The sequence below is a fragment of the Bacillus sp. ABR genome, assembly GCF_056172715.1.
The window spans coordinates 230,687-288,357 of sequence record NZ_JAOYSL010000004.1 but is presented as its reverse complement, the minus strand read 5'-3'; the positions used below and the strand labels follow the sequence as shown (position 1 = coordinate 288,357).

General features: G+C 41.1%; 50 protein-coding genes (2 of these 50 running past the window's edge). 26 read left to right on the top strand and 24 right to left on the bottom strand.

The window, feature by feature from the left end:
* The 3 genes from OIT90_RS14680 to OIT90_RS14670 form a co-directional block, all read left to right on the top strand.
* A protein-coding gene (locus OIT90_RS14680; protein WP_474892676.1) for a copper resistance CopC/CopD family protein crosses the window boundary here: on the top strand, positions 1-1,014 show its 3' portion. The gene continues 621 nt to the left of window position 1, outside the view; the window shows 1,014 of its 1,635 coding nt (coding positions 622-1,635); the start codon falls outside the window, past its left edge; its stop codon occupies positions 1,012-1,014.
* 16 nt (positions 1,015-1,030) lie between these two features.
* Entirely contained in the window at positions 1,031-1,645 is a 615-nt protein-coding gene (locus tag OIT90_RS14675) for a YcnI family copper-binding membrane protein (RefSeq protein ID WP_041089100.1), read from the top strand.
* A gap of 166 nt (positions 1,646-1,811) precedes the next feature.
* A complete protein-coding gene (locus OIT90_RS14670; protein ID WP_366206939.1) occupies positions 1,812-2,408 on the top strand; it encodes an NAD(P)H-dependent oxidoreductase in 597 nt (198 codons plus the stop codon).
* A 44-nt stretch (positions 2,409-2,452) separates the two neighbouring features.
* Here OIT90_RS14670 and OIT90_RS14665 read toward each other — a convergent pair whose 3' ends face one another.
* Genes OIT90_RS14665 through gabT form a run of 3 tightly spaced genes read right to left on the bottom strand, consistent with a single transcriptional unit; the run spans position 2,453 to position 6,548 of the window.
* Positions 2,453-3,847: an NAD-dependent succinate-semialdehyde dehydrogenase gene (locus OIT90_RS14665; protein ID WP_126682211.1), complete on the bottom strand. Its 1,395-nt coding sequence runs from the start codon at positions 3,845-3,847 to the stop codon at positions 2,453-2,455.
* Positions 3,822-5,210, bottom strand: a complete 1,389-nt coding sequence (locus OIT90_RS14660; RefSeq protein ID WP_106025694.1) for an APC family permease — start codon at positions 5,208-5,210, stop codon at positions 3,822-3,824. The genes OIT90_RS14665 and OIT90_RS14660 overlap by 26 nt, the downstream gene beginning before the upstream one ends.
* A 21-nt stretch (positions 5,211-5,231) precedes the next feature.
* The gene (gabT, locus tag OIT90_RS14655) at positions 5,232-6,548 is read right to left on the bottom strand and encodes a 4-aminobutyrate--2-oxoglutarate transaminase (RefSeq protein WP_106025695.1); all 1,317 of its coding nucleotides are present in this window, start codon (positions 6,546-6,548) and stop codon (positions 5,232-5,234) included.
* Positions 6,549-6,657: 109 nt separating this feature from the next.
* Here gabT and gabR point away from each other — a divergent pair, with 109 nt between their 5' ends.
* The gene (gabR, locus tag OIT90_RS14650; RefSeq protein ID WP_474892675.1) at positions 6,658-8,082 is read left to right on the top strand and encodes a MocR-like transcriptional regulator GabR; all 1,425 of its coding nucleotides are present in this window, start codon (positions 6,658-6,660) and stop codon (positions 8,080-8,082) included.
* Positions 8,083-8,113: 31 nt separating this feature from the next.
* Here gabR and OIT90_RS14645 read toward each other — a convergent pair whose 3' ends face one another.
* Positions 8,114-8,425: an ArsR/SmtB family transcription factor gene (locus tag OIT90_RS14645; protein WP_039182979.1), complete on the bottom strand. Its 312-nt coding sequence runs from the start codon at positions 8,423-8,425 to the stop codon at positions 8,114-8,116.
* A 137-nt stretch (positions 8,426-8,562) separates the two neighbouring features.
* On the opposite strand from OIT90_RS14645, the gene OIT90_RS14640 reads away from it, so the two are divergent.
* From OIT90_RS14640 to OIT90_RS14620, 5 genes are all read left to right on the top strand, one after another.
* Positions 8,563-8,940 (top strand): hypothetical protein, encoded by a 378-nt coding sequence (locus tag OIT90_RS14640; protein WP_039176531.1) that lies wholly within the window; start codon positions 8,563-8,565, stop codon positions 8,938-8,940.
* Between the two features lie 138 nt (positions 8,941-9,078).
* Entirely contained in the window at positions 9,079-9,945 is an 867-nt protein-coding gene (locus tag OIT90_RS14635; protein WP_228285979.1) for a TetR/AcrR family transcriptional regulator, read from the top strand.
* 16 nt (positions 9,946-9,961) lie between these two features.
* Positions 9,962-11,395: an MDR family MFS transporter gene (locus OIT90_RS14630; RefSeq protein ID WP_144464113.1), complete on the top strand. Its 1,434-nt coding sequence runs from the start codon at positions 9,962-9,964 to the stop codon at positions 11,393-11,395.
* Positions 11,396-11,569: 174 nt separating this feature from the next.
* The gene (locus OIT90_RS14625) at positions 11,570-12,946 is read left to right on the top strand and encodes an aspartate kinase (protein ID WP_474892674.1); all 1,377 of its coding nucleotides are present in this window, start codon (positions 11,570-11,572) and stop codon (positions 12,944-12,946) included.
* A 164-nt stretch (positions 12,947-13,110) separates the two neighbouring features.
* A complete protein-coding gene (locus OIT90_RS14620) occupies positions 13,111-13,956 on the top strand; it encodes a GAF domain-containing protein (protein WP_474892673.1) in 846 nt (281 codons plus the stop codon).
* Between the two features lie 38 nt (positions 13,957-13,994).
* Here the strand turns inward: OIT90_RS14620 and OIT90_RS14615 are convergent, their stop codons facing one another.
* The 10 genes from OIT90_RS14615 to OIT90_RS14570 form a co-directional block, all read right to left on the bottom strand.
* Positions 13,995-15,422, bottom strand: a complete 1,428-nt coding sequence (locus tag OIT90_RS14615) for an ATP-binding protein (protein WP_474892672.1) — start codon at positions 15,420-15,422, stop codon at positions 13,995-13,997.
* A complete protein-coding gene (locus tag OIT90_RS14610) occupies positions 15,412-16,104 on the bottom strand; it encodes a winged helix-turn-helix domain-containing protein (RefSeq protein ID WP_474892671.1) in 693 nt (230 codons plus the stop codon). The genes OIT90_RS14615 and OIT90_RS14610 overlap by 11 nt, the downstream gene beginning before the upstream one ends.
* 368 nt (positions 16,105-16,472) lie before the next feature.
* Complete coding sequence (locus OIT90_RS14605; RefSeq protein WP_474892670.1) at positions 16,473-17,807, bottom strand: MmgE/PrpD family protein; 1,335 nt, start codon at positions 17,805-17,807, stop codon at positions 16,473-16,475.
* Positions 17,798-18,955 (bottom strand): amidohydrolase, encoded by a 1,158-nt coding sequence (locus OIT90_RS14600; protein ID WP_474892669.1) that lies wholly within the window; start codon positions 18,953-18,955, stop codon positions 17,798-17,800. Before OIT90_RS14600 ends, OIT90_RS14605 begins: the two co-directional genes overlap by 10 nt.
* Positions 18,956-18,988: 33 nt before the next feature.
* Complete coding sequence (locus tag OIT90_RS14595) at positions 18,989-19,735, bottom strand: amino acid ABC transporter ATP-binding protein (protein WP_039176505.1); 747 nt, start codon at positions 19,733-19,735, stop codon at positions 18,989-18,991.
* A 12-nt stretch (positions 19,736-19,747) separates the two neighbouring features.
* Positions 19,748-20,422, bottom strand: coding sequence for an amino acid ABC transporter permease (locus OIT90_RS14590; RefSeq protein WP_024427305.1), 675 nt, complete (start codon positions 20,420-20,422; stop codon positions 19,748-19,750).
* Positions 20,423-20,446: 24 nt separating this feature from the next.
* A complete protein-coding gene (locus tag OIT90_RS14585) occupies positions 20,447-21,241 on the bottom strand; it encodes an amino acid ABC transporter substrate-binding protein (protein WP_058837323.1) in 795 nt (264 codons plus the stop codon).
* A 22-nt stretch (positions 21,242-21,263) separates the two neighbouring features.
* Complete coding sequence (locus tag OIT90_RS14580; protein WP_060699768.1) at positions 21,264-21,767, bottom strand: GNAT family N-acetyltransferase; 504 nt, start codon at positions 21,765-21,767, stop codon at positions 21,264-21,266.
* Between the two features lie 16 nt (positions 21,768-21,783).
* A complete protein-coding gene (locus tag OIT90_RS14575; RefSeq protein WP_474892668.1) occupies positions 21,784-23,109 on the bottom strand; it encodes an LLM class flavin-dependent oxidoreductase in 1,326 nt (441 codons plus the stop codon).
* 198 nt (positions 23,110-23,307) lie between these two features.
* Positions 23,308-25,095 carry a right-handed parallel beta-helix repeat-containing protein gene (locus tag OIT90_RS14570; RefSeq protein ID WP_474892667.1) on the bottom strand — a complete coding sequence of 596 codons (1,788 nt, stop codon included), beginning with the start codon at positions 25,093-25,095 and terminating at the stop codon, positions 23,308-23,310.
* Between the two features lie 263 nt (positions 25,096-25,358).
* On the opposite strand from OIT90_RS14570, the gene OIT90_RS14565 reads away from it, so the two are divergent.
* Positions 25,359-26,852: a peptide MFS transporter gene (locus tag OIT90_RS14565; protein ID WP_024425520.1), complete on the top strand. Its 1,494-nt coding sequence runs from the start codon at positions 25,359-25,361 to the stop codon at positions 26,850-26,852.
* A 71-nt stretch (positions 26,853-26,923) separates the two neighbouring features.
* On the opposite strand, the gene uxaC is transcribed toward OIT90_RS14565, so the two are convergent.
* From uxaC to OIT90_RS14550, 3 genes are all read right to left on the bottom strand, one after another.
* Positions 26,924-28,375: a glucuronate isomerase gene (gene uxaC / locus OIT90_RS14560; RefSeq protein ID WP_339208886.1), complete on the bottom strand. Its 1,452-nt coding sequence runs from the start codon at positions 28,373-28,375 to the stop codon at positions 26,924-26,926.
* Between the two features lie 82 nt (positions 28,376-28,457).
* Positions 28,458-29,555: a Gfo/Idh/MocA family protein gene (locus tag OIT90_RS14555; protein WP_144494706.1), complete on the bottom strand. Its 1,098-nt coding sequence runs from the start codon at positions 29,553-29,555 to the stop codon at positions 28,458-28,460.
* Between the two features lie 58 nt (positions 29,556-29,613).
* Positions 29,614-30,780: a Gfo/Idh/MocA family protein gene (locus OIT90_RS14550; protein WP_151284003.1), complete on the bottom strand. Its 1,167-nt coding sequence runs from the start codon at positions 30,778-30,780 to the stop codon at positions 29,614-29,616.
* A 349-nt stretch (positions 30,781-31,129) separates the two neighbouring features.
* Between OIT90_RS14550 and OIT90_RS14545 the strand changes: the two genes are divergently transcribed.
* The 4 genes from OIT90_RS14545 (at position 31,130) to OIT90_RS14530 (ending at position 35,429) form a co-directional block, all read left to right on the top strand.
* Positions 31,130-31,807 carry a GntR family transcriptional regulator gene (locus OIT90_RS14545; protein ID WP_059374431.1) on the top strand — a complete coding sequence of 226 codons (678 nt, stop codon included), beginning with the start codon at positions 31,130-31,132 and terminating at the stop codon, positions 31,805-31,807.
* A 38-nt stretch (positions 31,808-31,845) separates the two neighbouring features.
* Positions 31,846-32,913 (top strand): mannonate dehydratase, encoded by a 1,068-nt coding sequence (gene uxuA / locus OIT90_RS14540; protein ID WP_106025702.1) that lies wholly within the window; start codon positions 31,846-31,848, stop codon positions 32,911-32,913.
* 23 nt (positions 32,914-32,936) lie between these two features.
* Positions 32,937-33,791, top strand: a complete 855-nt coding sequence (locus OIT90_RS14535; RefSeq protein ID WP_126682201.1) for an SDR family oxidoreductase — start codon at positions 32,937-32,939, stop codon at positions 33,789-33,791.
* Positions 33,792-33,875: 84 nt separating this feature from the next.
* Positions 33,876-35,429, top strand: coding sequence for an MFS transporter (locus OIT90_RS14530; protein WP_039176478.1), 1,554 nt, complete (start codon positions 33,876-33,878; stop codon positions 35,427-35,429).
* A gap of 143 nt (positions 35,430-35,572) precedes the next feature.
* Here the strand turns inward: OIT90_RS14530 and OIT90_RS14525 are convergent, their stop codons facing one another.
* Complete coding sequence (locus tag OIT90_RS14525) at positions 35,573-37,006, bottom strand: amino acid permease (protein WP_106025705.1); 1,434 nt, start codon at positions 37,004-37,006, stop codon at positions 35,573-35,575.
* 314 nt (positions 37,007-37,320) lie between these two features.
* On the opposite strand from OIT90_RS14525, the gene tcyA reads away from it, so the two are divergent.
* Genes tcyA through OIT90_RS14510 form a run of 3 tightly spaced genes read left to right on the top strand, consistent with a single transcriptional unit; the run spans position 37,321 to position 39,571 of the window.
* Positions 37,321-38,136: a cystine ABC transporter substrate-binding lipoprotein TcyA gene (gene tcyA, locus OIT90_RS14520; RefSeq protein WP_039176473.1), complete on the top strand. Its 816-nt coding sequence runs from the start codon at positions 37,321-37,323 to the stop codon at positions 38,134-38,136.
* On the top strand, positions 38,123-38,815 hold the full coding sequence (locus OIT90_RS14515; RefSeq protein ID WP_327842339.1) for an amino acid ABC transporter permease: 693 nt from the start codon (positions 38,123-38,125) through the stop codon (positions 38,813-38,815). The genes tcyA and OIT90_RS14515 overlap by 14 nt, the downstream gene beginning before the upstream one ends.
* 12 nt (positions 38,816-38,827) lie before the next feature.
* Positions 38,828-39,571 carry an amino acid ABC transporter ATP-binding protein gene (locus tag OIT90_RS14510; RefSeq protein ID WP_041089051.1) on the top strand — a complete coding sequence of 248 codons (744 nt, stop codon included), beginning with the start codon at positions 38,828-38,830 and terminating at the stop codon, positions 39,569-39,571.
* A gap of 40 nt (positions 39,572-39,611) precedes the next feature.
* On the opposite strand, the gene OIT90_RS14505 is transcribed toward OIT90_RS14510, so the two are convergent.
* The 3 genes from OIT90_RS14505 to OIT90_RS14495 all read right to left on the bottom strand — a co-directional run bounded on the left by OIT90_RS14505 (position 39,612) and on the right by OIT90_RS14495 (position 44,599).
* Complete coding sequence (locus tag OIT90_RS14505; protein WP_064498665.1) at positions 39,612-39,896, bottom strand: AbrB/MazE/SpoVT family DNA-binding domain-containing protein; 285 nt, start codon at positions 39,894-39,896, stop codon at positions 39,612-39,614.
* A gap of 98 nt (positions 39,897-39,994) precedes the next feature.
* Positions 39,995-40,555, bottom strand: a complete 561-nt coding sequence (locus OIT90_RS14500) for a class D sortase (RefSeq protein WP_144490723.1) — start codon at positions 40,553-40,555, stop codon at positions 39,995-39,997.
* A 6-nt stretch (positions 40,556-40,561) separates the two neighbouring features.
* The gene (locus OIT90_RS14495; RefSeq protein WP_474892666.1) at positions 40,562-44,599 is read right to left on the bottom strand and encodes an isopeptide-forming domain-containing fimbrial protein; all 4,038 of its coding nucleotides are present in this window, start codon (positions 44,597-44,599) and stop codon (positions 40,562-40,564) included.
* Positions 44,600-45,133: 534 nt separating this feature from the next.
* Here OIT90_RS14495 and OIT90_RS14490 point away from each other — a divergent pair.
* The 3 genes from OIT90_RS14490 (at position 45,134) to OIT90_RS14480 (ending at position 47,240) form a co-directional block, all read left to right on the top strand.
* Positions 45,134-45,778, top strand: coding sequence for a YczE/YyaS/YitT family protein (locus OIT90_RS14490; RefSeq protein ID WP_041089049.1), 645 nt, complete (start codon positions 45,134-45,136; stop codon positions 45,776-45,778).
* Between the two features lie 84 nt (positions 45,779-45,862).
* Positions 45,863-46,453 (top strand): hypothetical protein, encoded by a 591-nt coding sequence (locus OIT90_RS14485; protein ID WP_058837312.1) that lies wholly within the window; start codon positions 45,863-45,865, stop codon positions 46,451-46,453.
* A 94-nt stretch (positions 46,454-46,547) separates the two neighbouring features.
* The gene (locus OIT90_RS14480) at positions 46,548-47,240 is read left to right on the top strand and encodes a 4'-phosphopantetheinyl transferase family protein (RefSeq protein WP_058837311.1); all 693 of its coding nucleotides are present in this window, start codon (positions 46,548-46,550) and stop codon (positions 47,238-47,240) included.
* Here the strand turns inward: OIT90_RS14480 and OIT90_RS14475 are convergent.
* On the bottom strand, positions 47,237-48,574 hold the full coding sequence (locus OIT90_RS14475; RefSeq protein WP_058837310.1) for an aminotransferase-like domain-containing protein: 1,338 nt from the start codon (positions 48,572-48,574) through the stop codon (positions 47,237-47,239). The two genes, OIT90_RS14480 and OIT90_RS14475, sit on opposite strands and share 4 nt — an antisense overlap.
* Before the next feature lie 130 nt (positions 48,575-48,704).
* Here OIT90_RS14475 and OIT90_RS14470 point away from each other — a divergent pair, with 130 nt between their 5' ends.
* The 6 genes from OIT90_RS14470 to OIT90_RS14445 all read left to right on the top strand — a co-directional run bounded on the left by OIT90_RS14470 (position 48,705) and on the right by OIT90_RS14445 (position 53,508).
* Complete coding sequence (locus tag OIT90_RS14470) at positions 48,705-49,619, top strand: DMT family transporter (RefSeq protein WP_058837309.1); 915 nt, start codon at positions 48,705-48,707, stop codon at positions 49,617-49,619.
* Between the two features lie 352 nt (positions 49,620-49,971).
* Positions 49,972-50,271, top strand: a complete 300-nt coding sequence (locus OIT90_RS14465; protein WP_126682192.1) for a hypothetical protein — start codon at positions 49,972-49,974, stop codon at positions 50,269-50,271.
* Positions 50,272-50,335: 64 nt separating this feature from the next.
* A complete protein-coding gene (locus OIT90_RS14460) occupies positions 50,336-51,760 on the top strand; it encodes a hypothetical protein (RefSeq protein WP_144490717.1) in 1,425 nt (474 codons plus the stop codon).
* 8 nt (positions 51,761-51,768) lie between these two features.
* Entirely contained in the window at positions 51,769-52,458 is a 690-nt protein-coding gene (locus OIT90_RS14455; protein WP_126682190.1) for an ABC transporter ATP-binding protein, read from the top strand.
* Entirely contained in the window at positions 52,415-52,948 is a 534-nt protein-coding gene (locus OIT90_RS14450; protein ID WP_073979274.1) for a stage II sporulation protein M, read from the top strand. Before OIT90_RS14455 ends, OIT90_RS14450 begins: the two co-directional genes overlap by 44 nt.
* A gap of 20 nt (positions 52,949-52,968) precedes the next feature.
* Positions 52,969-53,508, top strand: a complete 540-nt coding sequence (locus OIT90_RS14445; protein WP_075610865.1) for a hypothetical protein — start codon at positions 52,969-52,971, stop codon at positions 53,506-53,508.
* Between the two features lie 30 nt (positions 53,509-53,538).
* Here OIT90_RS14445 and OIT90_RS14440 read toward each other — a convergent pair whose 3' ends face one another.
* Both OIT90_RS14440 and OIT90_RS14435 read right to left on the bottom strand, forming a co-directional pair.
* Positions 53,539-54,279, bottom strand: coding sequence for a thioesterase II family protein (locus OIT90_RS14440; protein ID WP_144490716.1), 741 nt, complete (start codon positions 54,277-54,279; stop codon positions 53,539-53,541).
* 6 nt (positions 54,280-54,285) lie between these two features.
* On the bottom strand, positions 54,286-57,671 hold the end of the coding sequence (locus OIT90_RS14435) for an amino acid adenylation domain-containing protein (protein ID WP_474892665.1). It continues 4,810 nt past the right edge of the window; only the last 3,386 of its 8,196 coding nucleotides appear in the window; the start codon falls outside the window, past its right edge; its stop codon occupies positions 54,286-54,288.

Genomic DNA, 57,671 nt, shown 5'->3' with positions numbered 1-57,671 from the left:
GACGTGTCCTTTTTTGGGGCATTTCAGCCTTCGCTTTTACAAGAAACGATTGCGTCCACTTCTGGCGGTAGTCTGTGGATGATGCTTATGGCGTCATTTGTACTTCTCACCATCTGGACAATTGTGGCGATGAGAAAAGGGGACTTCTTTTCTTTTCGTGTTTGGCTGTTTCCACTGCTTCTCTTCACAGTGCTGCTTTGGCTGAAAGCACAAATCGGACATCCAGCCGCAACAGACAATAAAATACTCACAACATCACTTGATTTCATCCATCTCGTCTCTGCTTCGATTTGGGTCGGTGGTTTAACAGCCATTGTCCTTCTTTTGATGAAGAAACTGCCAAATGAAGATGAGCCGCTCATACGGAATACGCTCGCAGCATTTCATCCTTGGGCACTGCTCTCTGTTGGACTTATTGTGTTTTCAGGATTTGTGAATGCCATCTTTATTTTGCAATCGTTTGACGCTCTTTTCCAATCAGCATACGGACGCACCTTTTTAATCAAGCTTGGTTTATTTATCATCATGGGCCTGCTTGGACTTATGCATTACTTGATGCTGAGATGGGAAAAAAAGCAGAAACGCAGCTTTTCCTTACGAGCTGAATGGATGATCGGGATCGCCATTTTGTTATTAACGGCTGTCTTTACTAATATACCGAGCCCTCCTCCGCCTGCACCTGAGCCTTTCTTTGGCGCAAATCAGGTCGAGCATCGTGACATTGTGTCCTTGAGCATTACCCCGAATGCCCCGGGGAAAAACTCATTCGAGGTGGCATTTACAAAGAAGAATGGCGAAACGATCACTGATATTCAATCTGTGACAGCCAAGATTCATAAGGTGGCTTTATTCGGTGATGAGACACCAAGTGAATTTCAGCTGAAACGATTAAAAAATGGTCATTTCTCTGCTGAAAATCTCTTATTAAATGAAAAAGGCACATGGAAAATTGAAATCCATGCGTTAACTGGTTCTTTTAAGAATATCGATACCACCTTTATTAGAAGAAACTAAAAGGAGTTCATCACATATGAAAAAATACGTTAAAGCTTTATTACCAATGCTTCTCGCTTCATTTTTATTGGCGATTCCTGTGAGTGCGCACGTAACAGTCAAGCCTGATACGTCTGCGACAAATGCTTGGGAGACCTATACATTAAAGGTTCCTTCTGAAAGTGACAGTCCAACGACTAAGGTTGTCGTGACAATTCCTAAAGGCGTAGAATTCCAGCAATATGAGCCTGTACCTGGCTGGAAAACGTCAACTGAAGAGAAAGATGGCAAGGTGACAAGAGTGACTTGGGAGGCAACTGGTAAAGGTGTGCTTGCTGGACAATTTCAGCAATTCGTTTTTGTAGCGAAAAACCCTGAAAAAGCTGGTGAAGCTGCATGGGATGCGTATCAATATTATAAGGATGGAACAGTCGTTGAATGGACTGGCGATAAAGATGCTGATAAACCTCATTCCATCACAAACATTGTGGCATCTAATACCGTAACGGATTCACATGGTCAAGAAAAACCCAAAGAAGAAAAGGCCTCTGAAACAGCCTCTGCTTCTTCCTCACCACTTGTCCTTGGTCTGTCCATTGCTGCTCTAGTCGTGGCACTGATTGCACTGGGACTTGCTTTTAGAAAAAAATAAAAGCTGTATGAGCGATCGTTTTCTTAGAAACGATCGCTTTTTCTTCCTTTACACATTTAAAAATCAATTATTTTCCATTTTCCCAACTTGTTATTACCAATATAGGATTGAATAGGATAAAGCCACATGCCATAATGAGACAGATGACCACATAGGAGGCTATGAGATGAACCATGTAATCATTTTTGCTCATCCCCAGCAAAGCTTAAATCAAACCTTATTAGATCTTGTTGTGAGCACTCTATTGAACAATGGTCATAAGGTGACTGTTCGTGATGTCTATGCCCTAGGTTTTTCGCCAGAGCTCACCATTGCAGAAAAGGCTGCGATCAAATGCGGTGATGTCCCGATCGCCATTCAAAGAGAGCAGAAACTGATTCAGCAAGCGGATGTGCTGACGTTTATTTTTCCAATATGGTGGACAGGCTTGCCAGCTATGCTAAAGGGCTATGTAGAGCGCGTCTTTTCTGAGGGCTTTGCTTATCAGAAGAATGAGCATGGAGTGATTGAAAATTTACTTCGGCACAAAAAAGGGGTCATTATCAACACGCACGATGCCCCGAGGAATTTTCTTGATTCCAATATGAGCTTCTCCTCCTCTCATCACATGACAACGGATACAGAAGTCTTTAATCTTATTGGGGTTCAGCCTGTCGAACGGCTTTTGTTCAGCAGTATGGAACAGGCATCTGCAGATTACATACATGAAATTCTGAAAGAAACGAAAGAAACGGTGGACCAGCTTTTCCCGCCGGCTGTATAACATAAAAAAGACTGCTGGGATTCCTCAGACAGTCTTTTTCACGTTTATTCGTCTAAACCAATTGATACATATTTTGTTTCTAAATATGGTTCGATTCCTTCGATTCCGCCTTCTCGCCCTATTCCGCTCTCTTTCATACCGCCAAAAGGTGCTTGGACAGCTGATGGACCGCCATCATTCCAGCCAATAATTCCATAATCGAGATGTTCAGAAATATAGAGCCCGTTCCGATAATTTTCTGTAAAGAAATAAGCGGCAAGGCCAAAAGGTGTATCGTTGGCTAATTCAATTGCCTCATCTAACGTTTGGAATGTCGTAATCGGCGCCACTGGACCAAAGGTCTCTTCATGCATAATGTTCATGGAAGTGTCAACATGTGTAAGAACCGTTGGCTGGACAAAATAATATGATTTGTCATCGTCGAAATGCGTATCGCCGCCAACAAGAACTTTCGCCCCTTTATCCACTGCATCTTGAATTTGGCCGACAATTTTATCAAAGCCGCGCTTGTTGATAATTGGACCGATAGATGTGCCTTCTTCAAAGCCATTTCCCACTTTCAGCTTTTCTACTTCTTTGCTGAACCTTTGCGCAAATGCTTCATGAATGTCTTCATGCACAATTAAGCGGTTGGCACAGACACAGGTTTGTCCTGCATTCCGGAACTTAGACGCCACTGCTTGTTTGACAGCTAGTTCAAGATTTGCGTCCTTGTCTACGATGAGCGGGGCATGACCGCCAAGCTCCATTGATACATGTTTGACTGTGCTGGCACTGTTTTTGATCAAATGCTTTCCGACGGGCGTTGAGCCTGTAAACGTGATTTTTCGAATCAATGGACTATCTGTGAAGATTTCACCCACTTCTTTGCCATCTCCGACAACCCATTGCAGTGCATCCTCTGGAATGCCAGCTTCATGACCCAATTTTACTAGTTCAATAGCTGTCAAAGGCGTATCTTCGGCAGGTTTTACAATAAACGTACAGCCTGCTGCAAGCGCTGGGGCTGCCTTTCTCGTAATCATCGCCGCAGGGAAATTCCACGGAGTAATGGCAGCAACAGGACCAACTGGCTGTTTTGTGACGAAAAGGCGTTTGCTTGTCGTATGTGATGGGATGGTTCTTCCGTAGATTCGCTTTGCTTCCTCCGCGTACCATTCAATATAACCAGCCGCATAGACGATTTCCCCTAATGCTTCTTGATACGGCTTCCCGTTTTCTTCTGTAATGATTTTCGCAAGCCTTTCTTTATGTTCAATCATCAGATCAAACCACTTGCGAATGATATTGGCACGCTCATGCGCTGACGTTTTCGCCCATGATTTAAATGCTTTGTGTGAGCGGGAAATTGCGTCTTCGATCTGTTCTTTTGTATGCTGAGCAACTGAAGCAATTTCTTCTCCTGTTGCAGGATTATACACTTTGAGTTCGTTTGTCATGCTCTACCGTCTCCTTCGTTCTTGGATTCATTACATATAGTATATACCCAATGAGTACCCAACCTAAAAGCAATATCCATTCAGCTGGCCAAGATAAGGAGGCCGGCATTCCTGGAAAGTAAAATGAAAGGAAAAGAAGACTCAATCCGATGGCTAGAACGCCTGTCGTCCGCCAATATTTAATGCGGTATGGACGCTCAAGCTCGGGTTCTATTTTGCGAAGTCTCATAAAGGCGATGGACACAATTAAGTACCCGACGATAATTCCGACACCGCCCGCATTGACAATCCACAGGAGGGCAGGACGGCCTAATAATGGAGCAAAAAAGGCCAATGCCCCAAGAAACAAAATCGCATTTGTCGGTGTTTTATACTTTGGATGAATATACGCAAACCATTTGGAAATCATGCCTCTTTCCGCCATGGCATATAGAATACGGCTTGCCCCGATGATAAAAGCGTTCCAGCTTGTCACAATCCCTGCTACACCGCCAATAACCAGCACTGTTCCAAATGCTTGATGACCGAGAAGCTGAACCATGGCATCTGCTGTCGCTAATGAAGAGGCTTCAAGCTGTCCTTTTGACATTCCAGCAGCTACCCCAAAGACAATAAGCAGATAAAAAACGACCGCGCTTACGATAGAAATAATCAAAATTCTCCCAATGATTTTCTTTGGTGCATGAATTTCCGCTGCTACTTGTGGAATGACATCAAACCCAACGAATAAAAAGGGAATCATGACTAATACCGCCATGAGACCGCCAACCCCGCCTTGAAACATCGGCTCAAGGTTTGCAAAATCTCCATTAAATGTTGCGCCGCCTAAAAGGAGAAAACCTGTCAGAATAATTGCCACAGTGAACACGGACTGAAAAATGGCGGCAGGCTTAGCCCCAATGTAATTCAGTGCAGTTAAAAACAATGCACCGCCAGATCCAATCAATACCCACGTGAAATACACGTCCCATCCACCAATATTCCATAGAAAGCCAACATGCTTTGTTGGAATCACATAATCAATGACGGTCGGCAAGGCGACAGCTTCAAACGTAATCACAGACACATAACCAAACAATACGCCCCATGCTGAGACGAACGCTGCTTTCATCCCAAATGCCCGTTGGACAAAGACGAGCCCTCCGCCTGTCTCTGGAATCGCAGATGAAAGCTCGGCATACGTGAGTCCAATAAAGATCACGAGAATGCCTCCTATCACAAAGGCAATCACACTGCCTAAAAAGCCAGCTGTTAAAATCCAATCTCCCGAAAGTACAACCCAGCCCCAGCCAAGCATTGCACCAATGGACAAAAACAGCACGTCTGACTGCGACATCGTTTTTGCCATTTGTTGTTTTTGCATACAACCATCCCCCTTTGTTGTTTAGCGTGCTTTGAAGGCTTCCTCGATGATCCCTAGTCCCTCGTGAAGCAGCTCATCTGTGATGACAAGTGGTGTTAAAAAGCGAATAATATTCCCATTAATCCCTGCCGTTAATAGAAGCAGCCCGTGATCGTTTGCATATGCTGCAATCGCTGCGGCTGTTTTCTTATCCGGTGTACGTGTTGTTTGATCTTCCACAATTTCAATCGCCGCCATTGCCCCTAATCGGCGGACTTCCCCAATGAACGGATACTTTGTTCTCCAATCATTGGCTTTGTCCTCAATGACTTGTCCAATTTGTTCAGATCGTTGATTCAATTGTTCTGTTTCAATGATATCAAGAACAGCCATTGCTGCTACACAACCTAACGGACTTCCTGCATATGTTCCCCCGAGCTCCCCTGGATCTGCCGCATCAAGCATTTCTTTTCTGCCAACGACACCACTAAGCGGCAACCCCGCAGCAAGAGATTTTGACACAGTAATTAAGTCCGGCACCACATCAAAGTGCTCAATCGCAAAGTATTTCCCTGTTCTCGCAAATCCGGTTTGGATTTCATCTGCAACAAAGACAATCCCGTGCTGCTGACAGAATGATGCAACATGCTGAACGAAACGCTTCGATGGCACAATGAATCCGCCCTCCCCTTGGACTGGTTCCATGACCACACAAGCAACGGTTTCTGGTGCAACGGCTGCGACGAAGAATTGATTGAATTGATCAATGATGTACTCGTCGTATGCGGCATCACTTAATCCTTCAGGCTTTTGATAGTAATAAGGGTACGGTGCTTGGTACACCTCAGATGCGAATGGGCCGAAGCCAAATTTATATGGCTTGACCTTGCTCGTCATGCTCATTGTCATATTCGTTCTGCCGTGAAAACCTCTTGTAAACGACACAACGCCCTGTCTTTTCGTATATTTACGGGCAATTTTCACGGCATTTTCAACAGCTTCTGCACCTGAATTAAGGAAAATGGCTTTCTTATCATGGTCTCCTGGTGTGAGGCGGCAAAGCTTCTCTGCCAATTCGATATACGATTCGTACATCATCACGTTAAAACCTGGATGAATCAGGCTCTCTGCCTGTGCTTTGACCGCTTCCACCACCTTTGGATGTGAATGTCCTACGTTTAATGTGCCAATGGCGCCTGCAAAATCGATAAATCGCTTCCCATCAATATCGAACAGCTCGGCTCCTTTCCCCTTCGCTGCAAGATGACGGTTGCCATTACTCACGCCTCTTGCGACGTATTGATCTCTTTTCCCCTGCCATTCTTCAGTTGAAAAACGGTTTGTTGTCGTTTGACTCATTGTCATCCATCCCCTTTATATCCTTTTTTATTATTCTGAATATTTTTTGGTATGATAGAAAGTACCAATATCATTTTTTTCATGGTATCAGAGAGGATGGAATGGTGAGATGCTGACAATTCAACTAGATCAAACAGGGCAAAACGGATATATTTATCATCAAATTTATATGAAAATCAAAGAAGAAATCTTAAATCGCAACCTGCAGCCACACGATCAATTACCGTCCAAACGAGAGTTAGCCGATACATTAAACGTCAGCGTTAATTCAGTGAATGGCGCCTATCAGCAGCTGCTTGCCGAGGGGTATTTATATTCGGTTGAACGCAAAGGTTTTTTCGTGGAGTCACTAGAAACGTTTCATGAATCTGGTCAGCTAAAACCCTCTTCTCTTCCTGTAGATTTAAAGGAAGAACCGATTGCACGAGACGACTGGTATTCTTTTTCACATATCTCCGTCGATACAGCGAACTTTCCATTTAAAAGCTGGCTGAAAAGCGAACAAAAGGCGATCCATCTCCACCAAGATGCCTTCGGTGAGCTTCCGCATCCACAAGGTGTGTATGAGCTCAGGGAAACGATTGCCAGGCTGATCGGACTTGCGCGAGGAGTCAAATGCTATCCAGAACAGCTTATTTTAAGTGCAGGCACACAGTCACTGATTCATTCGTTATCAAGCATTCTTCCAGCCGATCAAGTATACGGGCTAGAAAACCCTGGCTACCGCCGGCTCTATCAAATGCTGAAAAACAATCATCATCAAATTGAAACGATTGGCATTGATCAAAAAGGTGTGCGGATGAGCGACATTCATAAGAAACAGCCGAATGTGTTGATCATTACCCCTTCACATCAATTTCCAACAGGGGTGATTATGCCGATTTCCCGGCGCATTCAGCTGTTAAACTGGGCAGCTGATCAGCCAGACCGTTACATCATTGAGGATGATTATGACAGTGAATTTAAATATGGCACAGACAGCATTCCAGCGCTGCAAAGTCTCGATCGATATGACAAAGTCATTTATATGGGCACCTTTTCAAAATCATTGCTGCCCGGCTTGCGGCTAAGCTATATGGTGCTGCCTCAGCATTTATTGAGACGCTATAAGGAGGAACAGCATTTTTTCATTCAAACTGCTAATCTTTTTACACAATACACCCTTCTTCATTTTATAAAAGATGGGGCGTATCAACGGCATATTAAACGCATGAATGGTTTATATGAGGAAAAACGGAAGCAGCTCATTGAAGAGCTCAATACGGTTTTTTCTGACAATGTACGGATTATTGGAGAAAATGCTGGTCTTCATTTTATTGCAGAGTTCCGTTCAAATCGGACGCAGCATGAGATTTTACAGCGAGCGAAAGAAAGGAAGCTGAAAATGTACGGAATGGATCGTTTTACCCTTGATGAGCAATTGCCGGGGCATCAGCCAGGCTTTGTCCCGCTCGTCCTCGGCTTCTCGCATATGAGGCGAGAGGATATTCAGCCGGCAGTGAAACGGCTGTATGACGCCATTTTCGGGAAATAAAACAGCCAGCTGTTCTTCATAGACAGCTGGCTTACCACCGCTTTTTATCTACAGCTAGAATCGATGACATGAGTCCAGGAAAAGCGGTCTCGATGTCTTCTTTTCTTAAAGAATAGTAACGGTGCTTCCCGTCAATTCTCACTTTCACGACGCCTGCCTCCCTCAGCACTTTGAAGTGATGGGAAAGCGTGGATTTGGCAATATTCATCTCATACGTGCCGCACGTCCTCTCCCCCGCTTCTGCCAAGCAGCGGACAATTTCTAACCGGATTGGATCAGCCAATGCGTGCAGCACAGAAATCAGTCTCATATCTTCTTTGTTTGGATGGTTTGGATTCGTCATACGATAAATGTATCGTATTTTGTGCCAACATACAATCTCATTCACCTAAAACTCATGAACTGACTAGGCATGTAACGATTTAACTTCATTCACGTCCATTACTTAAGAAACGCTGTATTGAAGGGAAGGAACCTTTTTTGATACGTAACATATGGTTTAGTTTATTGCTCTTGCTGCTCACGTTTTCCTTATGCGCCTGCCAGTCAGTCCAATATCATTCCCAGTCAAAACCACCTAGTGCGGAAGAGTTATTAGCTATGGATCAGCAGGCAGATTTATTTCAATGGGAAGGAACCGTGTATGAAACAAATGTAGATTGGACGACATCCTTACACGTCACAAAACATCAGCAAGTAGGTGTCATTCAGAAAACAGCCGCCAAAAATTTTGAACATGGTACAGCTTCTAGGCTGCAAAAAGGGACCGCTATTTACTCTGTGAAGGAGAGAGAAGACCTTTTGGTCGTTGAACTTCACGGCAAAACAAAAATATATGTCGCACATGCGGAAGGGTAAAGTACCTGTCATACAGACGGGTATTTTTTAAGTTCATTTTCTTGTCTTAAGGCATTGGTTTTGTTATGATAGCCAAAGTGACCACTCGGTTTCCATTGTGACCATATGGTTTTGCCGATTCGGAAAGGACTTAAGAAGATGAACGAAAAGCAAGAAGAGATTTTGCGGGTTTCGAAGAAATTGTTTTCTCAAAAAGGCTATATGAGTGTCTCCATGCAGTCAATTGCCGATGCCTGTAAAATATCCAAAGCGTCTATTTATAAACTGTTTGATTCAAAGGAAGCTCTTCTATTAGAACTGATTAAATACAATCAGCGCAAAATGAGAGAGATTTCCCGCATCATTCATTCAGAAACGACGCTGTCCAAAAAGGAAAAATTCACAAAGAAGATTAAGCTTGAGCTTGAAGAGTTTAAAGAGAATCATAAATTTTTGAACATGCTGTCCTTTGAAGCTTTTTCTCAGCATTCGCCCATTGTCATTAAGCATTTACGTGAAACACGCTCCATTATCATGCAGCGGCACAGAGACATTATTTTAAGTACATATGGTGAATCTGTCGCTCCATATGTCTGGGATTTAGTGATTGTTCTCAATGGATTAATGAGAGAATTCATCTTAATGCTGGCGATTGAGCAAAAAAACATCCAATTAGAAATTGCTGCCGAAATGATCATCGGTGTAATGGATCGTGTATCGAAAAAGCCTTGTTCCATTGAACCTGTGTTAACAGACGAGCTGATGAACTCTTATTTGCTTTCCTCACAGGACGAATATGACGAAGAAAAACTTGTCAATTCGTACTTAACAAAGATCAAACAAGAGCTTCACTCATGGCCAAACGGAGAAGAAAAAGATGATCTCCTCTCTGCGTATGAGCTGCTCAATCAGGAATTATCAAAGGACCAACCGAGAACCTTTTTAATCAGCTCACTGCTCGATTATTTAGGCAAAAACAGCGTTTTATCACAAAACGTGTCACAGCTGAAAAGCATCATTTTATAGATAAAGAAGGGATAACATGAACCAATCAACAACATCTTACAATCGATCTGTGATTGTTGGGATTTTTCTCGTTGGGGCATTCGTCGCGATATTAAACCAAACGCTTCTTATTCCAGCGATCCCACATATCATGGAGGACTTCAATATTGAGGTCAGCAAAGGACAGTGGCTTACAACAGCCTTTATGCTGACAAACGGGATTCTCATCCCGATTACGGCTTTCTTAATTGAGAAATTTTCGAGCCGTTCTTTAGTTTTAACGGCACTTAGCATCTTTACAGCCGGTACAATTCTTGCTTCATTTGCTACGAATTTCCCGGTGTTACTTGCAGCGCGTATCGTACAGGCAGCCGGTGCAGGGATTTTAATGCCGCTGATGCAAACGATCTTTTTAACCATTTTCCCAAAAGAAAAACGTGGGCAGGCAATGGGCATGGTCGGACTTGTCATATCGTTCGCACCAGCGCTTGGACCAACACTTGGCGGCTGGATTGTCGATTCCTTCAGCTGGAAGGCTCTGTTCTATATTGTTCTGCCAATCGGTATCATCGACCTTATTCTTGCTTTCTTCTTAATGAAAAATGTCACACAGCAGCGAGAGACACGTATTGATGTCTTATCTGTCATCTTGTCGTCCTTCGGTTTCGGCGGGCTGCTTTACGGATTTTCTAGTGTCGGCACGTATGGATGGACGAGTGCGACTGTTCTCATTTCACTGATTGTCGGCGCCGTGAGCTTGTTCTTCTTTATCCTGCGCCAGTCGAACTTAACAAGACCGATGCTTGAGTTTGGCGTATTTAAATTTGCGATCTTTAGCTTAACAACCTTCCTTGGAATGCTTGTCTTTGCTTTATTAATTGGTACAGAGACAATTCTGCCGCTTTATACGCAGAATGTCAGAGGGCTGTCTGCACTTGATACAGGGCTGATCTTATTGCCAGGTGCTCTCTTTATGGGATTCCTGTCACCAATTATCGGACGGATTTTTGATAAAGTCGGCGGAAGAGGGCTCGCATTAGGCGGATTTACGATCCTCACCGTTACCACCCTGCCATTTATGCTGCTCACCCTTGATTCATCGATCGCTCTCATTACGGTCGCCTATACGCTTCGCTTAATCGGGGTTGGGATGATCATGATGCCGCTGACAACGGCAGGTATTAACGCATTACCGCCTCATTTGATCCCGCATGGGACAGCGATGAATAACACGATGAGACAAATAGGCGGTTCCATTGGAACGGCTGTGCTTGTTTCCATCATGAGCAGCTCTGCTGCAAATGCAGAATTGGCCAATCCATTAAAATCAGCCGTTCATGGAATGAATACGTCATTTTTCATTTCTGGTCTGATTGCAGTCATTGGACTCATCCTCTCCTTTTTCTTAAAGGCAAAACGTGATAACAAAGTGATGAAGCAGGAGATATCTTCCTCCTCCTCTTCTTCATAAGAAAAAGAGCTCGGCATATGGCCGGCTCTTTTTTCATATCATCATACAACATCGTCCTCTCTGTAAATACATTTGTATTTCTAGAAAAGAAAAACCTTGATAATTTAAAGAAAAGAGTTGATAATAGGAACTATTCAATTTGTGAGAAAATTTTTACTATAGGAGATGTATGCATTGAAGGTCGTGAAATTTGGTGGCAGTTCACTTGCATCTGGCAAGCAGCTGCAAAAGGTATTTGACATTGTAACAGCAGATCCAGCTCGAAAAGCAGTCGTTGTTTCCGCACCAGGAAAACGGCATTCAACGGATACGAAGGTCACCGATCTATTAATTAGCTGTGGTGAACAATATTTACGTTTAGGTGAAGCACATGATTTAAAGGAAGCCGTCATCGAGAGGTATGCCTCAATAGCGGATGAACTCGGATTAGGTCAAGACATTATCGATACCATCAGGCAAGATCTAGACACATTATTACAGGCTGATTCATCCCGCCCTGAGTGCTATCTTGATGCCATTAAAGCAAGCGGTGAAGACAATAACGCTAAGCTCATTGCCGCCTATTTCCGCCACCAGGGTGTGGAAGCTCATTATGTGAATCCAAAGGAAGCTGGTTTGTTTGTGAGCGATGAGCCTGGCCAAGCGCAAATCCTGCCGGAGTCATATGATCATTTGTACAAATTAAGAGAGCGCTCTGGCATTATTATATTCCCTGGCTTTTTTGGCTTTAGCCTAGCAGGAGACATCGTCACCTTTTCGCGAAGCGGCTCCGATATTACCGGCTCCATTTTGGCGAACGGTCTAAAGGCAGATGTGTATGAAAACTTTACAGATGTGGATGCTGTCTATGCTGTCAATCCAACGATCGTTCATGAACCGAAAGAGATTACAGAGCTGACATACCGGGAAATGCGCGAGCTGTCCTATGCTGGTTTTTCTGTGTTCCATGATGAAGCACTTATTCCGGCCTTCCGTGCAGGCATTCCAGTTCAGATTAAAAACACCAACAACCCGTCGGCAAAGGGTACAAAAATCGTGAATCAGCGGGATCATACAAATGGACCGGTTGTTGGAATCGCCTCAGACAATGGATTTTGCAGCATTTACATTAGTAAATATTTGATGAACAGAGAAGTCGGTTTTGGACGTAAGGTGCTGCAAACACTAGAGGAATATGGGCTTACGTATGAGCATGTTCCTTCTGGCATTGATGATATGACCATTATTTTACGTCAGGATCAGCTGGAGGAGCAGCATATTGAAGAAGAGCTGCTAGACCGCTTAAAGCTCGTGCTTGATGCAGATGAGGTCGTTTTAGAGCGGAATCTCTCGCTGATTATGGTTGTAGGAGAAGCGATGCGTCATAATGTTGGCACAACAGCAAGAGCGGCAAAGGCGCTGTCAAAAGCGAAGGTCAATATCGAAATGATCAACCAAGGTTCTTCAGAGGTCAGCATGATGTTTGGCGTCAAAGCGGCTCAAGAAAAAGAAGCTGTTCAAGCCTTATATGAGGAATTTTTCTCTATGTCTACTGTCCCTGTCTCCCTTTAATCAGCAGGCTGCCAGATCTTAAGATCCGGCAGTCTTTTTTCCTCTCGCCGATTCGAGTTCTCTGCGCATTAAAGTGTATCTATTTCTCGTTTGATTTTGTATGATAGAGACAAATCAACTATCCGTTCCGACCTATGATCGGAGCTACAAGGAGTCCTAAAACAATGCCTCGTCAACAACTATTAAAACAGTTTCGCAATTTTCATGATGCTTCTACTAGTATTTTAAACATGATGAGTCAATTCATTGGTGTGAATACACTGTTTATCGCTAAAAATGATCAAAACACCAATCAAATTGTAAAAGTGTTAAATCATGACGAGCAGCTTCTTGAAGAAGGGGAAGAACTTCCTTATGAAAAGACATTTTGCAAGCTGGCGGTCGACCATCAGGCTACACTTGTGATCCCTGACATTTCGAAAGATGACCGTTTTAAATACTTAGAGGTCACGAAAAATCTTCAAGGCGGCTCGTTCATTGGGGTTCCCATTGATTTCACAGATGGGACGAACTACGGAACGATTTGCGGACTTGATGTGAGACCAAATCATTTCACAGAAGAGCATGTGTATATGTTTGAAACGATGGCTTCTTTATTAAGCTACGTTCTCGAGCTAGACCGTGCCAACAGGCAGATTCAGCAATTGTCTGTACCGATCGTACCAGTTGTTGACGGTGTCGCCGTGCTTCCTCTGCTTGGTGATATTGAAGAGACACGTGCTCAGCATATTTTGGAAACCATTTTACAGGAAAGCTACAGGCTGTCGCTCTCTCATTTGGTTATTGATGTATCGGGAACAAAAAGCCTGAATGAACAGAGCATTCAATATTTGGTCAGCTACGCACAAACGCTGAGACTTTTAGGAATTTCGGCAGTTTTAACAGGCATTAAACAAGACCTTGCTTTAAGTGCGATTCAATCCAATATATCGTTTAAAGACATCACTATCCGAAAAGATTTACCGCAGGCACTAGCTCATATTGGGTTAACGTTTACCAAAAAAGAATAAGTGGTGATTCACCAAAAAGGGCTAAAATGAACTTCATTTTAGCCCTTTTCTTCTGGAAACGGCAGTCGAATGGTAAATGTCGTTCCTTTGTTTTTTTCACTTTTCATATCAATATGCCCTTCATGTAAGTCCACAAGCTGCTTCACGATGGACAAGCCCAATCCGTATTCTCCATACGGTGTATTCGTTCTTGAGATATCCGCTTTATAAAAACGTTCCCATATGTGTTTGACTTCATCTGGCGCAATGCCAATGCCTGTGTCTTCCACTTCAATGATCGTCTCTTGATTTCCTTGTTTTCCTCTTAAGTAAATACGACCGCCTTCTGTGAATTGAATCGCGTTCTTTGTGATATTGACAAGCATTTGAATAAGCCTGTCATAATCCGCATAAACCTTTAGCTTGGGATCAACATCCACGATCAGCTGATTGTTTTTCTCTTCGGCGATTCGGCTCAGCTGCTCTTTCATCACTTCAAATGTGTCAATGAGTGGATAGTGAAATTTCTGAAGGATAATTTGATTCGATCTAATTTTCTCATAATCCATATTTTCATTGACGAGGCGTAGCATACGTTTTGTCTCGTCAGTAATTAAGGAATAGCATTTCTCTTTCTCTTCTGCTGACACATCCGCTGTGTTCAGCCATTCCACCAGTCCTCGAATGGTGGTCAGCGGTGTTTTCAATTCGTGAGACACATCTGCGATAAATTGGCGTCTGCGCTTTTCGAGCCGGTCAATTTCCTCTCTTGATTGCTGAAGACGCTTGGCCATCATATTAAAATCCTCACCAAGTGTGCCAATTTCATCAAGGTGTTTGTTTTCAAGCTTGATGTTGTAATCACCTTGCGCAATCTTTTCAGTCGCCTCTCTCAACTTTTTGATGCGGTTCACATGAAATTTAGACAAGAACAGGCTGAGAATAAAGGTGATCGTCAGTGCCACAAATACGATGATATACAGATAACGATTCATTTGAGCGATGAGCTGTTCAGCGCCTTGAATCGGGGCAATAAGGACGACTCCGCCCTTTAGCTTACCATCCTCCATGACAGGGAGTGCCACAAGTGATGCCTCTTGATCAAGGCGGCGTGAATCACTTCGCTTGTCAATGATTTGCTCTCCTTTTGAGAGTTTGGCCCATAAATCCTTTGTCAATAATACTTCATGCGGCGGCATCTCTTGCTGCTGAGAGAGAATATCTCCTTTTTCATCAAACACGAAAAAACGAATTTGCCTCGTCGAAAGAATATCTTCAAATGGACGCAGACGAAAGGTCATCTCGCTTTTAGGGAGTCGTTTATAATCTTGCAAGATTTCATTCCCATAGGAGCTCATTTCATTCACTCTGTTTTGATAGGCAATATCTTTCACAAAATGAGATAAAAGGGTGCTGATAATGACAATGGCGATGAGCAATAACCCAAGATGACTGATCAGCAGCTGATAAAAATATTTAATCTTCATCGAACTTATACCCTACGCCCCATACTGTATACAAAAAGGGCTTAGGACCGTCCCCAATTTTTTGGCGCAGCCGTTTAATATGGACATCTACCGTTCGTTCATCTCCATAAAATTGATATCCCCAAATTTGCTCAAGCAATTGTTCTCGTGAAAATACTTGCCGAGGATGCTGAATAAAAAAGCACAACAGATCGTATTCCTTTGGTGTGAGGTTCTCTATTCGCTCTCCATCCAGGAAAACTTCCCTCGTTTTCTTATCCAACTGAAAATGTGCTGTCTCCAGCCGTTCACCCTCATTCACCTTGTCTTGAGTCGTTGTATGAGCAAAGCGTCGTTTCACCGCTCTAATTCTTGCCATCAAGGTTAGTGGGCTAAAGGGCTTGGTCACATAATCATCTGCCCCAAGATCAAAACCAAGTACCTGATCAGATTCGGTTTCCTTTGCTGTCAGCATGATAATCGGAACATCACTGATCTGACGCACCTTTTGACAAATGGTCAGACCATCCATCGAAGGAAGCATGACATCTAAGATGAGCAGATCCCAATTCTCCTCTTGCTGAAAGCGATTCAGTCCTTCTAATCCATCATGAACGAATTCAGCTTGAAATCCCTCTCGTTGAAAAAACATATCCGTCATTGTACAAACACTCTGATTATCTTCAATCATTAATATTTTCATCATCAGCCTCCGCTGCTGCCATTGTTTTTCTTTATGTAGCTTTATTTTACATCTTCCCTCTCAAATCTCAATTGGATTCCACTGTTTTCATGAACTTATCATCGTTTGGTCATCTTTTATTCATACTTTTTGAAAAAACTAATACTGCGGTGAATCACCTGAGTTTTTTGATGATGGAATTGCAGAAGATGGTCAAGATGTTAGTTGAGTTATGATTCAACATTACTTTACAACATATCAAGATGAGGACATTGTCATTTATGGTTCTTTAACTCATGAGGAATTCTCATATATTTAGATAAAGAACTTCCTGACAGTTTATGATAGATCTATTTAAAAAAGCTCATCTCTATTGATGAGCTTTTTTATCATGCCAGCAACTTCAAATACGCAGCGTCGTTTCCCTCTTTAACCGCCTGTAAAATCTGCTGATCTTGTGATGCGCTTGTGACGCTGCTTAACTTTTGTATGATATCTTCTTTCGATAACGCACAGCCTGGTGCTCCCCGAGGTACATCAACTCGTTTGCTGATGGTGGTGCCGTCAGATAAGGTGAGCTTCACAATCGTAAAGCGTCCTTTTGGAACAGCATCGGGATGGGGCTCTATCGTTTGATCATATCCTCTGCTCACCCGTTTCATCCATATCCACATGTCTGATGGAATATTTTTTTTCGTAAAGGCATCCAGCGTAAGCGTCTGTCCAAACACTGCAAGTGCGATGACATATTCGACACTGAATCGTCCTTCTTCCCCAGTCAAAGGTGTTCGTTCAATAAGCGCTGCATCTCCGCCTGGCGGGAATATGACCTCGACCTGTCTTACCTGCTCCGGCAAAAAAGCCCGCTCTTTCATTAAAGATTGGATCGCATCTGCCGCATGGTGGGCTGCTGAGCAGAATGGATATACTTTGAACCACAGCCCAGGTGAAACGATACGCCATGTAGAACCATAGCCTTCTAGCAAACGGCTTTCCGCACGCTCCTGATCTCCATAAAGTGAAAAGAAACCAAGTGCGCCATCAAGAACCGAGTCATTCCCGCCAAAACCTGAACAAGCTAAATCCATAGACCAAACGGCTGTTTTAGCAGCTAAGCCGGCTTGTAATGGTTTCATATCAGAGCCAAATTGCTTTCGCATTCCAGCTGATTGCGCCCCGGCAAAGCCGATAGCTTTCGTCAGTTCTTCTCGTGTGACCTGCTTCAAATAGCCAATCGCACACACTGCCGCAATGGCTCCGAGTGTTCCCGTATTATGCCAGCCCCGCTCATAATGTGCTTTGCCGATGGATTCGCCAAGTCTTGCCATCACTTCAACACCTGTGATGTAGGCAGCTAAAAACCGTTCGCCATACCCTTTGCCGTCTGTCAGCTGTGATAGCAGCGCCGGAATGATGACCGCACTTGGATGTCCTCTCACATCTGAGTGCACATCATCATAATCAAGGGCATGGATGAGGTAGCCGTTCAGCATTGCTGCGGATTGGCGACTCACCTTCCTCCCTTGTCCCATGACAGGAATCTGAGCGGCTCCGCCTTCCTGTTCAACAAGCTGCATCAGCTTCTGAATCCCTTCATCCTCTTTCGCAGCAAGCGCTGATGCCGCAGCATCCAACAGGCCATTTCTAGCCATTTGAATGGCCCGTTCATCTTGCAGCGGATCAGCAGAAAGCACTGCATCTGCCAGTTGTTTTGTTAATTCCATGATCGAGACTCCAATGCCCGAACGGCAAGCTCAGCAAAGAAGGCAGCAGCAACCGGAAGTGCGTCTTCATTTAAAGTAAACGCAGGGTGATGCCACTCCTTCGTACCACTGGTCCCCATCCATACAAAAAAGCCTGGAATGTGTTCTTGATAAAGGGCAAAATCTTCTCCGCCCGGTGACTGCTCTGCCTGCACAACATCTAAGTTAAGAGAGCCCGCCGTTTCTTCTACCACCTTTGTCAGACACTCATCATTCATGACAGAAGGCAAATAAGGATGCCATCTCACTTCAGCCTCTGCTCCAAACCCTTCTGCAATTCCGCTGACGATTTGTTTCATGAGCTGTGGAATCATTGCTCTTACTTCAGGCTCAAACGTCCGCACCGTTCCTTCCATCTCGACACGGTCGGGTATGACATTCCATGATGTACCGCCTTGAATGCGTGTGATGCTGACAACCGCATGATGCAAGGAGCTGATGCGGCGGCTGACGATTTGCTGAAGGGCACTTGTGATCTGCCCGCTGATGGCAATGGGGTCCACCGTGTGATTTGGAATCCCGGCATGACCTCCCGTTCCTTTAATATCGATTTCAAACCGATCCACACTCGCCATCAATGCTTTTTCTCTAATGCCAATCGTGCCAACTGGCAGGTCAGGTTTGTTGTGCATACCGAAAATCGCATCGACTCCATCTAAAACGCCTGCCTCTATGACGTGTTTCGCTCCTTGAGCAACTTCCTCAGCCGGCTGGAACAAAATACGGACCGTTCCTTTGATCTCGTGTTTCCGCTCCTTTAATAAAAGAGCCGCCCCAAAAATAGAAGCTGTATGGAAATCATGACCGCATGCATGCATTTTGCCCAGTACCTTTGAAGAAAATGGTTCGGCAGATGCTTCTTCAATCGGAAGAGCGTCAATATCGGCTCTCAGAGCAATCGTCGGTCCTTCTTGTTCTCCTTTGATTTCACAGACAACGCCTGTTTGCAGGGCTGGGATATCAAGTACAGTGATCCTTTCCTCTTCTAACCAGCGGCGCAGTTTCTTTGTCGTTTCATATTCTTCAAACGCCAGCTCTGGATGCTCATGAAGTGTTCGGCGAATGTTGATTAAACGTTTGTTTAAAGCTTCATTTCCTATTGATTTCACTATCAATCACCCCTCTAAAGAATAAAAAGCAGCTTATGCTTCTTCAGCCGCTGCTTCTTTTTGGATAAATCGTTTCGTCCGTTCATTCTTCGTTTCATCAAATAACTCAGTTGGCGTGCCCTGCTCAATAATATGACCATCTGCCATGAAAATCACATGGTCTGCCACTTCTCTTGCAAACGCCATTTCATGTGTAACGATGATCATCGTTGTTTCTTGAATCGCAATGGATTTAATGACTTGAAGCACACCTGAGACAAGCTCTGGATCAAGCGCTGACGTTGGTTCATCCAGCAAAATCGCATGTGGATCAACCGCTAACGCGCGGGCAATCCCAATCCGCTGCTGCTGCCCGCCAGATAATGTGACTGGATAGCTGTCAGCCTTTTGCTCTAACCCTACCTGCTTCAGCAGTTTCATACCGATTTCATTCGCCTGCTGCTTTGTCATTTTTTTCGTCACAAGCAATGATTCTGTAATGTTTTGTAGCGCTGTCTTGTTTTTAAATAAATTATAGTTTTGAAACACCATAGCCGTTTGTTGACGCAGGTGATGGGCTTCTTTACGTGAATATTTAGACGCATCGAGCTTCGCATCGCCAATTTCAATCGTGCCTTCATCTGGTGTTTCTAATAAATTTAAGCAGCGCAGCAAGGTGGATTTACCGGAGCCAGAAGGTCCGATAATGGCCACAACCTGCCCTTTTTGCACGTCGAGATTGATTCCGTCTAAGACGACAAGGTCGCCGAATGATTTCTTCAAATTGGTGAGCTTGATCATGTCCACACCTCCTTAATTCCGGTAAGGTTTGCTGATTTTTCGTTCAAATAGGTCTTGCAGGAAGCTATAAATGATGGTCATCACCCAATACACAATCCCTACGGCTAAATAGGTTTCAAAGTATTTATAGTTCGCCGATGCAATCATCTTCCCTTGTGCAAACATTTCTGCCACACCAATCGTAAAGGCAAGAGATGTTTCTTTTAAAAGACCAATAAAGGTATTCCCCGTCGCTGGAATCGCATTTCTAATGGCCTGCGGGAAAATAATTCTGACGTAAGACTGCCATCTTGTCATACCGACAGATAAGCATGCCTCAAGCTGCCCTTCATCCACTGAGTTCAGAGCCGCTCTGAAAATTTCTGCTAAGTATGCTGAGTTTTTAATACTTAATCCGATAATGACCGCTGTTAAAGCATCCATTGAGGTCATCGCAGGGAATAGCTGCGGGAGACCAAAATAAATGAGAAAGAGCTGAACCAAGGTTGGAACCGCTCTGAAGAAAGAAATATACAGCTTGGCAAATTGGTATAAAACAGGTATCCGGTTTTTCGTAATAAGAGCGAATACCACACCAATGATAATGGCAAATACCATGGAGACAATCGCCATGAAGATCGTTATCGGCAAGTATTGAAGCAGTGTCGGAAAAACCGTCACCATATACTGCCAATCAATTTTGTTCATGTCTGCTCTTCACCGCCGCTGTTGTTATTTTTTAATTGGCACTGTGACATCGTCTTTGAAATATTTCTCAGACAATTTTTTAAGTGTCCCGTCTTCTCTTAATTCTTTGATGGCTTTGTTAAATTCTTCTCTTAGTTTGTCATGCTTTTTATCTTTCGCAAATGGGTAGCCTACTTCTTCATACACAATTGGGTTGCCTACGATTTTCAGCGGCAGACCTGTTTTTTCAATTTGAGCAAGTAATACACTGCGTCCATTGACATAAGCATCTACGCGGCCATTTGCCACTTCATTTAATACGCCGTCTTGCGTTTCATATGTTTTAATCTTGATTTTCTTATCTGGGTCTTTGCTCTCTAAGTTTTTAGCATGGTTAGAGCCAAGAACCGCCGCCACTGTTTTTCCTTTTAAATCATCAAGACCTTTGATGTCGTTGTTGTCTTTTTTCACGATGATTTGTGTTCCTGCGTATGCGTACGTATCTGTAAAGTTAAATGTTTGTTTACGCTCGTCTGTAATGGCAACTTGGTTTGACACCGTATCGAGCTTACCAGATGTCAGCTGCCCCATTAGTCCGCTGAATTCGCTCAGCTGCCAGTCTAGTTTGTAGCCAAGCTTTTTCGCAATGGCTTCTGTTACTTCAACATCGAATCCGACAAGCTTGCCATCGTCTTTATAAGCGAATGGATAGCTTTGTCCAGTAGCGCCTACTTTTAATACTTTTTCGTCTTTGCCTTCACTTTGATTGTTACCACCGCAAGCTGCTAAAACTGCCAGCATTGCTGCAAAAAGAACGACTAGCCACTTTTTGTTTTTCATGTTCGAAAACCCTTCTTTCGTCTTATGGTTGTGTGATATCTGATCTTAATTGTTTTTTAAAATAAACCGTGATATGACCTTTGCCTAAATCCTTTTCTCCTGCTCTGACATAGCCTTTGCGCTCATACATTTCTACGAGCCACGGGTGCTTATCAGCTGTACCGAGTGACACGTACGGTACCTTTAGTGTATCCCTTAGTACTTCGGTTTCAACCCATTCCAGCAAGGCAGAGCCTGTCCCTTTTTTGGCGGCTGGTTCTGAGGCAAACCACCAGATGTGAGGGACGCCGAACGGTCCTGGCTGCTCTCCCCAAGGCATGCGGAGTGATAAGGTGGATAGAAGCTCTCCGTTTTCTTCCATCACATAGCAAAGATTCTTTTGTACATTATTCTGAACGAGAGCGAAATCGGCATGTGCTGCTTGGAACTGAATGCCGAGCTCACGAATTGGCTCATAGGCTCTTGTTGTTAGTTCAAGCAGCGCCTCTATATCTGCCTCTGTTGCCAGACGAAACGTGTATCCCAACGTTAGTCACCTCACCTTATGTCGTGTAGCGATTTTTTGGCTCTGTTAGTCCGAGATTTTCTCGTAAGGTTTGTCCTGTGTAATCGGTTTTGAATAAGCCTCGTTCCTGAAGGATTGGGACGACGCGGTCTACAAACACATCCAGTCCTTCTGGCAAGAGCGGCGGCATGACATTAAAGCCGTCTGCTGCTTCTTCATTCAGCCATGTTTCCATCACGTCTGCCAGCTGCTCCGGCGTTCCAATGAAAATATTATGACCGCGTGAGCCGGCAACTGATTGATAGAGCTGGCGAATGGTCAGGTTATCCTTTCTCGCCATATTCATCACGAGATCAAAACGGCTTTTCACCGCATTTGACGTGCTCGGATCAATCTCTGGAAGCGGTCCGTCTAACGGATACTGAGACAGATCAATTCCGCCTAAGTAATTTTGCAGAATGCTCAGTCCAATCTCAGGAACAATCAGCTCCTGTAATTCTTCATATTTTGCTCGGGCTTCTTCCTCTGTATCAGCAATGATCGGGAAGATACCCGGCATGATGCTGACGTCCTCTCTAGCACGGCCAGCAGCCTCTACTTTCCCCTTCAAGCTTTGATAAAATTCCTTCGCTTTTTCGAGATCGTTTTGTGCAGTGAAAATGAGCTCTGCTGTTTTTGCTGCAAGCTTTTGACCATCTTCGGAAGATCCTGCTTGAATGATCACAGGCTGCCCTTGCGGCGTGCGTGATAAGTTGAGAGGCCCCCTGACTGAGAAGAACTCACCTTTATGCTGGAGCTCATGAAGCTTACTAGATTCGAAGAATTCTCCTGTTTCCTTGTTTCTGATTAGGGCGTCTTCCTCCCAAGAATCCCAGAGACCTTTGACGACTTCGACGAACTCTTCTGCCCGCTCATAACGTTTATGATGTGCTAAATGCTCTTCTCCGCTAAAATTTTTCGCTGTTTCTTCAATAGAAGATGTGACCACATTCCATGCCGCTCTTCCGCCTGATAAATGATCAAGGGAGGCAAACTGTCTTGCAATATGGAAAGGCTCACTGTATGTAGTGGAAGCTGTTGCTGCTAAACCAATCGTTGAAGTAGACTCAGCAATCGATGAAAGCAGCGTGAGCGGTTCAAATCTCGTTAATACGTTCGGATGAGAGGTTTGATTAATGGATAAACTGTCAGCTAAAAAGAGCAAATCCAGCTTTCCTTCCTCTGCCTTTTTCGCTAATTGTTTAAAATAATCTAGGTTCATGGCTGCGTCTGGTACTGCATTCGGATGTCTCCAAGAGGCAACGTGATGTCCAGTTCCTGCGATGAATACGCCTAGCTTGAGCTTCCTTTTCGGCTGTGACACTTGTTCTTCATCCTTTCTATATCCTACATGTATCAAACTGAAGTCCTTAGAAGATACATTTTTCTGATTGAATTAATCGGTTTTATTAATAAAAAAAGGGCAAATGTTGCGAAAAATGAAAAATAATTATTACTATATGCCCTTTTTACAGGATTGTCAACCGCCTTCTGAACCTCCAAAATAAGGGATTTTAAACGCTCATGATGGCGTATCAATCTCAATATTTCCGATGAGCCGGTCTGTGGTGTGTGTCAACAATTGACTGCGCTCCAGCATGTTGTGAGCGATGACAGAATGAGTGGAATTTGCGGTGCGGACAGCAATCGCTTTTTGAGGAGATAGATTGATGATGTTATTGCGCAGCACACGAGCTGAGGAAGCCTGGTCAATAAAGATCGCTGTCGGCTGTCCGATCGATCGATTTAAATAGAAGCGGTTATCTCCAATTTGTGGTGAACCATTTTTAATATACATCACCACATATAAGGATGTTTCTTCAAAGGAATTGTCTTTAATTTCTAATGCCCCTGTCGTGCTACTGTATACAGCGTAGTTTTGATAGTTTTTAAAGCGATTCTGCCAGATGAAAGCCTTTGCATTTTCGGTGACACTGATCGTATAGGAAGAATCTAGCTCTGGGTGTCCTTCTTGAATAAAGTGGTTGCCGTTGATCCCCGCTTCCCCTTCCTGAACCCAGATTCCTCTGCTGAATTCTTTAAATTGATTGTGCTGGATGAGGATATTCGTTCCTCTCACCACGGCCGCATCGATAACAGAATAGACCGTATTGTTTGAAAAGACGACACTATCCGATTGATAGATACGCAGGGAGGCGCTCCTTTTTCCGGTATTCGTTCCTGATTCAATATGGTTTCCTTCTATTAGAATACGATTCGCCATATAAACGGACACAGCCGCATCTTCAAAAAGACTAATCTTATTACCTGTAATGTGAACACTGTCTCCCCTCACATCAATCCCTTTTTCAAACCCCTCAATCATATTGCCAATAATAATCACATTGTTTTCGGTTTGGCCAAGTGAGACGCCTAAGCTCGTAATCCCTGCTTTTGTAACCCCTCCTCCCACTGCACGAATCATATTGTTGGCAATGATCGTTTCGGTGGAGAAGCCATAGGAGATACTGCTATCTGTATGATTGCCTTCAATGATCACACCATAACCGTTAAAGTTATAGATTGAGCTCGCAGCCCCTCCTCTGACGATGTTGTTTCGAATCTGAATATTCAGCGGTTCTTCCATATTAACGGCATTTTCTCCATAGCCTTCAATATCAATGCCCATTCTTGGCTCGACCCCATTTACTCCTGCTCTTTCCAAGAGACAGTCCTCCACAATGACCCCATCACAGCCTGTAATCGAAATGTTGTTGCGCCTCGAATCTGTGATGGTGCAGCCGGAAATATCAATAGATGCAGCAGGCGAGTACGGTTCACCCTCTGTCAATAAACCATGGGGACTGACAATAATGCCGTCTCCCGTACAATTTTTGATTTGGACATGATTCACCTCGACATGGGAGGCACCTTCAATGCACACCCCAAAGCCCCATTCATGGGTTTTTCGTTCAGAGGGGACCGGCTTGTATACATGCTCATGACGATCCCCTTCAATACGTCCGCCTCGGATGGTCACATTCTGAACCTTTCCTATATAAAAGGCTGCATACCCCCATGAATCATTTGGTTTTACCTTTATCACAGCGTCTGGCGCCATCTCAATGCATATATGACTTGGCACCCGTATACCTGCACCTCGGAAAGGAAAAAATGAATCACCTCTGTACACCGCATCGATTAAATATGTGCCGCTCGGCAGCCAGACATGGGAATACCCTTGTGCTTTTGTCCATTCTAAACATTCATTGAGCTTGGCTGTGCAATCCGTTTTCCCGTCAGCAATCACGCCAAAATCTAGTACATTGACAACAGGTTTTTTTAGATCAGCTTCATTCAATTCCCCCAACCTAAATCACTCCTTTTCACACATGTTCTCTCGTCATCCTATGCATGTGGTAAAGGTTTGCTTGTACATTGCTTCAAATTTTAAATAAATTCTTCCGGAATAACTTTCCGATAATTTTTACTTCAATGAATTTTTCAATTTTTTGAGTCTTTAAGCCTATTGAACTAACATTTTCCTGTTTTAGAATAGTTTTATATTGACACAAGAACTATACAAGAATATCATTTTTCTCATATCTCTTTTTTTAAGAAAGGATCTATGCCATGTCTACAATCGACCACGATAAAATTGTTAAAAGTGTTCCTCAAAAAGGGTTTTTTGGACATCCTAAAGGACTTTACACACTGTTTTTCACTGAATTTTGGGAGCGTTTCTCCTATTATGGCATGCGTGCACTGCTTATTTATTATATGTACACAGAGGTGACAAAAGGCGGTCTAGGCTTTGACCAGACAACAGCCAATTCGATCATGTCGGTCTACGGTGCGCTTGTCTATATGTCAGGAGTTATTGGCGGATGGCTCGCCGACCGGGTATTTGGTTCGTCCAGTACGGTGTTTTATGGCGGAGTTTTCATTATGCTTGGCCACGTGATTTTGGCTTTGCCAAGCGGAGCAACAGCGCTCTTTATTAGTATGGGACTGATTATTATTGGGACAGGTCTTCTTAAGCCAAACGTTTCAAACATTGTTGGCGACCTGTATACAAAAACAGACCCGCGCAGGGACTCTGGATTTAGTATTTTCTACATGGGGATCAACATGGGTGGCTTTATCTCCCCATTAATTGTCGGAACACTCGGTCAAAAAGTGAATTTCCACCTCGGGTTCTCACTCGCTGCCGTCGGGATGCTTGTTGGACTCATTACATTTGTGGTCACAAAAAAACCGAACCTTGGTCTTGCCGGCACTTATGTGACAAATCCATTATCAGCTGCCGAGCGTAAGAACTTCAAAATTTACGGATCATTGGTTGTGATTTTGCTCGCAGTTTTTGCTGTCATTGGCATTCAAACAGGCGCGCTCACAATTAATCTATTCACTTGGTTTGTCAGTGCCCTTGGTGTACTCATTCCGATTGTTTATTTCATTGTCATGTATTTCAGTAAAAAGACGAGTGCAGTGGAGCAATCCAGGGTTCTCGCTTATATTCCATTGTTCCTTGCTGCCGTGATGTTCTGGGCGATTCAAGAACAAGGCTCAAACATTTTAGCGACATATGCAGATCAACGAACAAACTTGAATTTCCTTGGGATGACACTAGCGTCTTCATGGTTCCAATCATTGAACCCAATCTTTATTGTGCTGCTGTCTCCAGTGTTTGCTTGGTTATGGGTCAGACTTGGAAAGAAACAGCCGTCTACCCCGATTAAATTCTCACTCGGCCTTCTGTTTGCAGGGTTATCCTTCATCATCATGATCATTCCTGCATACATGTCTGGTCCGAACACACTTGTGAGCCCATTATGGCTCGTTCTGAGCTTCTTCCTCGTTGTGATCGGAGAGCTCTGCTTATCACCAGTTGGACTGTCAGCGACAACAAAGCTGGCACCTGCTGCCTTCTCAGCGCAAACGATGAGCCTTTGGTTCCTTTCAAATGCGATGGCACAGGCGATCAATGCGCAAGTAGTCAAACTGTTTGATAAAGTGCCAGAAACCGTCTATTTCGGTATCATCGGATTGCTGGCCATCGTTTTATGCGTTGTAATGCTATTACTGACACCAGTGATTAAGAAAGCGATGAAAGGCGTTCATTAATAAAAAACTGGACATGAGTACATCATGTCCAGTTTTTTACTTTATTGATGATCAGTCTTCATATAGAAATTTTATATCTTCCTGCATGATTCATTCGTTTTCATTTGTACTGTCTCATTTATTTCGATGTTAAAATAATTCACGGCATTGTGATAACAAATATCTTTGACTATTTTCCCAATAAATTCGTAATCCCTTGGAAGCTCCCCATTTTCTATCCAAGTCCCAAATAAATTACATAAAATTCTTCTGAAATATTCATGACGAGGGAACGATAAAAAGCTTCTTGAGTCTGTAAGCATACCTACGAAAGTGCTAAGCAAACCTATATTAGATAATGTTTTCATTTGATCTAGCATGCCGTCTTTTTGATCATTAAACCACCACCCGGATCCAAATTGAATTTTTGCTCTGGCATCAGAAGATTGAAAATTCCCTATAGTAGAGGCCACAATCGCATTATGAACGGGATTTAAATTATAGATAATGGTTTTAGGTAAAAGGTTATCTTTGTCTAAGGCATTCAAAAAACCATTTAAATGTCTTGCTAGGTGGAAGTCAGACATAGAGTCGTACCCACTATCTTTTCCCGTTAACTTGAACATTCGTGTGTTATTATTCCTTAAAGCACCTATGTGTAATTGCATGGTCCAATGAAGAGAATGATATTTTTTACTCAGGTGAAGAAGAGTGTTTGTTTTAAATTTATTGATATCCTCTTGGGATAGTGTTTTTCCTTGCAACGCACGTACAAAGATAGAAGATACTTCTTGTTCAGTAGCTGGTGAAAATGGAAATATTTCAAAACCATGATCAGACATTCTGCATCCATTCGCGTGAAAATAATCAATTCGTGAATGTAATGAAGCGATAAAGTTTTCATATGTTAAAACAACGCCGTTGATTGACTCACCTAATTTTTCTATATAATTCACAAAATTTGATTGTTCAATATTTAAAGCTTGATCCGGTCTAAATGTAGGTAGGACCCTAGTAGTAATTCCTACATCTTTACGTATGATTTGATGAATTTCTAAAGTATCGATTGGATCATCAGTCGTACATACAACTTTTACATTAAATTTTTCTAAAATTCCATTTGTGGACATGTTCCTTTCATTTAATCTCTCATTACAGATATCCCAAACTTTATGTGCATTTTTTTCTGAGAACAACTCATTTACATTGAAATAACGACTTAATTCTAAATGTGACCAATGATAAAGAGGATTTCCTATTGTATATGGAACCGTTTGGGCCCAAGCTAAAAATTTTTCCTTGTCACTTGCATTCCCCGTGATCAATCTTTCTTCTACGCCAAACCACCGCATAGCCCTCCATTTATAGTGGTCTCCATTAAGCCAAATATCAGTCATATTTTCATATTTTTTGTTAGCAGCAATATCATCAGCCATTAAATGCGTATGAAAATCATAGATTGGCATATTTTTCGCGTAATCATGATAAAGAACTCTTGAACTTTCGTGATTAAGCATCATATCTTCGCTTAGGAATGTAGACAATATAGTCACCTCTATACTTATGTTTAGAAAATCTCAATTAAATGAAATAAGGTGTTATTAACAAAAATAACACCTCACTTTTTTAGATCTTACTTAATTCAAACTCCGTATTTACATAGATTGCGTCTCGTTGTGCAATTAAGCATAGTTCTGCGGCTTTAAAAGTATGTTCTTGAGTCATAGCATTTTCAGTATCGTTTAAACAATCTAAAATAAGTTCACCAAAGTAAGGGAATCCTACTTCTCCATTTAAAGAAAAATGTTGCTCTGTCTGTTGATTTACTAAGTATAAATGGTCTCCTGTTTTATCCCTTGCTATGTCTACGTATTTGCGAATTTCAATATACCCATCTGTTCCAAGAATGAATGTACGCCCATCCCCCCAAGTGCTAAGGCCATCAGGAGTCAGCCAGTCTACTCTAAAATAGTTTGTAGCCCCATTATCCGCAATTAAAGTAGCATCGCCGAAGTCTTCCAATTCTGGATATTGGTGATGTTTGTAATTGCCCACTTTACTATGTACAACTTTTGCATCTTTTGCGCCAGAATAGTAAAGGAATTGTTCAATTTGGTGACTACCAATATCACATAGAATACCTCCATAATACTCCTTTTCAAAAAACCAGCTTGGTCTGCTTTCTACATTACTACGATGTGGGCCAGTCCCAAGAACTTGTACCACTTTTCCAATGGCTCCTTGTTCAATCAATTGACCAGCAAATACGGCACTCTCCACGTGCAAACGTTCACTATAATAAACAGCCCATTTAAGCCCCGTTTCAGCTGTTTTTTTACGAGCAAGCTCCAATTGTTCTAACGTTGTAAAAGGTGATTTATCCGTAAAGTAATGCTTACCATGATCTAAAACACGCAGCCCTAAATCACAGCGTTTAGATGTAATGGCTGCGCCTGCCACGAGCCTTACATCAGGATCTTCGAGAACTTCTTTCTCACTTTTGGCTGCCTGTACCTCCGGATATGCTTTACAAAATTCTTGTACTTTTTTCTGATCATGATCATACACCCATTTTAATGTAGCCCCAGCCTCAGTTAATCCATTGCACATTGCATAGATGTGTCCATGATCAAGACCTATAGCTGCTATTACGAATTGTCCTTCTGTAACAACAGGGGCACTTTTTCCCTTAGGAGCATAATTCATTCCATCACTTTTCTGCATGATTTGTTCCTCCTCTAGCTAGCTTCCAGTTTATTTTTAATAATTTATAACGTTAGACTCATAGTTTCTCGTAATTTCCTCCAACGGTTATCGTATCGTCTGAAAAATTTTCTACACTGCTTTGTTTTTCATAAAAATGCTTAACGTTCGCAAGCATTCCTTCACGTGTATAAAAAGGATCGTCTGCTGAAAGAGGAAGCTTCACATGAACACCTTGGTTTGCAGATTTATAGATGGCTGTAATAAGTTCTAGTGTATTTCTTCCTTCTGTTCCATCAATTAAAAGCTTCTGGTTACCCTTGATGGCCATTAAAAAATTATTTATTTGTCCTTTATGCCCTTCAAATAGCAATTCCGGATATTGATTAAAAGCTTCCTGAATACGATTTTCTAAATCCTCATCATTTTTCTCTTGAGGAAACCCATTTTCTTTAGCTATTTGAGCATTTACTTTCCATGGGACAGATACTCTAGCTTTTTCACCTTGAAAAATCAATTGTTGTTCTTCTCCATGATGAACAACAGAACTGGTTACTTGTGCTAAGCTGCCATTTCCATAGCGAAGTACAGCAATCGAAAGGTCTTCAACCTCTGCATTATCATGCAAGGTATTACTAGTTGCTGCAAAAATGTCAGTCGGCAATCCTAACATCCATTGCAACATATCAATATGATGGACAGCATGATTAAGTGTACAACCTCCACCTTCTTTTTCCCATGTACCGCGCCACCATAAATCATAGTAACTATGACCACGCCACCAAAAAGAATCAACTTGAGTATGAGCGATTTTTCCAATGAGGTTTTGATCAAGGACATGTTTTAATCTCATAATGGGCGTCATAAACCTGTTTTGAGCAACAACGGATAAAAGCTTTTGGCTTTCAATAGATGCTTTTATCATTTCGTCACATTCTTTTAGAGAAGAAGCCATAGGTTTTTCTACTAAGACATGTTTGCCTGCTTTAAGAAAATCGATGGCAATGGTTGCGTGCATATAAGGAGGTGTACAAATGGAAACGGCATCAATCGTAGGATCATTCAATAACTCTTGGTAGTTAGCGACAACTCGTGCTTCTAGGTTATATTTTGTTGCTGCAGACATTGCTTTTTCAGGATAAATATCAGCTAAAGCTACAATCTTACTGATTTCAGGCATTGCAAGATAAGCCTCGATATGGGCAGTTGCAATAGATCCAGTTCCTATAATTGCGATGTTGGTCATATCAATCTTTCCCTTCTGCAAGAAGATAAATTTTCACTTCTAATAATGAGATAGCGCTTTCAAAAAACTGAATGATTCACCTAACTGATAGATCAGAGTACCGTTCGTTCTATTAATATTCTAGTTATACTAGTATGGTAGCTCAAAAACATTATAACTCAATCTTTTTGAATTTTGTATAGTTTTTTGAATTTTCTTTTTAATATCCCTCACTTTTATGATTGATCATGGTTTAGAATCATCAAGAGTTATATAAATGCTCACAGGGTAATATTCAGAAAAATTAAATTAGTGTCTACCATTCTAATGCACTTGTATGGTAGTATGTTAGAGAAAGGAGATTAGAATAATGAATATCGATTTTAAAAACCAAAACCTCTCTACGAGGGAACAAGTTTACAATATGCTAAAAGATCAAATATTAAGCCTGAAGCTTCCACCTGGGACAAATATTTCTGAAAAAGAAATATCCATTCAATTTAATGTTAGTCGAACTCCTGTAAGAGAAAGCTTTTTAAAATTATCTCAAGAAGGATTATTAAGTATCTATCCTCAACGAGGTACTTTTGTTTCTTTAATTGATTTGAACCTTGTGGAGGAAGCACGGTTTATGCGAGAACATCTCGAGAAGGCAGTGATTAGACTAGCCTGTCAGGAACCTTCTGAAGAGTTGATTAATGATTTAGATATGAATTTAAGTATGCAAAAAATTTGCGTTAAGAAAAAAGATTATAAAAAAATGTTTGAATTAGATGAGGAGTTTCATAGAACTATTTTCAAACGGTGTAAAAAAGAAAAAACATGGTTAGTTATTCAACAGATGAATGTACACTTTAATAGGAGTCGCATGTTAAGGCTAGTAACAGATTATAATTGGGATAATATTCTTTCTCAACATGTAAATATCTTCAAAGCAATACAAGATCAAGATGCTGATAAAGCTGAAACAATCATGGAAGAGCATTTGAAAATTGCACTTGTTGATAAAGAATTATTGAAGAAAGAATATCCAAATTATTTTAAATAAAAATAGGTTGTTACTTATATTTTTAGGGGTGATGGTAGATGAGGATGACATTTAGATGGTTTGGAGAAGGAAACGACACAATCACACTGGAACAAATAAAGCAGATTCCAGGAGTGGAAGGAATTGTTTGGGCACTGCATGATGTGCCCGCAGGAGAAGAGTGGCCAATAGAAAGAATTGTAGAAATGAAAAAATTAGCTGATAAACATAACCTTCATATTGAAGTGGTTGAAAGCGTGAATGTTCATGAAGACATTAAGCTCGGACTTCCAACTAGAGATCGATACATAGAAAATTATAAGAAAACAATTCAGAAGCTAGCAAAGGTCGGTGTTAAAGTCATATGTTATAACTTTATGCCTGTATTTGATTGGATCCGTACAGACTTAAATAAAACACTTCCTGATGGCTCTACAGCTCTATTTTATGAACATAGTCGAATTAAAGATATTGATCCGAAAGACTTAGTAAATAAAATTAGTGAGAACTCCAGTTTAACCATGCCAGGTTGGGAACCAGAGCGGTTAAATCACCTCCACCACCTTTTTGAAGCCTACAGAAATGTAACAGACGATGATTTATGGGACAACTTGAAATATTTTTTAGATCAGGTTATTCCAATTGCAGAACTTCATGATATTAAAATGGCTATTCATCCTGACGATCCACCTTGGCCTGTCTTTGGTCTACCGCGAATAGTAACTAACCAAAAAAACATCAGAAAAATTTTACAACTAAATAATAGCCCACATCATTGTATAACGCTCTGTACAGGATCTTTAGGAGCAAACTTAGAAAATGATTTAGTTTCTATGATTCACGAATTTATTGATAGAATCCCATTTACTCATATAAGAAATGTACGTGTATATGATAACGGGGACTTTGTTGAAACATCGCATCGATCAAAAGATGGATCAGTAGATGTTTCAGCTATTATACACGCTTATTACGAAAGCGGATTCAAAGGTTATTGTAGACCCGATCATGGAAGACACATATGGGATGAACAATGCAGGCCTGGATATGGTCTTTATGATAGAGCACTTGGAATTATGTATTTGTGGGGAGCTTGGGATGCTTTACAAAATAAACATTCTGTATGAAAAGAAGCAAAGGAGGAAGCTACATGGTAAACATACAAGAAAATAAAAATTTAGCTGGTAAAGTAGCTGTCATAACAGGAGGAAGTGGAGTACTTTGCAGCGCCATGGCAAAGGAACTTGCTAGACATGGCGTGTCTGTGGCCATTTTAAATAGAACAGTCGAAAAAGGTGAAAAGGTAGCCGAAGAAATTAACCTTATGGGCGGGAAAGCGATTGCGATTAAATGTGATGTTCTGAATAAAGAGAGTGTTGAACAAGCCGAGAAAATTGTAACAGAGGAATTAGGCAATTGTACAATATTGATAAATGGAGCTGGTGGTAACCACTCCAGTGCAAATACAACCAATGAAATATTTCAAACAGAAGACCTTACTAATCCTAAGGTAAATACTTTTTTTCATTTAAGTACAGATAGTGTACAAAATGTATTTGATTTAAATTTTATGGGGACTTTTATTCCTACACAAATTTTCACTAAAAATATGGTTCATCGAAAGGGAGCAGTTGTCATCAACATGTCATCTATGAGTGCCCCTTCTCCAATGACCAAAGTGCCTGCTTATAGCGCGGCAAAAGCAGCAATTGAAAATTTCACCAAATGGTTAGCTGTTCATATGGCCGAGGCAGGAATTAGAGTAAATGCCATAGCACCGGGCTTCTTTTTAACCTCACAAAATAAAAACCTTCTCCTAACTGAAGAAGGAGATTATACAGAGAGGTCTCATAAGATTATTTCGAACACACCAATGAGAAGGTTTGGTACGCCAGAAGATCTTCTTGGTACCCTATTATGGCTTGTTGATGATCATATGTCAGCATTTGTTACCGGCGTGACCATTCCTGTTGATGGAGGTTTTATGGCGTATTCAGGTGTTTAATATTTTTATTTTTTTCCTTGTCATACATCTTTATTTTATATGTTTTTTTAAATTTATAAGTAGGCTTGGAAAGGAGAAATAAGAATGCAGACTGAGAACAGGAAACTAACACTCAAAAATTATATTGGTTATGGAACAATGGATTTATTTGGAGGGGGAGCATTCGCTATCATAGGCGCATGGATGTTATATTTTTTTATTACATACTGTGGTCTTACCCCTGTTGAAGCAGGATCTATTATTGCAATTGCTCGTATTATTGATGCGATAGCAAGCCCAATTATGGGCCATATCACTGACAATTTTGGTCGTACAAAACTTGGGAAAAAATTTGGACGACGCAGGTTCTTTTTACTAATTGGAAGCCCTTTGATGGTTATTTATTCTCTTCTTTGGATTTCTGATATGAATTACTGGTACTATTTAACGGTTTATATTTTGTTAGAATTCCTTGCAGCAATGGTATTAATTCCATTTGAAACACTTGGAGCTGAAATGACGAATGATTTTAATGCACGGACCAAGCTCTCAACAATAAGATTAATCTACTCAGGACTAGGAACATTTTTAGCTACCTTTATTCCAGGCAGATTATTCGAAATATTCGGAAAAGATTCACCTCAAGTTTTTCTTTACAATGGAATTATCTTCACCTTTATTTTTATGGCTGCATTATTAATTACACATAGAACAACATGGGAACGTAAAATAGAAGAAGACATGATAGAACCTGATGGTGTAGAAAAAGTACCTGCTATAGAATCCATAAAAAAAGTCATCATTGACTTAACATCTACTTTTAGAATTAGAAGTTTCCGCCAGCACCTCACGATGTATATTTGTTCGTTTACTGCCATGGATATTTTAAACGCTGTCTTTGTCTACTTTGTTGTGTTTTCTTTAAATAAAGATGCAGTGCTCGCAGCCGATTTATTATCTATTGGTTCATTACTTCAAATGGTATGTACCATATTGTTTGGTTGGCTCGTGATTAAAATAGGTCCTGCGCCATCTTTGAAAATATCTTATATTGCTATTATTACATGTATCAGCGGTTATATATTTTTATACTTCACACAACCAACTTATATGATTATAGCGCTGTATGCTTTCTCTTTTATCTTAGGCATCGGAAAGAGTGGGTTATATTATATACCATGGAATATTTACACTTTCATTCCTGATGTAGATGAAATGGTCACTCGTAAAAGAAGAGAAGGAATATTTGCAGGTATTATGACGTTTACACGCAAGAGTACTACAGCTTTAGCCACATTCTTGGTGGGAGTTATTTTACAGGAAAGTGGATTCGTTGCAAGTGCGACGACACAGTCTACGACAGCAATAAATGGGATTGTAGGTATTCTGTTTTTCGGAACTGTAGGGCTAGTCGGGATTAGTTTAGTTATTTCATTTAAATTTAAATTATCTAAGAAAACTCATTCCATTATGATTAATGAAATTAATAGGTTAAAGAATAATGGTTCAATGGAACAGGCTGATGATGAAACAAGAAGTGTTTTGAAAGCGCTAACAGGATGGGATTACGAGAAGCTTTGGGGTAATAATAACGTAGGATATCAGAATAAGCTCCAAAATTTTGAACAACAAGATTTTAAACAGCAGGATATGAACTAACTTTTGTTGTTAGTTGAGAACTACAGCTCAGTTAAATAGTACTTCTATTGATATGAGAAGTTCCAGAATCACTTCAAAAAAAAACACCTTCAGATTGATATCAGAGGTGTTTTTAAATATCTTAAATTTAGTGTTTTTTGATTTTAAAACCGGATCTCGTCATCTCCATGGATTTGCAGCTTCAGTGGCTCACTTTGTGCCTGATGCTTTTTCACATAGCGATGATAGACAAAATATCCAATGATCATGAGCGGTACGCCGACATATAGCCCGATGCGCTGCTCTTGATCAAAGGCAAGGCTGACCAACACGATGGTATTCAGTGTGATCGCAATGATTGGCAGCACCGGATAAAGAGGCGTTTTAAATTTTAAGTTTTCCAGCTTTCCGCCTGCTTTCAAATATTTTCTACGGAAAAGAAGCTGTGATAGTGTAATCGTGATCCAGCCTGTCTGGGCACTCATTCCGGCAATGGACACGATCCAGGCAAATACCGTTTTCTCTGCAAAAAAACCGGATAACAGCGAAATCCCTGTAAACAGGAACGTGAGCAGTAAGGCATTCATCGGTATGCCGCGCTGATTGACGCGTCTAAATGCTTTTCCTGCCATTCCTTCCTTCGATAAGGAATACAGCATTCTCGTCGATGCATACAAGCCAGAGTTCGCAACAGATAATAAAGCAATAATAATGACAAAGTTCATGATGTCTGCCGCAAAAGGAATGCCCGTTCTCTCAAACACAGTAACAAATGGACTTTGCAGCACACTGGCTTCCTTCCAAGGCACCATACCGGCTAAGACGAAAATAGATAAGACGAAAAAGACAAGTGTACGCCATACGGTTTGATGAATCGAACGAGGAACGGTTTTCTCGGGGTTTTCACTTTCTCCTGCCGCAATACCGATCAGCTCTGTTCCCTGAAACGAAAAATTCACCGTAATCATCGTGACCACAACGGCAAGCAGGCCATTTGGAAACAGCCCATCATTCACAAAATGGCTGAAGTAAGGGGCGGGTTCACCGCTCGTTGTATCAATAAACCCAAACATCGCCGCTCCGCCTACGCCAATAAAGAGTAAAATTGCAATAATTTTAATGGTAGAAAAGAAAAATTCCGACTCCCCGAACGCTTTTGCTGACCGGGCATTTAATAAGAAAAGACAGAGTCCGAATATGAGACACCAAATCCACACATCTACTTGCGGCAGCCAGCGCCTCATCAGCTGTCCTGCTGATAAGAACTCAAGGGCGACCGTTGCCGCCCAGCCGAGCCAATAAATCCAGCCGACAGCAAAACCCGCTGCCGGGCTGACAAATTTCGTCGCATACGTATGAAACGACCCCGACACAGGAAGTGCAACCGACAGCTCCCCAAGACACAGCATGGTTAAATACATGATCAATCCGCCCACAATATATGAAAGAACAGCTCCGACTGGCCCTGCTTGTCCAATCGTATAGCCCGTTCCTAAGAAAAAGCCTGTCCCAATGACACCGCCAAGTGAAATCATAAATAAATGGCGGGAAGTCATCGCCCTTTTCAATTGTTCAGGCTGATTTTGTCCAACATCCACAATGATGCCCTCCTTCTTCTAAGATGCTCTGTTATCAAAACATGTCTCCATGTGATTCATTCCATTTTCAAAACAACCTATTAATTATACATCTTTTATAATAAATATGCTTCCTTCTATGGTCACTGTCTCAAAGTCTTTATTTTAGTAATGTTCGCACAAATAAACTGAATGGCTTTTTAGGTTTGAAAGAAATGGGTTGCGGGCATAAAGTTGGTGAGATTCGCTCAAGCTAGTTTCAAATGCTTTACTTTTAGGTTGCTTCTCTGTAAGATCATATGTTGTAAATACCAACAAGAAAAGTGGGGAATAAAATGAAAAAAATGTTCTTTGCCATTATTTTAGGCGCTTGTGTTGCATTGATCACGGCATGTGGATCTGGTGCAAGCGACAACGCGAATAAACAATCTGGGTCTAAGGAATCAGGAGACCTTTGGAAATCCATTCAGGATAAAGGTGTATTAACCATCGGAACTGAGGGTACTTATGCTCCTTTCACTTTCCATGACAAAAAGACAGATAAATTAACTGGCTACGATGTAGAAGTCATCACTGAAGTAGCAAAACGCCTTGACTTAAAACCTGAATTCAAAGAAACACAATGGGACAGTATGTTTGCTGGACTGAATGCAAAACGTTTTGACGTGGTAGCGAACCAAGTTGGGAAAACTGGCCGTGAAAATCAATACGATTTCTCTGATAAATACACGACATCTCAAGCTATTGTTGTGACAAAATCAGATAATAACGACATCAAGAAACTATCTGATGTTAAAGGCAAAAAAGCAGCACAATCGTTAACAAGTAACTACAACAAACTAGCAACAGATGCTGGTGCTAAGATCGAAGGCGTTGAAGGTCTTGCGCAATCCATTCAATTGATTCAGCAAGGACGTGCTGATCTGACGTTCAATGACAAATTGGCTGTATTGAATTACTTGAAAACAAGCGGTAACAAAAACCTAAAAGTTGCATTTGAAACAGGAGATCCTCAAGAAACTTATTTCGCATTCAGAAAAGGCAGCGGCGAAGTCGTTGACAAAGTGAATGGCGCATTAAAAGAAATGAAAAAAGACGGTACACTCGCTAAGATTTCTAAGAAATGGTTTGGTGAAGATGTTACAAAATAACATCCTAGGAGTCGTCATTCCTTGGGATCTTCTTCAGCAATCTTTTTGGCCAATGGTGATGCAGGGGATTTATTATACAATTCCCCTCGCCATCATTGCCTTTATTATTGGTATTTTTATCGCGCTTGTGACAGCTCTTTCGAGAATGTCTAAAATTAAAGCCCTCAGATGGATTTTCTCCATCTATGTGTCGGCCGTTCGCGGAACGCCGCTTTTTGTGCAATTGTTTATTATTTTCTATTTCTTTCCGACATTTAATATCACACTGGATCCATATCCAAGTGCCATTATTGCTTTTTCTTTAAACGTAGGTGCGTATGCGTCGGAAATTATCCGTGCATCCGTCCTGTCTGTTCCAAAAGGACAATGGGAAGCAGGTTATTCCATTGGGATGACACATCGCAAAACGCTCGTCCGCGTGATTTTACCGCAGGCTGTGCGTGTATCGATTCCACCGCTGTCTAATTCATTCATTAGCTTGGTGAAGGATACATCCCTTGCCTCCCAGATTCTCGTGGCAGAGATGTTCCGTAAATCACAGGAAATTGCTGCGGCGAACTTGGATCAGATCTTGTTTATTTATATGGAAGCAGCCCTCATCTATTGGGTATTCTGCTTCATTCTATCGCTCGTTCAGCATCAAATTGAAAAACGACTTGATCGATATGTCGCAAGGTAAGGAGGGAACGACATGCTAACAGTCAAAGGTCTCAAGAAATCCTTTGGTGAAAATGAGATTTTAAAGTCGATTGATTTTTCGATCAACAAAGGGCAGGTTGTGGCCATTCTTGGTCCATCTGGATCTGGGAAAACAACGATGCTTCGCTGTTTAAATGCACTTGAAATACCAAATGGCGGCTCCTTTACCTTCGATGATTTCTCGATTGATTTTTCGAAAAAAAATAAATCAGCTGATCTGCTAAAGCTACGCCGTAAATCAGGAATGGTATTTCAGGATTATCACCTGTTTCCTCACCGTACAGTGCTTGAAAATGTCATGGAAGGTCCTGTCCAGGTGCAGCGCCGTCCAAAGGAAATGGTTCGAAAAGAAGCCATTCAGCTCTTGCAAAAGGTCGGTCTTGAGGATAAAAAAGACCTGTATCCATTTCAGCTCTCAGGCGGTCAAAAGCAGCGTGTCGGGATTGCCCGTGCACTTGCCATTCAGCCAGAGCTTATGCTTTTTGATGAACCAACCTCTGCGCTTGACCCTGAGCTTGTCGGGGAAGTTTTAAAGGTCATGAAGGATCTAGCGAAGGAAGGCTGGACCATGGCGGTTGTCACACATGAAATCAAGTTTGCCCAAGAAGTAGCAGACGAAGTGATTTTTATTGATGGCGGCGTCATTGTCGAACAAGGTCCTCCGGAAGAAATCTTCAAACGACCAAAGGAAGAACGAACAAAACAATTCTTAAACCGGATTTTGAATCCAGTATGATGAAAAAAGGCTGTTCTCACGTGGTGAGGACAGCCTTTTTTTATATCTCTTTTTGCAGGCGAAGCGCCAGTAAATCTTGCAGGAGCAGCCTTGCTCCCTCTGGACTGATGACCACACCACCAGATAGCACCTTATTGGAACACGTCACTTGCCCTGTTACGATACAAGGTTTGTCCTGCCAATACGGTTTCATCACAATTTGATCTTCTTCTCTGTAAATCTCCATAAAATCTTGCGAATGAATGTTCAACCGTTTTCTCATCTCTGTCGGAAGAACAATTCTCCCAAATTTATCTATATATTTAACATAATCGTTATTTAACAAATTGCCCCCTCCTGCATCACTAGATATGATATAGACAATTCCCTCTATATGAAGGGATTAAGCGATCAAATCGGTTAATCTGCAGGCTGTTCCAGTGACTAAATACGCTTCCCATATATGATATATCTGTTTGGTGCAGGACCAATATAGGAAAAAGGGTAACATGTGGTGAGGATAAGTTCTTCCTTTTCCTGTTGTAACGTAATAATTGTTTGATCATCTTTCTTCACTATCTTTGTTTTCTCGATTTCATAGACAAAACGTCCATATGAAAGCTCAATAATCAGTTGATCTCCCTTCACAAGTTCTCCTGTTCGTCTAAACACCGTATCACGGTGCCCTGATAGAACGATTTGTCCGTGCTCGTTTGGAAAATAACTCTCGTGAAAGTGACCAACGCCTTTTGCTAAATCATCTGCATCTGTTCCTTCTACAATCGGTAACTCAGCTTTTAGCTTTGGGATGTGCAAAAGCCCAATCGCTTCACCAGTCTGCGGCGCAAAAGGGGAATCTGTTTTCCCCTTTTGCTGAATGGCTGCTTGTGCAGACTGAAATGAATGATCTACTTCTTTTTGTCCATCAACGATATTCAAATATCCTACAATCGCAAGACACAGCCCTGCTATGATTAATATCGCTGAGATGAATTTTTGAAACATGACCGGTTATCCGTTTCTTTTTCTTCTGTTCCAGACGATAAGAGCTGCACCTATTAATACGAGTGCAAAACCTGCTAGTAAAAGGTTGTACATCGCAGTTGCAGTATTCGGAAGATGATGACCAGGTGTCTCCGTTTCTGAACTAGAAGGCGTATCTGGATTTGCTGGCACCTCTGGCTTATGCGGTGGTTCTACAGTTGTTGAGTTTTCAGGGTTGTCTGGATCGTCTACATTCTCACCACTTACGACTGCGATATTTTGAATGGTTTTCCCTTCAGATCCTTTGGCAACCTTCGCCTTAAATGTGACTGTATGCCAATCTGTATCTTTGATATCGCCAAATTGACCAGTTACTGTGCCTTTTGTGTAATTTCCATTGTCGTCATCTTTTGCATCTGTCGCGGCTTGTCCATCCACTTTTAGTGAACCTTCGACATATTGAAGACCTTCTGGTAGTTTATCTGCGATGACTAGATCTTTGATGACACTGTCTTCTACACTATTTTTTGTTTTGATGGTGTAAAGAAGCGTGTCGCCTGCCTGTACTTGTTTTTCATCTGTATTGCCTTTTGCTTTTTGAGAGATCTCAGATGTTTTTTCTGATTCAAGCTTTGGATCTCTTGGATCAATTTTTGTTTCTGTTGATGGCTCTTCTGGCGGCGTGTTTTCACCTGTTACTTTCGCTGTGTTTTGAATGCTTTTACCTGATTGGCCTTTTGCGACTTTCGCCTCAAATGTGACTGTATGCCAGTCCGTATCTTTGATATCGCCAAATTGACCGGTTACTGTGCCTTTTGTGTAGTCTCCGTTATCGTCATCTTTTGCATCTGTCGCGGCTTGTCCATCCACTTTTAGTGAACCTTCGACATATTGAAGACCTTCTGGTAGTTTATCTGCAATGACTAGATCTTTGATGACACTGTCTTCTACACTATTTTTTGTTTTGATAGTGTAAAGGAGCGTGTCGCCTGCCTGTACTTGTTTTTCATCTGTATTGCCTTTTGCTTTTTGAGAGATTTCAGATGTTTTTTCTGATTCAAGCTTTGGATCTCTTGGATCAATTTTTGTTTCGGTTGATGGCTCTTCTGGCGGCGTGTTTTCGCCTGTTACTTTTGCTGTGTTTTGAATGCTTTTACCTGATTGGCCTTTTGCGACTTTCGCTTCAAAGGTCACTGTATGCCAGTCCGTATCTTTGATATCGCCAAATTGACCGGTTACTGTGCCTTTTGTATAGTCTCCGTTATCGTCATCTTTTGCATCTGTTGCGGCTTGTCCATCTACTTTTAGTGAACCTTCGACATATTGAAGACCTTCTGGCAATTCATCGGAAATCACGAGATTGTTGACGATGCTGTCTTCTTCAAGATTCTTTGTTTTGATCGTATAAAGAAGGGTATCGCCTACCTGTGGTGTCTTTTTATCTGTGTTGCCCTCTGCCTTTTTCTGAATGCCCGCTGATTTTTCTGATGTTAGTTTTGGGTCACGAGGGTAAATTTTTGTTTCTGTTGATGGCTCTTCTGGCGGTGTGTTTTCGCCTGTGACGCTAGCTGTGTTTTGAATGTCTTGACCAGCCTGTCCCTTTTCAACTGTTACTTCAAACGTCACGTTGTGCCAGTCCGTATCCTTCACATCACCAAAAGATCCTGTAACCTTTCCATCTGTGTAGTCTCCGCTATCATCGTCTTTTACGTCCGTGACGGATTCTCCATCAACTTGCAGGGATCCAGTGACATACTTCAGTCCTTTTGGTAATTGATCTGAAATGACTAAATCTTTAATCAAACTGTCTTCTATCGTATTCTTTGTTTTAATCGTATAAAGAAGGGTATCGCCTACTTCTGGATGTTTCTCATCTTTGTTACCTTCTGCTTTTTTCTGCAAGACCGCTGATTTTTCTGATTCAAGCTTTGGATCTCGCGGATAGATTTCTGTTTTTGTTGTCGGTTTCTCTGGTGGTGTGTTGCCCCCTGTGACACTCGCTGTATTTTGAATGTCTTTGCCTGATTGTCCTTTTTCAACCGTCACTTCAAACGTCACCGTATGCCAATCTGTATCCTTAATGTCGCCAAATTGTCCTGAAATGGCTCCGTTTGTAAAGTCTCCGTTATCGTCATCCTTTGCGTCTGTGACTGTATCTCCATCCACCTGTAGTGAATTCGGTACATATGCCAAGCCTTCCGGCAGTTCATCTGAGATCACTAAGTTTTCAACGAGACTGTCTTCTTTCGTATTCTTTGTTTTAATTGTATAAAGAAGAGTGTCACCAACCTCTGGATGCTTCTCATCTGTGTTACCATCTGCTTTTTTCTGTAAGACAGCTGATTTTTCTGATGTTAGCTTCGGGTCACGAGGATAGATTTCTGTTTTTGTTGTCGGTGTCTCTGGTGGTGTGTTACCGCTTGTGACACTCGCTGTATTTTGAATGTCTTTGCCTGCCTGACCTTTGTTAACCGTCACTTCGAACGTCACTGTATGCCACTTCGCATCTTTCACTTCACCGAACGTTCCAGTAACTGTTCCGTCTGTTATATCTCCGTTGTCATCATCTTTTGTATCCGTGACTGGGTTTCCATCTACCTGAAGTGAATTTGGTACATATGATAACCCTTGAGGTAATTTATCAGAAATGACAAGATCTTCAATGAAGCTATCTTCAACAGCATTACGGGCTTGGATGGTATAAAGCAATGTGTCGCCTACTTCTGGATGCTTCTCATCTGTGTTGCCCTCTGCTTTTTTCTGCAAGACCGCCGATTTTTCTGATTCAAGCTTTGGATCTCGAGGATAGATTTCTATATCTGTTGTTGGATTGCCTGGTGGTGTGTTCTCCCCTTTTACATTGGCAGTATTTTTAATATCCTTGCCTGCCTGACCTTTTCCTACTGTCGCTTCAAATGTCACGGTGTGCCAATCGGTATCTTTCACGTCACCTACTTGTCCTGCAACAGTGCCGTTTGTATAATCACCTTTATCTTGATCTTTTGCATCTGTGACACTGGCACCATCTACCTTAAGTGAGCCTGCAACATAGCTTAAACTGCTTGGAAGCTGATCTGAAATGATTAGATTTTTAAGAATGCCGTATTGTACTGTATTTTTGGCTCTAATTGTATAAAGAAGGGTATCGCCTACTTCTGGATGCTTCTCATCTGTGTTGCCCTCTGCTTTTTTCTGTAAGACAACTGATTTTTCTGATTCAAGCTCTGGCGGATATGGATCAAATTCTGGTTTTACACGTGAAGCTAGGTCGTAAGATAATGTATCACCTACAGTGCCCATATATGTTGTACTTAATGTTTTCGCATCAAGTGTAAAAAGAGTGGAATGACCAATGGATTCATTTAATCCTGACTGTAATAGCATTTGTCCATTTGGCAAAAAGCTAATTCCCCGAACGCCTCCGTCAATCGTTTTACCATCCGCATTTTTAATTGGAATGACACGAATGACCTCTGCTGTATCAGGGTTCATTTGTGCAATGGCACCACTGCCATTGGATGCGAACCAAAGATAACCGTCCTTATCAACGACAAGGTCTCCGCCAACGCCAGACCCAATCTCATAGCCTACGATTTTTTTGGCCGTTTTTTTACCCGTAACTAAATCGTACGTTCCAAGGAAATACTCACCATTAGAAGCATAAGAATATATATATTTATCTTGATACACAACGGCATTAGTAGCACCTTCAGGTAATTTGGTTACGATCTCTGCCTGCCCTGAGGTCGCATTTATTTTATATAGACTAGGGCTACCGACATTATCTGCAGTTGCATATACAACATTTTCTCGATCACTTACAGCAACACCATTCACTGCACCTACATCGATTCCTTTCACCTGTACACTAGCTTTTACGTTTGTTGGGTTATTTCCATCAAGCTGCTGAAGAACCAGCGGTCTACTCCCAAACATATAGGAATCCGTATTGTTCACAACAACCGTCCCCGCGGCTTTCGTCACTACCGGTGAAACTGTTAATAAATTTCCAGCAATCAGCATTAATATAAGAAATAATTGACTTGTTCTTTTCAATATATTCATTTTTTGACCTCCCCTTTTTCTTGCTTTATATCGTAATGGTATGTACCAGTTCACCTCCCACACTTTGGTAAAGAATATCAGTAACATTTCAAAAGTAACAACATGACTAAATGACTAATTTCGACAAAAATAGACCTTTAGTAACAGGTGCCTCTCAACGTTTGATTTGCATATGTTTTTTCCAATAAAATGATCTTTTTTTATAGTAAACCTCCGTATTTTCCAACAGGTCTAATGACACAGTTTACATACAATCTCTTCTATCTAAAGATAATTATTCTTTAATTGGTTTAGATTATTTTTTTGTCAAAATATATTGAATTTTTTTCTTTTTCTTTTAAAAGGAGGGAATTAATGGCTTGGTTTGGTAAAAAAAACAATTCGAAAGTCTTGCTGTTTGTTTTGATGTTTTGACCTTTACGAATCAAAAAAATTCTTTTTGGAGTAAGCGATTACAATTGAGCAAAGCCATTTAAAGGGGTGTGAGAGTATGTTACGATGGAAATCGAGTGTTTAAGAAAGAAGGGAATGCTTTTGAAGCGGGAACATCTTTTACGTTGGTTTTTTTATTTTGTTGGACTGATCGTACTAGCTTTTGGACTATCGCTGACAGTGAAAGGGAAGATCCTTGGGATTGGTCCTTGGGACGCTTTCCACTACGGACTGTTTCAGCATTTTGGACTCACAATTGGACAATGGTCCATTATCATTGGTGCACTTATTGTGACACTGACTTCTATTTTCACGAAATCATTTCCAAAGATTGGCGCTTTACTGAATATGGTGCTGATTGGTGTGTTTATTGATTTCTTTAATGCGATATTACCGGCACCACATGGGTATTTACCGGCTTTATATGTATTTATTACGGGTGTTGTAGTTTCTGGATACGGTGTTGGCATTTATGTCTCAGCCAATCTTGGCGCTGGGCCAAGGGATTCATTAATGCTGCTCATCTCAGCGAAAACGGGACTGAACGTACAGTGGGTTCGAAATGGCATTGAGTTAACAGTGCTTTTATTTGCATGGATGCTCGGCGGACCGATTGGCATTGGAACGATTTTGACTGCGATCTTCACAGGTCTTGTCCTTCGTTTTTCCTTGCCGCAATCGACACGACTCCTGCAGCTGCTCATTACAAAAACAGCAGAGAAACCTGTTCAAACCCTTACTAGATGAGAACAAGCCATTCTAAGATCAGAATGGCTTTTCTTGTGTTAAAATAAAAAAACAGAATATTCATACATAGGAGTTGGAGATCTCATGCAGCTTTTCCACTATCATTACTGGACACCATTTGTTGAAGAGACAGAACAAGCGTATCGTTCGCTGGGCTTTGAGGTAAAAGGACGTTTCACAAAGGATGGTTCCTTTCATCCCCCGCTCACATGGGATGATTTTAGATATAAGCAGCCGACTTTTCGAATCATCGAAATGAGAAAAGGTCAGATCAATATCACATTCGGATATAGTAAAAAAGTCTTGTTTGATCACATCGGCTTTCTTGTCTCAAACGAAGAATATGATCAGCTGCTTGCACAAGCTAAGGAATTAAACTGGCCTGTCCAAGAAGGGGAACGGAGAACGTTTCTTTCGACACCTCTTCGTTTAAGGCTTGAATTACAGCGGCGTACAGATGTCATTGAAACTGGAAACGATGCGCTGCATGCTATGACAATTGCTATTCCTGATTTGTCACAGACACCTAAAGTGGATCAGCTGCTATCACCTTTGAATCAGCCCATTCACTGGCAAAAAGGAGAACGCCTTTCCCTGCTTGATGTGGTCATGACGGATATTGATAAAATGGAGACAATTGATCCGAATGGTGTACACATTATGAAACAGACATAAAAGCAGCGAGGCTCGCTGTCCTTTTTACATTAATGGACCCTTTTGCACGTCACTCTCCAATGGTACAATGAATGTAAAAAATTAGAGGTTCGTTATGAAGATATTTGCTATCCAATTACAACACTTAGATGAAATCAATGCACAACAACAAATAGAGCGTTTGAAGTCCTTTGTGTCATCTGAAAAGCGTGCTGCGGCTGATCGCTTTCGTTTTTTGATCGATGCCAGAAGAACCTTGTTAGGTGAGGTGCTGGTTCGTCAAACGATCCATGATATGTACGATCTGCCTATGGATCAGATCGTTTTTGAAACTGAGGGCAATGGCAAGCCTGTTGTCCGGCAGCTTCCTTCTTTTCATTTTAATCTTTCTCATTCTGGCGATTGGGTCGTTTGCGCAGTAGATGATGCACCTGTTGGCATTGATATTGAGGAAATCAAACCTATTGATCTGGCGATTGCCAAGCGATTTTTTTCAGCGGATGAGTATCAGGATTTACTCTCACAGCCGGCAGAGCGGCAGGAAGCCTATTTCTTTCATCTATGGTCAATGAAGGAGGCCTTTATCAAGCTGACTGGAAAAGGATTATCCTACGGTCTTTCGTCCTTTACAGCCCGTCTTTCAGAGGATGGACAGGCTACGTTGACATTACCTGATCATGAAACGCCTTGCTTTGTTCAAACATATTCAATTGATCCTGCCTACCAAATGGCGGTATGCACACGAAAGTCTGCTGCGGCTGATAGCGTTGAGAGACTCACTTGCAGTGATGTACTGTCCCGCCTTTAATAACGCGTGATTTGCTGAAATACCGTCTTTAATAGATCGACTCCGCGTGTGATCTGCTCTTCTTTCACCTGCCAGATGTTTAGCTGAAAAATCGGGTCCTTTTGATAGGCCTTCAGGTAATGGCGGTCAATTGGCTGAATGGAAACAGATGCCTTTTTCAGCTGCTGAATGAGCTGGTTCATGGGAATCGACCGGTCGACACGTACATGTGTATGGGTAGCCGGCTCCTGTTCTCCCAGCTGATAAGCGCCCTGATCATTTTTTAAACTTGCTACGAGCTGCTTAGAGCGATTTCGATAGCTCGCCCGCATTCTGTCTCTATGCCGCTCAAACATCCCGCTTTTTAAATATATTTCTAAAGCTGCCTGGGACAGCATAGAGCTGTCGATATCAATGAGCCGTTTGTGTTCGCTAAAAGGTCTAATCAGTTCTTCAGGTAAGACGACCGCTCCTGTTCGCAGCCCTGGAAAGATGATTTTCGAAAAGCTTTTCAAATAAATAACCTTTCCTGCCTGATCGTATGAATAAATCGGGTCTCTTTTTGTATCAAATTCTAAATCTGCTATATAATCATCCTCAACAATGTAGACATCATATTTCTCAGCAAGGGCTGCTATCGCTCTTTTTTCTTGCTTTGATAAACTCGTTCCAAGCGGGTTTTGAAATCGTGGCATCGTATAGAAAAAACGAATCTCCTCTTCTCGAAAGATACGCTCTAATTCGATCAGATCGATCCCTTTTTCCGTCCGCTGAATTCCGAGCACAGGCAATTGGTTTTTCTCTAAATATTGGAGATATAAGTGATAACCCGGCTGTTCTACAAGTATAGTTTGTTTTTCATTCGGAAAAGGGATGGTGCTTAAAATGGATAACGCGAGCTGAATACCAGAGGTCATGACGATCTGTTCTGGTTGAGCAAACACTTGATAATCCATTAATCGCTTTGAAATGACTGGCAGCAGAGATGGTAAACCGTTGGCTGTGCCGTAAATAAATAAGTCGTTTTGATACAAATCGATCGCTTGATTGATGCAGTGCTGAAAATCGACATACGGAAACACCACGGGATCAGGTGCAGAGGAAGCAAAATCAATCCATGTGCCATCCTGCTTACCAACTGATTGCTTCGTTTTCACGACATAATAGCCGCTTCTTTCTACAGAATACAGCAGATGTTCACGCTCCAATGTGTCTAGCGCTTTGATGACAGTGCTTTTACTCACTGCATATTGAGCCGCTAAGTGGCGAATGGAGGGAATTTTCATTCCAGCGCTGTACTCCCCTGAATCCATTTTTTCTTTTAAACTCAAGACAAGCTGATCATATTTCCTCACGCCTTTTCCTCCTTGTACCGGTACAGATATTATGTTCTCTTATTGTACACGTTAGATGTTCCGATTACGATAGAAGAACAGAACCGGTCAATTCATTTGAAGCATGCATGCTCATGTAAGGAGTCACGTTATGAATATTTCAAAACAAAAAGCGTATGCTGCTGCGATCGCATATGCCTCTATCATTGGTTTTTCCTTTTTATTTGTCAAAATAGCATTAGAATCAGCAAACCCAATCGATTTATTGGCACACCGCTTTACTGTTTCTTTTGCAGCCGCTCTATTGCTGTATCCATTTTTACGAAAGAAGAATCGCATATCCATTCAATGGCGTGATCTCATTTATATCGTACCGTTTTCCTTGCTTTATCCTGTTTTGTTCTTTGCTTTTCAAGTGTGGGGATTGATGTATACATCTTCTTCAGAGGCTGGCATCATTCAAGCGACGATTCCCATTTTGACGATGCTGCTGGCAGCCTGGTTTTTAAAGGAACGTGCGACATGGATACAAGTGCTGTTTACCCTTCTTTCTGTGTGCGGTGTGATGCTTCTCTTTGTCATGAAGGGAATTGATGTCCAGCATTCTCACTTCATCGGCTATGTGCTGATTTTACTTTCAGCCTTGTCATCCAGTGCATATAGTGTGTTTGCTAGAGTGATTACAAAACGATTCCATGTGATCGAACTCACCTTTGTGATGACCTTCTTTGGCTTTGTCTTTTTCAATGCCGCTGCGCTTATCCGGCATTCGATCAATGGCTCATTGCCGGAGTTTTTCAGTCCATTTACAGATGCATCCTTTGTATGGTCTATGCTCTTTTTAGGTATTCTTTCATCGCTTCTCACGGCGTATTTATCAAACTATGCACTCTCGCACCTAGAAGCGGCAAAGGTCAGCATCTTTAATAATTTATCCGCGTTTATCACAGTCGCCGCCGGGGTTCTCATTTTACACGAAACGATTGATTGGTATCATTTCCTCGGAGGGGTGCTGGTCATTGGCGGGGTGATTGGCGGGAATGTGGTAAAGAAACCGAATTCATAAGAAAAAGCGGCCTCTTTAAAGAGAGCCGCTTTCTTTTTTAATGTCTGATCAATTGTTGCTTGTCTTGTATTATCCTAAAAAGCTTCTTTTTTCGTCCGAATTAAATTTCAATAAATATATTTAGTGTTTTCACCTTGTATTTCATAGCTAGTTACTGAAGAAATGTCATTATCAATTAAAAAAACGATTTATATGCTAATAATTCTCTAGTAAATTCATTATCTTTCCTCACATTTTATCAAAATATTACTCTTTCGTTACAGAGAAATAAAATACAGTATAAAAAACCCATTTATTTAATATCCTTTTTTTGTATAATATGGGTATATAAGCAAGGGAGGGGGTGTTAATTATGGAATTGAGTTTAAAAAATAGATTTTTTGCACTTGTAGGCTTGAGTCTTATTTTCACTCTAACTTTAACAACTATGATTTTATTGACTCTTGAACCAGTTACACCTTTTGCAAATCTAGTAGCAAACTATCCTCAAATACCTGGCTGGGCTATAACTTCTGTTAGTGCAATTCTAAATGCAGCAGGTACAGTGGGTGCTGTTGCTGCTGTCTTAGGTACTTTTGGACTTGGTGCTATTGCTTCTCTGGTCATTAGTTATGCTAGAAAATACGGAGTGAAATACGCTATTTCTTTCTAAAAAAGATTTAATAGAGAAGGTGTAACAGCCTTCTCTATACACCTTTAAAATGGAAGTGTTGTAAATGCATAAATATTTAACATATACAAAAATGTTGTTAATCAATGATCTAAGAAGACACCAACGAAATAATGCTCTCATTTTTGTGTTTTTTGCTTTCTTATACATAATAACACCGCTATTACTAGGTATATTAACTCCTTTTTTCGTTAAGGATTTAACAATAATCTATTTATCGCTGTTTATATTTATGTTTACAGTTAATATTGATAAAAGTTTGATGAGAATACTTTTCTCTACTGATAAAAAACAGATGGCTATTTTAAAAGTTCATCTAGATCAATATATCTTCAGTAAAGATATGAGTAAGTTTTTCAGTACTATTGTGGGTGTATTATTCTTCATTTTAGGGTCTTACTTAGCAAATTTAATTATAAATGGGTATGAGGGATCTTTTACAATCGCTGCTTTGGCAGCCTCGTCTTTTATTATAGGTTACTTACTTAGATTACATGTCTTGTTGCTACTTTCTAACCCAAAGTTTTTCTCAATTTCATCGAGTATTGGTTATATAACTACTGGCCTCATTGCACTGTGGGTTTTCACTGTATTTAGATTCAATTTATTAACAAATTCTTTATCTAGTTATTCAATATATTTTATTTTAACCTTCACATTTATTAGCTTATTGTTATTGATGAATTGGAAGAAAAATGTTCGTAATGTACCAATTTTTAATTCCCAAAAAGAATTAAAAGAAAAACGAAAAAGAACATCTAGAGAGTTTAATCATATTTTATTTTATGAAATTACACTTCTCATGAGAAATCCTCCTATACAATGGTCAGTATTATTATTTATATTAACAATATCTGGGGGGTTATTTGGTCTAATTCTTTATGGTGTTAATACAAATCAACTTGAAACATTGAATATAGAAAATGATTTTTTATTTATTTTTAGTGTGATTTTTCCAATGATTATTATATCGAACGCAATACAACCATATGTCTCTTTTGATATTGATGGCCCCATTCTTCCTTTAAAACAGAATTTACCTAACTTAGTGAAAAATAAAATTAAAAACAAGATTATTTTATCTATTATATTACACTTGTTTTTTTGTATTTTATATATCATTTTTTCAAGCTTTGTATTAAAACTAGATCAGCCTTTTTACGTGATGATTACTTTAATAAACACTTGTATTCTCGTCGGTATTTGTACCGTCGGTTCTACTGTTGTATTTCCTTATTTTAATTGGGAATTTGTTTATCAAGTTCCAAGTTCTCTTAGTAAATTGACTTTAAATATTTGTTATGGTTTCATTCTAGCTTTATCAGTGATTTCCTCATATAGCACAGTATATTTCATTTTAACAAATTCTGTTATGGCTGCTTGTTCATTCATCATTTTATTTTTAATGATTAAATTTTGGGATAGAACAATCAACAAAAATTACAAATCATTTAAAACATTATTTGAGTGAGGGATTGTATGTTATCAATTCATGGTCTAATAAAAGAGTACAAAGAGTCTAACTTTAAAGTTATGATCCCTGAGATGCATTTCCAAGAGGGTAGAATTATCGGACTATTAGGTAAAAATGGTGCTGGAAAAACGACTATTTTAGAAATGGTAGCTGGATTGATAAACCCTGATGAAGGTCAAATATTAATAAATCATAGTAAGCAAAATTTTTCTTCTGTCGGATATATGGAAGACGATCCAACTCTATTTGAAAACTTAACCTGTTTTGAACTTGTAAAATACCAATCTATGCTTGTAGAACAACCTTTAGAAAATGATCAAATCAAGGATCTATTGAGCAAATATGGATTAGAAGAACAAATTCACCGCCGTTCCTCTGCTCTTTCAAGAGGTATGAGACAAAGAATGTCTTTTATTTTAACAATATTACATCATCCAAACATTATTTTATTAGATGAGCCATTTACAGGTCTTGATCCTACAAACATGGCTGACATGAAAAAACATTTAAGAAATTTCAGAGATGCCAACAAAATCATTTTGCTCTCCACACATATCATTCAATTTGCTGCAGACTTATGTGATGAAATCCTTTTTATTGATAATGGTAGTATCATTCACTCAGAAAAAAAATCTTCAGGAGTGACTTTTCATGAAGATCAACTCGAAAAGAAATTTTTTGAAAAATTATCTTAAAAATTTTTCAGTTTTTATCATATTATTTTTAGGAGGTTTTAGTTTAAGTATTTTTGCTTCAACATTTATAGATAGTATAGATTTGAAAAACAACATTGAGATTCATAGCTATCTAGAAATTTTTTTTAATAACCTTTTTGTGTCACTCCTAATATTAATATCTGGCATTGTTAGTTTAGGTTTGTTATCTAGCATTATTATTTTTCTAAATGGTTTTTTCTTAGGTGCATTTTTTATATCGTATACATATATATATGGAATTGATATAGCATTATACTATATTATTTTCCACGCTCCGATTGAAATTTTCGGTTTGTTTCTTTTTTATTTTGTCTCTTTTGATATATCAAGACAGATTATAGGATATATCATATCTAAAAACAAAATTTCATTTAAAACAAAAGGAAAAATCTATGCTAGTCAGCTTATAACCGGTGTTTTCTTATTATTTATTGCTTCGATGATTGAATTTTATTTTATAAAAATTTGATATTGTTAAAGGGTGCTATTATGAAAAAACACATTTTATTAGTATGTATGCTTTCTGGTATAATAGCTTTCATCCTTTCTATATTAAAAATGGATGAAATAAATAAAAATCTACTAGAGCTACAAATTGATGGGAATCAAGATGTAATTGAAGTTAGTAAGTGGATAGGTATTTCACTTGCTGTGATTGGAGAAATATTCAAGCCAATGATTGAAGTTTTATTTTTTTCATTAGTCATTTTTTTAAGTTTTATTATTTTCGGAATAAAAGATTCCTATAAAAATATTTTTAAAAAAGGGATATTAGCTTACTATTACATTTTATTAGGCAACTTGATTGTTATTATTTTATACCTATTAAAGGTATCTAATGCTGAACGCACGATTACACTTCCATTTTTATGGAACATCAACATTTTCGTTATAGTCGCATTTAGTGTGTGGTGCTATTCTCACTTAAAAGATCAAGAAAATAGAAGTTATAAATTTTACATCCCATTCGTTTTATTATTCTTATTTTCATTAGCTATATCAGCGTTTTCAAGTATTATTCCTCAGTAAAAAACGACCCTATTGATGGGTCGTTTTTTCTTAATTCTTGATCAATTGCTGCTTGGCTGCAAGCTCAATCACATGTCTCATCTGCTCTGCAAATGGCTCGGGATGTGTGTTGATGTACATGTGGCCTCCATCGAAATCGGTGCGTTCGATGGTTTTTGCCCATTTTAGCCAGCCGCTTGCATCCTGCATGCATTTCTCATCTTGTTTTCCATTGAATAAATAAACAGGTGTGTCGATGATCGATTGATCTGTGTGCTGAAAGGTTTCTAGTGCCCTGTAGTCTGCACGCAAGGATGGTGTAAAGTAATCCATCATTGGTTTGTTTTCTAGTAATTCCTTTGGAATCCCGCCCATTTCGGCAATATGCTGCACAAATGCGTCATTGGATAAATGCGTCAGCATCTGTCGTTTTGTTTGCGGAGGCTGAATGGCTGAGATCACCGCTGCTGCCGGATAGATCCCTTCTTTTTCTAGCAGCTGGGTTAGTCTGTAAACCACAAGTCCGCCCATTGAATGTCCGAACAGAATAAATGGACGGTTCAATTTGTCCGTGAGTCCTTCTTTATACAGCTCTGCCAGCCTGTCAATGCTTGATTCAAGCGGCATGAGATTGGTGCCGTGCCCTGGAGGCTCTGCTGCTGTGACTTCGGCCATGTCTTTTAGCTGTTCAAAGAGTGGACGGTATGAGGCGGAATATCCGCCGGCAAAAGGAAAACATATAAGCTGAATGAGATCTGATTTTTTTTCAAAGGTTTTAAATAACTGATTCATACGTCTTTACCCCTTTATAATCGTTTGAAGAATCCGTGCCAGTTCATCTGCCTGCGGTCTTTTCATCATGGTGACATGGTCGCCTTTGATGTGGTAATACGAGCACGATCCTTTCGTATAAGCCTCCCAGTCTGCGAACTTCTTCTGGAAATCGCTTGCGTGATCACTGCTTTGGACAATATAAAATGGCACAGGAAATGGTTCTTTTTCTAATTCAATGGCTTGTGACATGATCGTATTATGCGTTTGCATTTGCAAATATTTATCTAAATATTGATCATTCATGAATTGATGAACAACTTCATCCTTTTCTGCTTCTTTGAGTATTCTCTGCTTCACTTCTTGGAAGCTCAATCCTTGTAAAGCTTCTGGCTGAATGCCGACCAGATTCCCCATTCCAAGGACAAGTGCGAGCATTTTCACTTCTTCTTCGTTCATATCGGCATGAAGTGCCTGATCTGCCTCATCTCTTAGCACTGGCACCGTATCTAAAACGATGAGTCCTTTCGGTGCTTTTCCTGCATGAGAGAGCCGCTGATTCATTCCGTAGGCAAGATGACCGCCCATTGAATGCCCTGCGAGATAGTCGATGCCCGGACGGTAGAACGTTTCAATAGCTTCAATAAAAAGGGTCACAAGCTCCGTGTAATGGAGAAATTGCGGCTCTTCATCCTCATATAGGCCAGGAGACTGCAAGGCGTACACAGCACCTTGATGTGTCATGAGCTTAGCAACATCAATATAGCCCATCACCGTTCCACCAGCAGGCGGTGCAAAGAATATTCTTGGTTCGGCTGGATCACCTTTTTTCAGCTCGATCACGTAGTCCTTCGGAGACCTTTCGACGTTCTCAGCGGCTTCTGGTACTGCGTCCAAATGTGCGGCTAATTGCGCAGGTGCAGGGTGCATAAAAATCCATTTTGGATCAACACGAACACCTTTTTCTTTTAATTTGGCGACAGCCTGAATACTCATGATGGAATCGCCGCCCAGATCAAAGAAGGAGTCATGCATACCTACTTGCTTTACACCAAGCACCTCCTTGAAAGCTGCGACAATCCGCTCCTCCGTTTCGGTGACCGGTTTGTCGTCATCTTGGGAAAGGGAGATTGTTTCTGTTGGCTCTGGCAGCGCTTTTTGATCAACCTTCCCGTTCGTTGTCACCGGCATTTCATCCAGTACGACAAAGTAACTTGGAATCATATAGCCTGGCAGGCTTTCCTGCAAAAAGGCTTTCCAGCCCGGAACAGGATTGTCTCCGTTTGTCACAAGGTAGGCTGCCAGCCGTTTTGAGCTGCCATACGTTTTGGCGATGACTGTACATTCTTTGACTTGTGGATGCTTGAGCAGTGCTGTCTCAATTTCTCCGCATTCAATTCGATATCCTCTAATTTTCACTAGATGATCTTTTCGGCCGAGGTATTCAATGGTGCCATCTGACCGCCATGTACCAAGGTCGCCTGAACGATACAGCTTGTCTCCCTTTAGTTCAGGAAAAGGATTGTCAATAAACCGCTCCTTTGTCCGCTCTGGATCATGAAGGTAGCCTTTAGCAAGGCCAGTTCCACCGATATAAATTTCTCCTTTGACTCCTAGTGGTACTGGGTTGAGCGCATCGTCCAGTATGACAACAGTTGAGTTCGACACCGGCACACCAATTGGAACTGATTTTGCACCTGCTGGCACGTGTGTGACTTGATGTGTTGTGGCTAAGGTCGTGTTTTCTGTTGGCCCGTAAGCATTGACGAGCACACCTTCCATATGCGGCAGTGCCTTTCGTGCATGCTCACTAGACATAGCTTCCCCGCCAACGAGTAATGTGCGGTAGCCTGCCACGCTTTTTGGATCATGCTCCACCAATCGATTAAATAAAGCGGTTGGCAGACAGTTGGCTGTGACTTGATGCGTTTTGATGAACTGTGTTAATTCGTCCATATTCAGTGCTGCATATTTTGGGAGCAGAATCAGCTGACCGCCATTCAGCAGCATTCCCCATAATTCAAATGTAAAGGCATCAAAAGCATAGTTTGAGAGCTGAAGCATTTTGTCATCTGGACCGAGCTTTATATAATTTGTTTCTCTAACCAAGCGGACAACTCCTGCATGAGGAAGCATCACGCCTTTTGGTGTACCTGTTGAGCCTGATGTGTAATTAACATAGGCTATCTGGTCTTCACCTATGATCGATGATTCTCTTTGATACACTGCATTTGTTTCTTGTATTGGCTTGTCCATGACGATCTTTGTACATGTAAAGTCTACTAGACGGTCTGCAAAATGAGACTGGGTGATGATCACATCGCTTTGCGTATCACGAACGATGAGACGGATGCGTGCATCAGGATATTCAGGTGACATCGGAACATATGCAGCACCAGATTTGATGATTCCTAGTACCGAAACAATCATGTCAAAGGAGCGATCAAAAAGCATCGGGACAAGGGAGCCTGGTCCAATTCCTTTTGACTGCAAGTAAGCAGCAAGCTTTGTCGCCTTCTTATCTAAGGCTTCATACGTCATATGCTTATCCATATAGGACAAGGCAATACGATGCGGATCACGCTTCACCTGTTCTTCAAACAATTCTTGAAGCGTACGCTTTGGATAAGGCGTTTCCGTTTGATTTTTCCCTATAATCATCGCCGCCTGTTCCGCTTTGTCCATTAAGCAATAATCAGCAAATGTACGCTCAGGCTGAGCCGTCATGCCGTCTAGCACATGGAGATAATAGTTCATATAACGATGGATGGTCTCTTGATCAAATAAATCCGTATTGTATTCCACATGAATCGACAGCTGCTCTTCCTGTTCAAATACATGCAGGGTGAGATCAAATTTAGATACTGTATGATGAACCACCACATGTTCACTTGTCAGCCCTTTTAGGTTTACATCAAGCGAATTGGTGACATACCCCATGGCCGCCTGAAAAATAGGTGACCGGCTTAAATCTCGATCTAACGAAATGTCATCGACAAGCTTATCAAATGGATAATGCTGATGTTCAAACGCTTTTAATGTCATCTCTTTCACATTTTCCAAGAGATCGGCGAACGTCTCTGCTGTTGAGACGTCCTGTCTCAGCGCAAGTGTATTCACAAACATCCCAACGAGCTGCTCTGATTGCTTGGCATCCCGGCCTGCAATAGGCGATCCAACAATGATATCTGTCTGTCCGGACAGCTTGTGAAGCAGGACGTAGTACGCAGACAGCATTGTCATGAACAGTGTCGTGCCCTGCTGCTTAGACAAAGCCTGCAAGCGGCGGATAAGCGGTTCATCCAATACGATTTGCTCTGTAGCACCGTTAAATGTTTGAACCGACGGACGAGGGCGGTCAAACGGAAGCTCCAGCACTGGAAGTTCACCTTGTAACGTATTGAGCCAATAGG

Excerpts from the sequence above, each read along its gene's own strand:
- OIT90_RS14675 (WP_041089100.1), top strand. The coding sequence starts at position 1,031 with ATGAAAAAATACGTTAAAGCTTTATTACCAATGCTTCTCGCTTCATTT.
- OIT90_RS14670 (WP_366206939.1), top strand. The coding sequence starts at position 1,812 with ATGAACCATGTAATCATTTTTGCTCATCCCCAGCAAAGCTTAAATCAA.
- OIT90_RS14665 (WP_126682211.1), bottom strand. The coding sequence starts at position 3,847 with ATGACAAACGAACTCAAAGTGTATAATCCTGCAACAGGAGAAGAAATT.
- OIT90_RS14660 (WP_106025694.1), bottom strand. The coding sequence starts at position 5,210 with ATGCAAAAACAACAAATGGCAAAAACGATGTCGCAGTCAGACGTGCTG.
- gabT (WP_106025695.1), bottom strand. The coding sequence starts at position 6,548 with ATGAGTCAAACGACAACAAACCGTTTTTCAACTGAAGAATGGCAGGGG.
- gabR (WP_474892675.1), top strand. The coding sequence starts at position 6,658 with ATGCTGACAATTCAACTAGATCAAACAGGGCAAAACGGATATATTTAT.
- OIT90_RS14645 (WP_039182979.1), bottom strand. The coding sequence starts at position 8,425 with ATGACGAATCCAAACCATCCAAACAAAGAAGATATGAGACTGATTTCT.
- OIT90_RS14635 (WP_228285979.1), top strand. The coding sequence starts at position 9,079 with ATGAACGAAAAGCAAGAAGAGATTTTGCGGGTTTCGAAGAAATTGTTT.
- OIT90_RS14630 (WP_144464113.1), top strand. The coding sequence starts at position 9,962 with ATGAACCAATCAACAACATCTTACAATCGATCTGTGATTGTTGGGATT.
- OIT90_RS14620 (WP_474892673.1), top strand. The coding sequence starts at position 13,111 with ATGCCTCGTCAACAACTATTAAAACAGTTTCGCAATTTTCATGATGCT.
- OIT90_RS14615 (WP_474892672.1), bottom strand. The coding sequence starts at position 15,422 with ATGAAGATTAAATATTTTTATCAGCTGCTGATCAGTCATCTTGGGTTA.
- OIT90_RS14610 (WP_474892671.1), bottom strand. The coding sequence starts at position 16,104 with ATGAAAATATTAATGATTGAAGATAATCAGAGTGTTTGTACAATGACG.
- OIT90_RS14605 (WP_474892670.1), bottom strand. The coding sequence starts at position 17,807 with ATGGAATTAACAAAACAACTGGCAGATGCAGTGCTTTCTGCTGATCCG.
- OIT90_RS14595 (WP_039176505.1), bottom strand. The coding sequence starts at position 19,735 with ATGATCAAGCTCACCAATTTGAAGAAATCATTCGGCGACCTTGTCGTC.
- OIT90_RS14590 (WP_024427305.1), bottom strand. The coding sequence starts at position 20,422 with ATGAACAAAATTGATTGGCAGTATATGGTGACGGTTTTTCCGACACTG.
- OIT90_RS14585 (WP_058837323.1), bottom strand. The coding sequence starts at position 21,241 with ATGAAAAACAAAAAGTGGCTAGTCGTTCTTTTTGCAGCAATGCTGGCA.
- OIT90_RS14565 (WP_024425520.1), top strand. The coding sequence starts at position 25,359 with ATGTCTACAATCGACCACGATAAAATTGTTAAAAGTGTTCCTCAAAAA.
- OIT90_RS14555 (WP_144494706.1), bottom strand. The coding sequence starts at position 29,555 with ATGCAGAAAAGTGATGGAATGAATTATGCTCCTAAGGGAAAAAGTGCC.
- OIT90_RS14550 (WP_151284003.1), bottom strand. The coding sequence starts at position 30,780 with ATGACCAACATCGCAATTATAGGAACTGGATCTATTGCAACTGCCCAT.
- OIT90_RS14545 (WP_059374431.1), top strand. The coding sequence starts at position 31,130 with ATGAATATCGATTTTAAAAACCAAAACCTCTCTACGAGGGAACAAGTT.
- uxuA (WP_106025702.1), top strand. The coding sequence starts at position 31,846 with ATGAGGATGACATTTAGATGGTTTGGAGAAGGAAACGACACAATCACA.
- OIT90_RS14535 (WP_126682201.1), top strand. The coding sequence starts at position 32,937 with ATGGTAAACATACAAGAAAATAAAAATTTAGCTGGTAAAGTAGCTGTC.
- OIT90_RS14530 (WP_039176478.1), top strand. The coding sequence starts at position 33,876 with ATGCAGACTGAGAACAGGAAACTAACACTCAAAAATTATATTGGTTAT.
- tcyA (WP_039176473.1), top strand. The coding sequence starts at position 37,321 with ATGAAAAAAATGTTCTTTGCCATTATTTTAGGCGCTTGTGTTGCATTG.
- OIT90_RS14515 (WP_327842339.1), top strand. The coding sequence starts at position 38,123 with ATGTTACAAAATAACATCCTAGGAGTCGTCATTCCTTGGGATCTTCTT.
- OIT90_RS14510 (WP_041089051.1), top strand. The coding sequence starts at position 38,828 with ATGCTAACAGTCAAAGGTCTCAAGAAATCCTTTGGTGAAAATGAGATT.
- OIT90_RS14500 (WP_144490723.1), bottom strand. The coding sequence starts at position 40,555 with ATGTTTCAAAAATTCATCTCAGCGATATTAATCATAGCAGGGCTGTGT.
- OIT90_RS14495 (WP_474892666.1), bottom strand. The coding sequence starts at position 44,599 with ATGAATATATTGAAAAGAACAAGTCAATTATTTCTTATATTAATGCTG.
- OIT90_RS14485 (WP_058837312.1), top strand. The coding sequence starts at position 45,863 with ATGCAGCTTTTCCACTATCATTACTGGACACCATTTGTTGAAGAGACA.
- OIT90_RS14480 (WP_058837311.1), top strand. The coding sequence starts at position 46,548 with ATGAAGATATTTGCTATCCAATTACAACACTTAGATGAAATCAATGCA.
- OIT90_RS14470 (WP_058837309.1), top strand. The coding sequence starts at position 48,705 with ATGAATATTTCAAAACAAAAAGCGTATGCTGCTGCGATCGCATATGCC.
- OIT90_RS14465 (WP_126682192.1), top strand. The coding sequence starts at position 49,972 with ATGGAATTGAGTTTAAAAAATAGATTTTTTGCACTTGTAGGCTTGAGT.
- OIT90_RS14460 (WP_144490717.1), top strand. The coding sequence starts at position 50,336 with ATGCATAAATATTTAACATATACAAAAATGTTGTTAATCAATGATCTA.
- OIT90_RS14455 (WP_126682190.1), top strand. The coding sequence starts at position 51,769 with ATGTTATCAATTCATGGTCTAATAAAAGAGTACAAAGAGTCTAACTTT.
- OIT90_RS14450 (WP_073979274.1), top strand. The coding sequence starts at position 52,415 with ATGAAGATCAACTCGAAAAGAAATTTTTTGAAAAATTATCTTAAAAAT.
- OIT90_RS14445 (WP_075610865.1), top strand. The coding sequence starts at position 52,969 with ATGAAAAAACACATTTTATTAGTATGTATGCTTTCTGGTATAATAGCT.
- OIT90_RS14440 (WP_144490716.1), bottom strand. The coding sequence starts at position 54,279 with ATGAATCAGTTATTTAAAACCTTTGAAAAAAAATCAGATCTCATTCAG.